At 63.5% G+C, this 56192-nt stretch carries 56 protein-coding genes (2 of these 56 only partly in view); 33 read left to right on the forward strand and 23 right to left on the reverse strand.

Going from position 1 to position 56192, the window contains the following annotated elements; translation table 11 throughout:
• From ACREB4_RS07340 to ACREB4_RS07355, 4 genes are all read left to right on the forward strand, one after another.
• Window positions 1-1604, forward strand: partial view of a methyl-accepting chemotaxis protein gene (locus ACREB4_RS07340; protein WP_431587557.1) — the 3' portion only. The gene continues 529 nt to the left of window position 1, outside the view; 1604 of the gene's 2133 nt are visible here — the last part of the coding sequence; its start codon lies beyond the left edge, outside the window; its stop codon occupies window positions 1602-1604.
• 13 nt (window positions 1605-1617) lie between these two features.
• Window positions 1618-2430, forward strand: a complete 813-nt coding sequence (locus ACREB4_RS07345) for a CheR family methyltransferase (protein WP_431587558.1) — start codon at window positions 1618-1620, stop codon at window positions 2428-2430.
• A complete protein-coding gene (locus ACREB4_RS07350) occupies window positions 2427-2909 on the forward strand; it encodes a chemotaxis protein CheD (RefSeq protein ID WP_431587559.1) in 483 nt (160 codons plus the stop codon). Before ACREB4_RS07345 ends, ACREB4_RS07350 begins: the two co-directional genes overlap by 4 nt.
• A 76-nt stretch (window positions 2910-2985) precedes the next feature.
• On the forward strand, window positions 2986-3237 hold the full coding sequence (locus tag ACREB4_RS07355) for a DUF3297 family protein (protein ID WP_431587560.1): 252 nt from the start codon (window positions 2986-2988) through the stop codon (window positions 3235-3237).
• Window positions 3238-3257: 20 nt separating this feature from the next.
• On the opposite strand, the gene ACREB4_RS07360 is transcribed toward ACREB4_RS07355, so the two are convergent.
• Window positions 3258-3923: a DsbA family oxidoreductase gene (locus ACREB4_RS07360; protein ID WP_431587561.1), complete on the reverse strand. Its 666-nt coding sequence runs from the start codon at window positions 3921-3923 to the stop codon at window positions 3258-3260.
• A gap of 36 nt (window positions 3924-3959) precedes the next feature.
• Complete coding sequence (locus ACREB4_RS07365) at window positions 3960-4628, reverse strand: O-methyltransferase (protein WP_431587562.1); 669 nt, start codon at window positions 4626-4628, stop codon at window positions 3960-3962.
• 90 nt (window positions 4629-4718) lie between these two features.
• Here ACREB4_RS07365 and ACREB4_RS07370 point away from each other — a divergent pair, with 90 nt between their 5' ends.
• Both ACREB4_RS07370 and ACREB4_RS07375 read left to right on the forward strand, forming a co-directional pair.
• Entirely contained in the window at window positions 4719-5372 is a 654-nt protein-coding gene (locus tag ACREB4_RS07370; RefSeq protein ID WP_431587563.1) for a TetR family transcriptional regulator, read from the forward strand.
• Between the two features lie 72 nt (window positions 5373-5444).
• Window positions 5445-6320 carry a hypothetical protein gene (locus ACREB4_RS07375; protein WP_431587564.1) on the forward strand — a complete coding sequence of 292 codons (876 nt, stop codon included), beginning with the start codon at window positions 5445-5447 and terminating at the stop codon, window positions 6318-6320.
• Here the strand turns inward: ACREB4_RS07375 and ACREB4_RS07380 are convergent, their stop codons facing one another.
• Together ACREB4_RS07380 and ACREB4_RS07385 are read right to left on the reverse strand one after the other, a co-directional pair.
• A complete protein-coding gene (locus ACREB4_RS07380; RefSeq protein ID WP_431587565.1) occupies window positions 6321-7028 on the reverse strand; it encodes a dienelactone hydrolase family protein in 708 nt (235 codons plus the stop codon). It lies immediately after the preceding gene.
• Between the two features lie 12 nt (window positions 7029-7040).
• Complete coding sequence (locus ACREB4_RS07385) at window positions 7041-7235, reverse strand: oxidoreductase-like domain-containing protein (RefSeq protein ID WP_431587566.1); 195 nt, start codon at window positions 7233-7235, stop codon at window positions 7041-7043.
• A 64-nt stretch (window positions 7236-7299) separates the two neighbouring features.
• On the opposite strand from ACREB4_RS07385, the gene ACREB4_RS07390 reads away from it, so the two are divergent.
• The 3 genes from ACREB4_RS07390 (at window position 7300) to ACREB4_RS07400 (ending at window position 10049) form a co-directional block, all read left to right on the forward strand.
• Window positions 7300-8265 carry an AraC family transcriptional regulator gene (locus tag ACREB4_RS07390; protein ID WP_431587567.1) on the forward strand — a complete coding sequence of 322 codons (966 nt, stop codon included), beginning with the start codon at window positions 7300-7302 and terminating at the stop codon, window positions 8263-8265.
• Window positions 8266-8345: 80 nt separating this feature from the next.
• The gene (locus ACREB4_RS07395) at window positions 8346-9041 is read left to right on the forward strand and encodes a lamin tail domain-containing protein (protein WP_431587568.1); all 696 of its coding nucleotides are present in this window, start codon (window positions 8346-8348) and stop codon (window positions 9039-9041) included.
• Between the two features lie 24 nt (window positions 9042-9065).
• Window positions 9066-10049, forward strand: coding sequence for an SdiA-regulated domain-containing protein (locus ACREB4_RS07400; protein ID WP_431587569.1), 984 nt, complete (start codon window positions 9066-9068; stop codon window positions 10047-10049).
• Between the two features lie 35 nt (window positions 10050-10084).
• On the opposite strand, the gene ACREB4_RS07405 is transcribed toward ACREB4_RS07400, so the two are convergent.
• Window positions 10085-11893, reverse strand: coding sequence for a glutamine--tRNA ligase/YqeY domain fusion protein (locus ACREB4_RS07405; protein WP_431587570.1), 1809 nt, complete (start codon window positions 11891-11893; stop codon window positions 10085-10087).
• Between the two features lie 9 nt (window positions 11894-11902).
• Window positions 11903-12388, reverse strand: a complete 486-nt coding sequence (locus tag ACREB4_RS07410; RefSeq protein WP_431587571.1) for a MarR family winged helix-turn-helix transcriptional regulator — start codon at window positions 12386-12388, stop codon at window positions 11903-11905.
• 245 nt (window positions 12389-12633) lie between these two features.
• Here ACREB4_RS07410 and ACREB4_RS07415 point away from each other — a divergent pair, with 245 nt between their 5' ends.
• Entirely contained in the window at window positions 12634-13401 is a 768-nt protein-coding gene (locus ACREB4_RS07415) for a hypothetical protein (protein WP_431587572.1), read from the forward strand.
• Here ACREB4_RS07415 and ACREB4_RS07420 read toward each other — a convergent pair.
• Together ACREB4_RS07420 and ACREB4_RS07425 are read right to left on the reverse strand one after the other, a co-directional pair.
• Window positions 13389-13823 (reverse strand): DUF3717 domain-containing protein, encoded by a 435-nt coding sequence (locus ACREB4_RS07420; RefSeq protein ID WP_431587573.1) that lies wholly within the window; start codon window positions 13821-13823, stop codon window positions 13389-13391. The genes ACREB4_RS07415 and ACREB4_RS07420 overlap by 13 nt on opposite strands.
• 11 nt (window positions 13824-13834) lie before the next feature.
• Entirely contained in the window at window positions 13835-15142 is a 1308-nt protein-coding gene (locus ACREB4_RS07425) for a tryptophan--tRNA ligase (protein ID WP_431587574.1), read from the reverse strand.
• Between the two features lie 82 nt (window positions 15143-15224).
• Between ACREB4_RS07425 and purN the strand changes: the two genes are divergently transcribed.
• Window positions 15225-15860: a phosphoribosylglycinamide formyltransferase gene (gene purN / locus ACREB4_RS07430; RefSeq protein WP_431587575.1), complete on the forward strand. Its 636-nt coding sequence runs from the start codon at window positions 15225-15227 to the stop codon at window positions 15858-15860.
• A 19-nt stretch (window positions 15861-15879) separates the two neighbouring features.
• On the opposite strand, the gene ACREB4_RS07435 is transcribed toward purN, so the two are convergent.
• Together ACREB4_RS07435 and ACREB4_RS07440 are read right to left on the reverse strand one after the other, a co-directional pair.
• On the reverse strand, window positions 15880-16503 hold the full coding sequence (locus ACREB4_RS07435) for a PEP-CTERM sorting domain-containing protein (RefSeq protein ID WP_431587576.1): 624 nt from the start codon (window positions 16501-16503) through the stop codon (window positions 15880-15882).
• 68 nt (window positions 16504-16571) lie between these two features.
• Window positions 16572-17291 carry a response regulator gene (locus tag ACREB4_RS07440; protein ID WP_431587577.1) on the reverse strand — a complete coding sequence of 240 codons (720 nt, stop codon included), beginning with the start codon at window positions 17289-17291 and terminating at the stop codon, window positions 16572-16574.
• A gap of 345 nt (window positions 17292-17636) precedes the next feature.
• Here ACREB4_RS07440 and ACREB4_RS07445 point away from each other — a divergent pair, with 345 nt between their 5' ends.
• From ACREB4_RS07445 to ACREB4_RS07455, 3 genes are read left to right on the forward strand one after another with little or no spacing between them, the layout of a single operon-like run.
• Window positions 17637-17993: a hypothetical protein gene (locus ACREB4_RS07445; RefSeq protein WP_431587578.1), complete on the forward strand. Its 357-nt coding sequence runs from the start codon at window positions 17637-17639 to the stop codon at window positions 17991-17993.
• Between the two features lie 9 nt (window positions 17994-18002).
• Window positions 18003-18563, forward strand: coding sequence for a cell division protein FtsI (locus ACREB4_RS07450; RefSeq protein WP_431587579.1), 561 nt, complete (start codon window positions 18003-18005; stop codon window positions 18561-18563).
• A 4-nt stretch (window positions 18564-18567) separates the two neighbouring features.
• Window positions 18568-19272, forward strand: coding sequence for a flagellar basal body L-ring protein FlgH (locus tag ACREB4_RS07455; protein WP_431587580.1), 705 nt, complete (start codon window positions 18568-18570; stop codon window positions 19270-19272).
• A gap of 15 nt (window positions 19273-19287) precedes the next feature.
• On the opposite strand, the gene ACREB4_RS07460 is transcribed toward ACREB4_RS07455, so the two are convergent.
• Both ACREB4_RS07460 and ACREB4_RS07465 read right to left on the reverse strand, forming a co-directional pair.
• Complete coding sequence (locus tag ACREB4_RS07460; protein ID WP_431587581.1) at window positions 19288-19896, reverse strand: response regulator transcription factor; 609 nt, start codon at window positions 19894-19896, stop codon at window positions 19288-19290.
• A complete protein-coding gene (locus ACREB4_RS07465) occupies window positions 19880-23350 on the reverse strand; it encodes a hybrid sensor histidine kinase/response regulator (RefSeq protein WP_431587582.1) in 3471 nt (1156 codons plus the stop codon). The genes ACREB4_RS07460 and ACREB4_RS07465 overlap by 17 nt, the downstream gene beginning before the upstream one ends.
• Window positions 23351-23552: 202 nt before the next feature.
• On the opposite strand from ACREB4_RS07465, the gene urtA reads away from it, so the two are divergent.
• From urtA to ACREB4_RS07505, 8 genes are all read left to right on the forward strand, one after another.
• On the forward strand, window positions 23553-24809 hold the full coding sequence (urtA, locus tag ACREB4_RS07470) for an urea ABC transporter substrate-binding protein (RefSeq protein WP_431587583.1): 1257 nt from the start codon (window positions 23553-23555) through the stop codon (window positions 24807-24809).
• 91 nt (window positions 24810-24900) lie between these two features.
• The gene (gene urtB, locus ACREB4_RS07475; RefSeq protein ID WP_431587584.1) at window positions 24901-25815 is read left to right on the forward strand and encodes an urea ABC transporter permease subunit UrtB; all 915 of its coding nucleotides are present in this window, start codon (window positions 24901-24903) and stop codon (window positions 25813-25815) included.
• Window positions 25816-25851: 36 nt separating this feature from the next.
• The gene (gene urtC, locus ACREB4_RS07480; RefSeq protein WP_431587585.1) at window positions 25852-27060 is read left to right on the forward strand and encodes an urea ABC transporter permease subunit UrtC; all 1209 of its coding nucleotides are present in this window, start codon (window positions 25852-25854) and stop codon (window positions 27058-27060) included.
• A 24-nt stretch (window positions 27061-27084) separates the two neighbouring features.
• Entirely contained in the window at window positions 27085-27828 is a 744-nt protein-coding gene (urtD, locus tag ACREB4_RS07485; RefSeq protein WP_431587586.1) for an ABC transporter ATP-binding protein, read from the forward strand.
• Between the two features lie 32 nt (window positions 27829-27860).
• Complete coding sequence (gene urtE / locus ACREB4_RS07490) at window positions 27861-28550, forward strand: urea ABC transporter ATP-binding subunit UrtE (RefSeq protein ID WP_431587587.1); 690 nt, start codon at window positions 27861-27863, stop codon at window positions 28548-28550.
• Between the two features lie 17 nt (window positions 28551-28567).
• On the forward strand, window positions 28568-29797 hold the full coding sequence (gene fmdA / locus ACREB4_RS07495) for a formamidase (protein ID WP_431587588.1): 1230 nt from the start codon (window positions 28568-28570) through the stop codon (window positions 29795-29797).
• Between the two features lie 26 nt (window positions 29798-29823).
• Complete coding sequence (locus ACREB4_RS07500) at window positions 29824-30177, forward strand: FmdB family zinc ribbon protein (RefSeq protein WP_431587589.1); 354 nt, start codon at window positions 29824-29826, stop codon at window positions 30175-30177.
• Between the two features lie 180 nt (window positions 30178-30357).
• A complete protein-coding gene (locus ACREB4_RS07505; protein ID WP_431587590.1) occupies window positions 30358-32115 on the forward strand; it encodes a methyl-accepting chemotaxis protein in 1758 nt (585 codons plus the stop codon).
• Window positions 32116-32335: 220 nt separating this feature from the next.
• Here ACREB4_RS07505 and ACREB4_RS07510 read toward each other — a convergent pair whose 3' ends face one another.
• Window positions 32336-39859, reverse strand: coding sequence for a CHC2 zinc finger domain-containing protein (locus ACREB4_RS07510; protein ID WP_431587591.1), 7524 nt, complete (start codon window positions 39857-39859; stop codon window positions 32336-32338).
• A gap of 286 nt (window positions 39860-40145) precedes the next feature.
• Between ACREB4_RS07510 and ACREB4_RS07515 the strand changes: the two genes are divergently transcribed.
• Window positions 40146-40619, forward strand: a complete 474-nt coding sequence (locus ACREB4_RS07515) for a hypothetical protein (protein ID WP_431587592.1) — start codon at window positions 40146-40148, stop codon at window positions 40617-40619.
• A gap of 367 nt (window positions 40620-40986) precedes the next feature.
• Here the strand turns inward: ACREB4_RS07515 and ACREB4_RS07520 are convergent, their stop codons facing one another.
• The 5 genes from ACREB4_RS07520 to ACREB4_RS07540 all read right to left on the reverse strand — a co-directional run bounded on the left by ACREB4_RS07520 (window position 40987) and on the right by ACREB4_RS07540 (window position 44226).
• Window positions 40987-41301 (reverse strand): type II toxin-antitoxin system RelE/ParE family toxin, encoded by a 315-nt coding sequence (locus ACREB4_RS07520; protein ID WP_431587593.1) that lies wholly within the window; start codon window positions 41299-41301, stop codon window positions 40987-40989.
• A complete protein-coding gene (locus ACREB4_RS07525) occupies window positions 41298-41570 on the reverse strand; it encodes a YlcI/YnfO family protein (protein WP_431587594.1) in 273 nt (90 codons plus the stop codon). The genes ACREB4_RS07520 and ACREB4_RS07525 overlap by 4 nt, the downstream gene beginning before the upstream one ends.
• 120 nt (window positions 41571-41690) lie before the next feature.
• Window positions 41691-41978: a hypothetical protein gene (locus tag ACREB4_RS07530; protein WP_431587595.1), complete on the reverse strand. Its 288-nt coding sequence runs from the start codon at window positions 41976-41978 to the stop codon at window positions 41691-41693.
• Window positions 41979-42121: 143 nt separating this feature from the next.
• Window positions 42122-43666 carry a methyl-accepting chemotaxis protein gene (locus ACREB4_RS07535; protein ID WP_431587596.1) on the reverse strand — a complete coding sequence of 515 codons (1545 nt, stop codon included), beginning with the start codon at window positions 43664-43666 and terminating at the stop codon, window positions 42122-42124.
• A gap of 14 nt (window positions 43667-43680) precedes the next feature.
• Window positions 43681-44226: a hypothetical protein gene (locus ACREB4_RS07540; RefSeq protein ID WP_431587597.1), complete on the reverse strand. Its 546-nt coding sequence runs from the start codon at window positions 44224-44226 to the stop codon at window positions 43681-43683.
• A 194-nt stretch (window positions 44227-44420) separates the two neighbouring features.
• On the opposite strand from ACREB4_RS07540, the gene ACREB4_RS07545 reads away from it, so the two are divergent.
• The 8 genes from ACREB4_RS07545 to ACREB4_RS07580 all read left to right on the forward strand — a co-directional run bounded on the left by ACREB4_RS07545 (window position 44421) and on the right by ACREB4_RS07580 (window position 48464).
• On the forward strand, window positions 44421-44666 hold the full coding sequence (locus tag ACREB4_RS07545; protein ID WP_431587598.1) for a hypothetical protein: 246 nt from the start codon (window positions 44421-44423) through the stop codon (window positions 44664-44666).
• The gene (locus ACREB4_RS07550; protein WP_431587599.1) at window positions 44627-44917 is read left to right on the forward strand and encodes a helix-turn-helix transcriptional regulator; all 291 of its coding nucleotides are present in this window, start codon (window positions 44627-44629) and stop codon (window positions 44915-44917) included. Before ACREB4_RS07545 ends, ACREB4_RS07550 begins: the two co-directional genes overlap by 40 nt.
• A gap of 178 nt (window positions 44918-45095) precedes the next feature.
• Entirely contained in the window at window positions 45096-45428 is a 333-nt protein-coding gene (locus tag ACREB4_RS07555; RefSeq protein ID WP_431587600.1) for a type II toxin-antitoxin system Phd/YefM family antitoxin, read from the forward strand.
• Window positions 45429-45441: 13 nt separating this feature from the next.
• Window positions 45442-45804, forward strand: coding sequence for a type II toxin-antitoxin system RelE/ParE family toxin (locus tag ACREB4_RS07560; RefSeq protein WP_431587601.1), 363 nt, complete (start codon window positions 45442-45444; stop codon window positions 45802-45804).
• Window positions 45773-46225 carry a hypothetical protein gene (locus ACREB4_RS07565; RefSeq protein WP_431587602.1) on the forward strand — a complete coding sequence of 151 codons (453 nt, stop codon included), beginning with the start codon at window positions 45773-45775 and terminating at the stop codon, window positions 46223-46225. The genes ACREB4_RS07560 and ACREB4_RS07565 overlap by 32 nt, the downstream gene beginning before the upstream one ends.
• Window positions 46226-46235: 10 nt before the next feature.
• Window positions 46236-46808 (forward strand): DUF2239 family protein, encoded by a 573-nt coding sequence (locus ACREB4_RS07570; RefSeq protein WP_431587603.1) that lies wholly within the window; start codon window positions 46236-46238, stop codon window positions 46806-46808.
• A gap of 92 nt (window positions 46809-46900) precedes the next feature.
• Window positions 46901-48304 carry an MATE family efflux transporter gene (locus ACREB4_RS07575; RefSeq protein WP_431587604.1) on the forward strand — a complete coding sequence of 468 codons (1404 nt, stop codon included), beginning with the start codon at window positions 46901-46903 and terminating at the stop codon, window positions 48302-48304.
• 13 nt (window positions 48305-48317) lie between these two features.
• Window positions 48318-48464, forward strand: coding sequence for a hypothetical protein (locus ACREB4_RS07580; protein ID WP_431587605.1), 147 nt, complete (start codon window positions 48318-48320; stop codon window positions 48462-48464).
• Window positions 48465-48561: 97 nt separating this feature from the next.
• Here the strand turns inward: ACREB4_RS07580 and ACREB4_RS07585 are convergent, their stop codons facing one another.
• Both ACREB4_RS07585 and ACREB4_RS07590 read right to left on the reverse strand, forming a co-directional pair.
• Window positions 48562-49032, reverse strand: a complete 471-nt coding sequence (locus ACREB4_RS07585; RefSeq protein ID WP_431587606.1) for a hypothetical protein — start codon at window positions 49030-49032, stop codon at window positions 48562-48564.
• A 1-nt stretch (window position 49033) separates the two neighbouring features.
• Window positions 49034-49819, reverse strand: a complete 786-nt coding sequence (locus ACREB4_RS07590; RefSeq protein WP_431587607.1) for a hypothetical protein — start codon at window positions 49817-49819, stop codon at window positions 49034-49036.
• A 417-nt stretch (window positions 49820-50236) separates the two neighbouring features.
• Between ACREB4_RS07590 and ACREB4_RS07595 the strand changes: the two genes are divergently transcribed.
• Window positions 50237-52522 carry a GGDEF domain-containing protein gene (locus ACREB4_RS07595; protein ID WP_431587608.1) on the forward strand — a complete coding sequence of 762 codons (2286 nt, stop codon included), beginning with the start codon at window positions 50237-50239 and terminating at the stop codon, window positions 52520-52522.
• Window positions 52523-52532: 10 nt separating this feature from the next.
• Here ACREB4_RS07595 and ACREB4_RS07600 read toward each other — a convergent pair whose 3' ends face one another.
• The 3 genes from ACREB4_RS07600 to ACREB4_RS07610 all read right to left on the reverse strand — a co-directional run bounded on the left by ACREB4_RS07600 (window position 52533) and on the right by ACREB4_RS07610 (window position 56062).
• Window positions 52533-53045 (reverse strand): hypothetical protein, encoded by a 513-nt coding sequence (locus tag ACREB4_RS07600; RefSeq protein WP_431587609.1) that lies wholly within the window; start codon window positions 53043-53045, stop codon window positions 52533-52535.
• A 247-nt stretch (window positions 53046-53292) separates the two neighbouring features.
• A complete protein-coding gene (locus tag ACREB4_RS07605) occupies window positions 53293-54897 on the reverse strand; it encodes an FAD-dependent monooxygenase (RefSeq protein WP_431587610.1) in 1605 nt (534 codons plus the stop codon).
• A 235-nt stretch (window positions 54898-55132) separates the two neighbouring features.
• Window positions 55133-56062 (reverse strand): AraC family transcriptional regulator, encoded by a 930-nt coding sequence (locus ACREB4_RS07610; RefSeq protein ID WP_431587611.1) that lies wholly within the window; start codon window positions 56060-56062, stop codon window positions 55133-55135.
• A gap of 92 nt (window positions 56063-56154) precedes the next feature.
• Between ACREB4_RS07610 and ACREB4_RS07615 the strand changes: the two genes are divergently transcribed.
• Window positions 56155-56192, forward strand: partial view of an SDR family oxidoreductase gene (locus tag ACREB4_RS07615; RefSeq protein ID WP_431587612.1) — the 5' portion only. 715 nt of this gene lie beyond the right edge of the window; the window shows 38 of its 753 coding nt (coding positions 1-38); the start codon lies at window positions 56155-56157; the stop codon falls past the right edge of the window.

Genomic DNA, 56192 nt, shown 5'->3' on the forward strand with positions numbered 1-56192 from the left:
TCGAGTTTGCACTGGATGGCACCGTCGTCTGCGCCAACGACAACTTCCTTGGCGCCGTCGGCTACAGCCTGCCAGAGATCAAAGGGCAGCACCACGGCATGTTCGTGGACCCCGATCACCGGGCCAGCATCGAGTACCGCCTGTTCTGGGAAAAACTGGGCCGTGGCGAGTTCGACGCCGGCCAGTACAAGCGCATCGGCAAGGGCGGCAAGGAAATCTGGATCCAGGCCTCCTACAACCCCATCATGGACATGAACGGCAAGCCCTTCAAGGTCGTGAAGTACGCCACCGACATCACGGCGCAGGTCCACGCGGCACGCATGCTGTCGCAGGCCGTCGAGCAGGCGCAAAGCGTCACCACAGCCGCCCAGCGTGGCGACCTCGGCCAACGCATCCCCCTGGAAGGCAAGACCGGCCAGATCGAGGTGCTGTGCAGCGGCGTCAATGCGTTGCTGGAGACTACCCGCGTCATCTTCGACGACGTGGGCCGCGTGCTGGGCGCCTTGTCGGCCGGTGACCTGACCCAGCGCATCGAACGCGACTACTCCGGTCTCTTCGGCCAGGTCAAGGACGACGCCAATGCCACCAGCGAAAAGCTGGCCAACATCATCGAAGACGTGGGCCGCGTGTTCGGCGCCATGGCCGCCGGTGACCTGGCCCAGCGCATCACGCGCGACGCCGAAGGCACCTTCGACCAGGTCAAGAACGACGCCAATGCCACGTGCGAAAAATTGGCCGGCATCATCGACGAAGTGCGCGGCGCGGCCGATGCCCTGTCGGGTGCCGCCACCCAGGTGAGCGCCACCGCGCAATCGCTGTCGCAAGCGGCCAGCGAACAGGCCGCCTCGGTCGAAGAGACCACGGCCTCGATCGACATGATGTCGATGTCCATCTCGCAGAACAGCGACAACGCCAACGTCACCGATGGCATGGCCACCAAGGCCAGCACCGAAGCCGGCGAAGGCGGCGAGGCCGTGACGCAGACCGTGCAGGCCATGAAGCAGATCGCGCAGAAGATCAGCATCGTGGACGACATCGCCTACCAGACCAACCTGCTGGCCCTGAACGCCGCCATCGAAGCGGCACGTGCCGGTGAGCATGGCAAGGGCTTCGCCGTGGTGGCCGCCGAAGTGCGCAAGCTGGCCGAACGCAGCCAGGAAGCCGCCAAGGAGATCGGCGACCTGGCCACCAACAGCGTGTCGACCGCCGAGCGTGCGGGCAAGCTGCTGGGCGAGATCGTGCCCTCCATCCAGAAGACCAGCGGCCTGGTGCAAGAGATCGCCGCGGCCTCGTCCGAACAAAGCCAATCGGTCTCGCAGATCAGCGGTGCCATGTCGCAGCTGAGCAAGGCCACACAGCAGAACGCCTCGGCCTCGGAAGAGCTGGCCGCCACGTCCGAAGAGTTGTCCGGCCAAGCCGAGCAGCTGCAGCAATCGGTGGCCTTCTTCCACCTCGGCGATGAGACCGCCGCCCCGGTCAGGAAAGCCAAACCCGAAGCCGACAACGGCAAGCGCCGGGCCAACGGTGCGCCCGTCATGCGGGCCGTGAGCTCGAGCGGACCATCGCCCCGCGCCGTCAGCGGCGGCAATTTCCGCCCGTACTGATGGGGGGTGGACCATGGTTGAGCTCCGCGACGAGACTTACCGCCAGCTCACTGGCCTGATGTACCAAGCCGTGGGCCTGTCCCTCGGCGACAGCAAGAAGCCTTTGGTGTCATCGCGCCTGAGCCCGCGCATTCAGCGCCTGGGCATGGGCGGCTTCGAAGACTACCTGGCGTTGATCTCCAGCGACCACGATGAGGGCGAGTTCCAAGTGGCCGTGGACCTGCTCACGACCAACGAGACCTACTTTTTCCGCGAGCCCGAGCACTTCACCTGGCTGGAAAAAGAGATCGAGGCACAGCGCCTCAAGTCGCCCGCCATCTGGAGCGCCGCCAGCTCCTTCGGAGACGAGGCTTTCAGCATCGCCATGCTGCTGGCCGACCTGCAGGGCAAGGGCCGCATCGGCCACGACTGGTCCATCCTGGGCACGGACATCAGCGACCGCGTGCTGCGCAGCGCCAGCCAGGCGGTCTACCCCGCCGACCGCCTGCGCCACGTGGACGCCCGCCGCCTGAAACAGTACTGCCTGCGTGGCGACGGTGACGCCGAGGGCCTGGTCCAGATCCAGCCCAGGCTGCGCGAGCACGTGCGCTTTGGCCAGCTCAACCTCTGCCGTCCCATCGAAGACCTGGGCCCCTTCGACATGATCTTCCTGCGCAATGTGCTGATCTACTTCGACGTACCCACCAAGCGTGAAGTGGTCGACCGCGTGCTGACCCAGTTGAAGCCCGGCGGCCTGTTCTTCATCGGCTCGGCCGAAGGGCGCGTGCCTTGCGACACCCCGCTGAAACCACTGGCCACGGGCGTTTTCCGCAAGGTGGCCGCTTGATCGCCGACACCGATACCGCCACCGGCTGCGTGCACATCCTGCACCCGGGTGACGTCGTGTGCGCCCACCGGGGTGACCGGCTGGACACCCTGCTGGGTTCCTGCGTGGCCATCCTTCTGACGGACCCGCACCACACGGTGGGCGCCATGTGCCACATCGTGCATTCGAACGCCAGGTCCAATGCCCGCCAGACCACGGCCCACGCCAGCACCGCGCTGGCCACGATGTACCAGTTGCTGCGCCGGCAAGGTTTCGCGCCCCAACTGTGCAAGGCCTATGTCTATGGCGGGGGCAACATGTTCCCCGCCCTGGCAACCACGAGCCATGTGGGCGATGTCAATGCCAGCTGGGCGCTCCAGGCCTTGCAGCACGACCGCGTGGACGTCATCGAGCATGACCTGGGCGGCAACGCCTACCGCCGAGTGGCCTGGACCATCGGCAGCACCAGACCCAAGGTCGAAGCAGTTCGGGTGAACTGAAGCGGACGCGGCCCGCAAATCCGCGAGAATCGGGTTTCGTCGATCCGACGCAGAACCACCGTTTCACGCCAGCACCATGACCGAAGCCGCCCCACAAGCTCCCGCCCTGCCCGACCGCCTGTCCATCGATCCCCGCAGCGCCCACTACCACGCCGCCGTGTTCGAGCACGACATCGGCATCCGCTTCAACGACAAGGAACGCTTCGACGTCGAGGAATACTGCGTCAGCGAAGGCTGGATCAAGGTGCCTGCCGGCAAGAAAGTCGACCGCAAGGGCAAGCCCCTGCTGCTGACCTTGAAGGGCAAGGTCGAAGCCTTCTACAAGTGAAGTGAATCCCGCGGGCCAACTCAATCAGCGGCTTCGTCGGCCGCGATCTGGCGCAAGGCCTGCTCGAACACCGCGGTGGGCTGACCGCCCGAGATCAGGTGCTGGTCGTTGACGATCACCGCCGGCACCGAGTGGATGCCGCTGCTGGTGTAGAGCGCCTCCTGGGCGCGCACGTCTTCTGCGAATTCGCCACTGCCCAGGATGGACTGCGCGCGGGTCGTGTCCAAGCCCGCTTGTTGCACCACCGCCAGCAGCACCTCGTGGGATTCCATGCTTTGGCGGTCGCGGTGGCAGGCCACCAGCAGCGCCTTCTTCAACGCCAGTTGCCGGTCACCATGCTCAACGCCAGCCCAGTGCAGCAGGCGGTGGGCATCGAAGGTGTTGTAGATGCGGCCCCTGCCCGCCGGGCTGAACTCGAAGCCGACCTCGGCCCCGCGCTGGCGGATGGTGTCGCGGATCTGCGCCTGCTGTTCGGCGGTCGACCCGTACTTCTGCGTCAGGTGTTCGGTGATGTCCTGGCCGCCGGGCGCCATGCGCGGGTTCAGCTCGAAGGGCTGGCAATGGACGCGGGCCGTGATGCCCTCGCCTTGCAGGCGGGCCAGGGCCGCTTCCAGCGCGGACAAGCCAATGGCGCACCAGGGGCAGGACACATCGGACACGAAATCGATCTTGAGTGAGGTCGGCATGGTGAACGCATCATAGCGAGCCAAGGCCAACCCCATTCAGATCAGGCGCATCGACAATTCCACGTCGCCGCCAAACGGCGTGGACAGGTAGCCGTTGGCCGGGGCGCGCACCCGGGCCAGGTACTCCGGACTGTGGTCGGCGTTGTCGGCCACGACCAGGGCGCCGGGCCGCAGGCGGCTTTCCAGCAAGGCCAGCACCTCGGGGTACAAGGCTTTGGCGCCGTCGAGCAAGAGCAGGTCGATGGTGTCGGGCAGGTTGGTGGCCAAGGTCTGCAAGGCATCGCCCACGCGGATCTCGACCAGGTCGAGCAGGCCGCCGGCTTCGAGGTTGGCCCGGGCCCGCGCCACCTTCGAGGGCTCGAACTCGCTGGTGATCAGGCGGCCGCCGCCGTTGTCGCGCAAGGCCGCGGCCAGGTGCAGGGTCGAGATGCCGAAGGAGGTCCCGAACTCCACGATGGTCCGCACGCCGCCTTGGCGTGCCAGCATGTAGAGCAAGCGTGCCGTCTCGCGTGAGACGGGCAGGGGCACGTCTTTCAGGCGGCCGTACAGCTCGATGTAGTCGGTCTTGCTTTGCATCAAGCGCGCCCACTCGGTGGTGGACAGTTCGGCCATCACCGGGGCATTGCTGGGCGAGGCTTCATCGGCCTCGATGAAGAGGCGCGCCAACAGGGGCGCGAGGGGTGCGGTGGTCAGGGTGGTGTTCATGTGAAGTGTCCGTTGGTTCATGGATCGTTGGGATGGATGAATAATATGAACAAACCTTCACATTGACCATTCGCGTTGCGGAGTCACCCCATGATCGACCGATCCAAGCCCCCGATCTCCTCGAGAAGACAACCCCAGCAGGCCCGCTCCACGGAGCTCGTTGCCGCCATCCTGGAAGCGGCTCTTCAGGTTTTGGCCCGGGAAGGCGCACAACGCTTCACCACCACGCGCGTGGCCGAACGGGCCGGCGTCAGCGTGGGTTCGGTCTACCAGTACTTTCCGAACAAGGCCTCGATTTTGTTCAGATTGCAGAGCGACGAATGGCGGCAGACCACCGACCTGCTGGGCCACATCCTGAAGGACCGGGCGCAGCCACCGCTGGCACGCCTGCGCGCGCTCGTCCACGCCTTCGTGCAATCGGAATGCGAGGAAGCCGATGTGCGCAAGGCCCTGGCCGACGCCGCCCCGCTCTACCGTGACGCCCCCGAGGCGCACGAGGCCAAGGCCTCCGGCCGGCGCACGGTGGCGGCCTTCATGCGCGAGGCGCTGCCCGGGGTGCCGAGCGCCCGGCGCGCCCTGGCGGCAAAGCTGGTCACCACCACACTGAGCACCGTGGGCAAGGACTTCTCCGACACCCCGCGCAGCCCCAAAGAGATCCACGCCTATTCGGAAGCCATGGCCGACATGTTCTGCGCCTACCTGAAGGACCTGGCCGTGCTTGAGGCCGCAGTTCAAGGCCATTGACACCCAGCCCGGGCCCATGACAGCACCATCTGCGATGATGGCCTGACACCCCTCCTCGACGAACAGCCCCCCATGACCACTGTCTCCCGCAAACTGCTGACAGCCATCGCCACCGCAGCAGCCCTGATGACCCAGCTGCCCGCCATCGCCGCCCAACACGGTCCAGCACCCGTTGCCGCCAAGCTCAATGAAGCCGGCCCCTACAAAGTCAACAGCTACTCGATCCCCAACGCCGAAGCAGAAGCCAAAGGCTACGGCGGCGGCACCGTCTACTACCCCCAGGCCGCCTCCCACGAAACCTTTGGCATCGTGGCGATGATGCCCGGCTTCCTCGCCTTCCAGGCCGTGTACGCCAAGTTGGTCCAGAAGATCGCCTCGCACGGGTTCATCGTGGCCAACCTCGACAGCGTGGGCCGGGCCGACTTCCCCGAAGCGCGCGCGGCTCAGCTGGCGGCGGGCCTGGCGCACGTCGCCGAACTGGCCCGGGGTGGCCAGGTGCCCTACGCCTCGGTGGCCGATCCTTCGCGCCGCGCCATCATGGGCAACTCGATGGGCGGGGGTGCCGCCCTGTCGGCCATGCTGGTCGACCCCAGCCTGAAAGCCGCGGTGGCCCTTCAACCCTGGCACACCATCAAGGGCTTCCCAGGGGTCAAGACACCGACCTTGATCGTGGCTTGCCAGACCGACGGCATCGCGCCCAACAAGGCGCACTCCGACGTCTTCTACGCCAGCCTGCCCGGCAAACTGCCCCGGGCCGAGATCGAGCTCAAGGACACCGGTCACCTGTGCGCCACCTTCCTGACCAGCGAGGCCAACCTGAACACCATGGGCAAATCGGCCGTGGCCTGGCTCAAGCGCTTCCTGGACGAGGACATGCGCTACGACGCGATGGTGAAGGGCGGCATCGACCAGGGCGAGTTCAGCCGCTTCACGGTCGAGGGCTTTTGATCACGCGAGGTATCGAGCGAAGTGCCTCAAGGTGCGCTCCAGCGCCGTGGCCGCCGCCCCTGCGTCATATGCCCCGCGCTGGTCGCCATTGAACCCATGCCCCGCCTCGTACCGGTGCACCTCGACTTCCGGATGCGCCTGCTCGAACGCCTCCACGCTGTCCAACGCGATGTGCTTGTCCCGCGTGCCGAAATGGGCCAGCACGGGCACAGCCGGCTGCCGCGCGGGCTCCAAACCCACCGTCATGCCGCCGCCGTAATAGGTCACGGCGGCCGACAAGCCTTGCACCTGCTCGGCCGCGCGCCAGGCCAGCAGGCCGCCCCAGCAGTAGCCCACGATGCCAACCTTGCCCGATGACCGTCGCGCGGCATGGTCCACAGCGGCCTGGATGTCGGGCAGCACGCCGGGCATCGGCAAGGCCTCGGCGGCGGCTTTCAGGCGCCTGGCCCGCGCCATGTCCTCGCCCTCGTAGCCCAGTGCCACGCCGCGCGCCACCCGGTCGAAGGTGGCCGGCGCCACCGCCAGGTAGCCCGCCGCCGCGAAGCCGTCAGCCACAGCACGGATGTGCGCGTTGACGCCAAAGATCTCGGGCAGCACCACGATCGCTCCTTTTGCCGCTGGTGAACCACCCGGTGGCTCGGCCACATAGGCCGCGAAATTGAAGCCATCGGCGGCGGTCAGGGTCGTGGTCGAGGACGATGGCGGCATGGACGACCTCCTTCAGGTGCCTGGGGGCGAGGCGCCATTGTGGCGAGCCTGCCAGGCGCGCAAGGCCTGCCGGTAGTCGTCCATGGCCATGTCGTGGAGATCAAAGATGCAAGGCTCGCAACCATTGCCGCAGCAAGCGTCGAGGTCGGGCTGCTCGGGTGGCAAAGGCATGGGGTCGGTGTCGGGGATGGCGGAATCGGTGCTCATGGCGGGTATTTTCGCGCACACCCGGACACACGGCCCTGGCCGGGCACGGACAGAATCCCCTCCCATGTCACGAAGCAGCAAACAGCGCCCACCCGCCGCCCAGCCCCAACGCACCGCCGCCCTGATCTCGCGCTCACTGGCCTACGTGGACGCGCACCTCGACCAGGTGCTCGATGCCCACACCTTGGCCGACCAGGCCGCGATGTCGCGCCACCACTTCCACCGCATGTTCCACGCGCAAGTAGGCTGCAGCGTCGCCAGCTACGTCACGTGGCGCCGCCTGCAACGTGCCTGCGCGCTGCTGGTCAGCGGCCCCGAGCCGGTGCTGGAAATCGCGCTGGCGGCGGGCTACGAATCGGCCCAGGCCTTGGCCAAGGCCATGCGCCGCGAGCTGGACACCACGCCCACCGCCGTGCGCCGGGGCGACAGTGCACCCTGGACCAGCCTGCTGACGCCCGACCGGCTGCAGCACCTCATTCCCTCCACTCGCCAAGCAGGAGCACCCACCATGCAAGTCACCCGCTTCACCACCCTGCCCCCGGGCATCCAGGCCCTGACCGCCACCGCGCGCGGCATGGTCGACAACACCATGACCCGTGCCGCCCAGAGCGCCTTTGGCGAACTGATGGCCGCCGTCGGCCCCACCGGCCTGATGGCGCAGGCGCGCAGCTTCATCAGCATCGTGCCCGACGAGCACCAGGGCCCCGACGACCCGCATTGCCGCTACGTGGCCGGCATCGTGTTCGGCCACGAAATGGCCAGCGGCCAGGGCACCAGCCAGCAACCCGATCTGCCATTGAGCGGCACCCTGGCCTGGCAGACGCTGGCGCCGGGCCGCTACGCCGTGTTCACACACATCGGGCCGTACACCACGCTTTACCAAGCCTGGGACACCATCTACGCCGACTGGCTGCCGTCCTCCAACCTCACCCTGCGCGACGTGCCGCCCATGGAGCTGTGCATCAACACCCCGCAGACGGCGCCGCCCGAGAAGCTGCACACCGAGATCTGGCTGCCGATCAACGACTAGGCCCACCGTCATCACTCCGACACACGCGCGCGACAAGCTGCCGGGCTTCCCCCCTGTCACGCGTTCAATTGGAGTTGTCGATGAAAGCAGTTCAGAAAAAGGCCATGCTGGCCGCCACCGTCCTGGCCTTGAGTTTGGGCGCTACCGCCACGGCCCAGGCCCAGATCCGCGTCACCGAAGTCGCGCCCTGGGGCAGCAGCGACAGCAACCCCGCCATCCCCTACGCCACCGACTGGTTCGAGCTGACCAACTTCGGCAACAGCGATGTCAGCATCAGCGGCTGGAAGATGGACGACAGCTCCAATGGCAGTGCCAAGGTGTCGCTGGTCGGCATCTCCACCATCAAGGCCGGTGAATCGGTGATCTTCACCGAGACCGCCGCCTCGGCCAGCTTCCTGAGCACCTGGTTTGGCGCCCATGCCCCCGCCGGCCTGCAGATCGGCACCTACACCGGCAGCGGTGTGGGCCTGAGTCAGTCGGGTGACGCGGTCAACCTCTACAACGCCAGCAACGTGCTGCAGGCCAATGTGGTGTTCGGTGCTGCTGACGCCACCTCGCCCTACCAGACCTTCGACAACGCCATCGGCTTGAACAACACCACCATCACGCAGTTGAGCGTGGCCGGTGTCAACGGCGCCTTTGCCGCGGCCAACCATGCCATCGAGATCGGCTCGCCCGGCAGCATCGCCGCCGTGCCCGAACCCGAAAGCCACGTGCTCGCATTGGCCGCCCTGGGCCTGTTCGGCTTGATCGCGCGCAAGCGCCAACAACGCTGATCGACTGGCGAAAGAACACACACCATGAAGATCAAGCACCTGATGGTGGCCCTGGCGGCCACCCTGTCCTGCCTGGGCGCGCAAGCGGCCAGCTCCATCAACCTCGGCAACTACCAGGTCACGGCCACCTACGGCCTCGGCATCCTGGGCAACACCAGCACCGGCGTTTCGGGCCTGGAAGCCTCGGCCGTCACCTATGCGCGTGATCGCGGCACCCTGTTCGTCGTCGGCGACGAAGGCACGGGCGTGGTCGAGGTGTCGCTCACCGGCCAGACCCTGGGCACCATGGCCTTCAACTGGGCTGGCACCGGCAGCTCCAACCACGACACCGAGGGCCTGACCTACCTGGGCAACGGCGTGCTGGTGGTGAGCGAAGAGCGCCTGTACGACGCCTACCGCTTCAGCTACAGCGCCAATGGCACCGCCAACCTGGCCAGCAGCGGCGTGTCCATCAGCAATGCCACCGTGGGCAACAACGGGCTGGAAGGCCTGAGCTACGACCCGCGCAATGGCAGCTTCGTGACCGTCAAGCAGGACGCGCCCGAAGACATCCGCAGCGGCACGCTGAGCTTTGGCAACAACCTCGGCGGCGTGGCCAACACCTCGACCTTGTTCAACCCCACGCTGATGGGCCTGTCGACCTTGTCCGACGTGCAAACGCTGTCGCCCATCGACGCACTGGCCGGCACCGCCGCGGCCGACAACCTGCTGGTGCTGAGCCTGGGTTCGCGCAAGCTGGTCGAGGTGAACCGCCAGGGCCAGGTTTTGAGCACCTTCGACTTGTCCAACGTGCTGCCTCACAACGGCATCGAAGGCGTGACCGTGGACGAGAAAGGCACCATCTATTTGGTCGCCGAGCAGATCCAGGACGGCTTCGGCCCGGCCAATCCGCAGTCGCAGCTGATCGTGCTGTCGGCCATGGCGGCCGTGCCAGAACCCGAGTCTTGCGTCATCGCGTTGATGGGACTGGGGCTGCTGGGTTTCCTTTCGCGTCGCCAGAAGCGTTGAACGCTGACAGCGCCAGTGGCGCTGTCAAACCGGCCTCACTTGGCCCAGCTGTCCTTCAAGCCTGTCACGCGGTTGAACACGGGCTTGCCCGGCGCGTGGTCCTTGCGGTCGGCCACGAAATAGCCGTGCCGCTCGAACTGGAACTTCTGGTCCGGCGTGGCCTGGGCCAATGAAGGCTCCACGAAGGCCGTCACGACTTTTTTGCTGTCGGGGTTCAGGCTGGCCAGGAAGTCCTTGCCTCCGGCATCGGGCTGGGCATCCAGGAACAAACGGTCGTACAGTCGCACCTCGGCGGCCACGCCTTCGTGCACGCTCACCCAGGTGATCACGCCCTTGACCTTGACGCTGTCGGCACCCGGCGTGCCGCTCTTGGTGTCCGGCACGACCACGGCCTGCACTTCGGTCACGCGGCCATCGGCGTCCTTCGTGCAGCCGGTGCACTCGATGACATAACCAGCCTTCAGGCGCGCCTTGTTGCCTGGGAAAAGGCGGCGGTAGCCCTTGGGTGGCACCTCTTCGAAATCCTCGCGTTCGATCCACACCTCGCGGCCCAGCGTGAACTGGCGCGGCGCGGGCTCGGGCGTGCCTTCGGGCGGGTGTGGCAAGGCGGGGGCGGTGCAAGGCTCCAGGTGGCCCGCGCCCATCACCTCGTCCCAGTTGGTGAGCACGAGCTTGACGGGGTCGAGCACGGCCATGCCGCGGTGGGCCTTGTTCTCCAGGTCGTCGCGCAGGGCGATGTCCAGCGTGCTGTAGTCAATCCAGCTGTCGGCCTTGGTCACGCCGATGCGTTCGCAGAACAGCTGGATGGCTTCGGGCGTGTAGCCACGGCGGCGCAGGCCGACGATGGTGGGCATGCGGGGGTCGTCCCAGCCTTCGACGGTGCCTTCGTCCACCAGTTGCTTGAGCTTGCGCTTGCTGGTGATGACATAGGTCAGGTTCAAGCGGGCGAATTCGTACTGCTTGGGCGTGGGTTGCTTCAGCAGGCCCAGTTCGGCCAGGCGGTCGAGCAGCCAGTCGTAGAAGGGGCGCTGGTCTTCGAACTCGAGTGTGCAGATGCTGTGGGTGATCTGCTCCAGCGCGTCTTCGATCGGATGCGCGAAGGTGTACATCGGGTAGATGCACCACTTGTCGCCCGTGTTGTGGTGGGTGGCGCGGCGGATGCGGTAGATGGCGGGGTCGCGCAGGTTGATGTTGGGCGCGGCCATGTCGATCTTGGCGCGCAGCACCATGCTGCCGTCGGCGTGCTGGCCATCGCGCATTTCGCGGAAGCGGGCCAGGTTCTGCTCGGGCGTGCGCGACCGGAAGGGGCTGTCCTTGCCCGGCGTGGTGAAGTCGCCGCGGTTGGCGCGCATCTCTTCGGGCGTCTGCTCGTCCACATATGCCAGGCCGGCGCCGATCAGGGCTTCGGCCGCGCGGTACATGAAGTCGAAATAATTGCTGGCGTAGTAGAGGTGGTCCTGCTGGGCGCCATTGAAGTTGGACTGCCAGCCGAAACCCAGCCACTTGACCGAGTCCAGGATGCTGTCGACGTATTCCTGCTCTTCCTTCTCAGGGTTGGTGTCGTCGAAGCGCATGTGGCAGACACCGCCGTAGTCGCGTGCCAGGCCGAAGTTCAGGCAGATGCTCTTGGCGTGGCCGACGTGCAGGTAGCCGTTGGGTTCGGGCGGGAAGCGGGTGCGGACCTTGGCCGGGTCGGGCTGGCCGGTCTGCTGGTGTTGGGCATCGCCCGGTGAGCCGGCCCACAGGCGGCTGGCGTAGGTGCCCTGCTCCAGGTCGCGGTCGATGATGCCGCGCAGGAAGTTGCTGGGTTTGTGGGGAGTCGAGTCGTCAAGGGGAGCATTCATCCCCTGATTCTATCGACTCGGGTTGGCCAGCAACTGCAGCATGGCCAGCAGCCGCTCAGGGCCTTCCGCCCCAAGTGCCCTGGCCGCCAGTTGGTCCTGGTCGACCACGGCCTGGGTGATCGAGACCAGGTCGGTCTGCCCCTTGGCCGTCAGGGCCAGGCCAAAGGCCCGGCGGTCTTCGGGCACATCCTGGCGTTCCACATAACCCAGGTCTTCCAGGGCGTCCACCAGCATGACGGCGCCAGAGCGCGCGATGCCCAGCACCTTGGCCAGGTGGGTCAGCTTGAGGCCCGGGTTGAGCGAAATGATGACCAGCGCGGAAAACCGCGGCGGCGTGATGTTCCAAGGCGCCAGGGACTGGATGAACAGGTCGTTCAGGGCCAACTGGGCGCGGCGAACGCCATAGCCCACGAGCGTGTCGAGGATGCCGTAGTTGATGCCGGGCACATGGGGGTTGAAAAGCGTGTCGCTAGAGACTTCGTTCTGATTGTTCATGCTGCTCGTGCGGAACCTGGTGACGTGTCGGGCGGATTCTAGTCGGCGGTGTCACATCGCCAATTTCAAACGGAACCCATGCAAACACTTAGAGAGAAATAAATCGTGTTTCAAACAAATACCCCTCATGTGAGGGGGGTCCTGACCCCACACGAGGGTTCGCCCTCGAAGGCTTCCGCCGGCCGCTTCCCAGAATAGGCCGCACCGTGAAAACATCACGCCTCTTTGCCCGAGGCCGGCCGTCCATGCTCCGCACCCAATACCAAAAAGTACGTTCACTCAGTGTGTTCGACATCATGCGGATGCATGCCATCTTCGAGGCGAACTATGCCAACGGCCCGCTGGACACCTTCATGCGCGACCTGAGCAAGAAGGACGGCGTGTTCGTGGTGCGCAAGAAGTCCACCGACGAGATCGTGGGCTTTTCCACCCTCGGCATCCACGAGTTCGCCCACGAGGGGCGCACCGTGCGCGGCCTGTTCAGCGGCGACACCATCATCGAAAAGGCCTACTGGGGTTCGCGCACGCTGCAGACGGCCTTCGCGCTCAAGCTCTTCACCGAGGCCATCAAGCGCCCCTTCTCGCGCCAATACTGGCTGCTGATCTCCAAAGGCTACAAGACCTACCTGCTGCTGAGCAAGAACTTCCCCGAGCACTACCCCCGGCGTGGCCACGACAACCCCCGCTTGAAGGACCTGGTGGTGGCGTACTGCGAAACCCTGTTCCCCGGCAAGCTGGACCACGCCGCGATGACGCTGGATTTTGGCGACAACGCCAATTGCCTGAAGCAGGACGTGGCAGGCATCGACGAGGCCTTGAAGGCACGCGAGCCCGACGTGGCGTTTTTCGAGCAGCGCAACCCGAACTGGCAGCGCGGCACCGAACTGCCTTGCATCGCCCGGGCAGACCTGGCGATGTTCGCCTGGGCCATCTGGCCCTTCTTGTGGAAAGCCTTGTTCAAGCCGGCCAGGCGGAAAACCGTGCGCGAAGCCGGCGTCAATCAGGTCGTTTGAGGTGGTGGCGTGGCCACGCCCTCGCGGGCCCGCTCCGCATAGCGGTTGAAGCGCCAGGCGCTCGATTCCATGGTGATGCGCCGCCAGGTCGTGCGCTTTTCACCGGGCGTCATCTCGGGCCACAACTGCACCTCGTCGAAGGTGCGGCCGCAGCCCTTGCAGATGTCGTCGCCCTGGCTGGTGGAGCAGATGGCGATGCAGGGCGTGTCGGGCGTGGTCTCGTACCAGCACAACCAGGCCTGCTTGGCCTTGGCGGGCATGGTGGCCTCGTCGCACGAAGGCTCGCGGTAGTACACCATCAGGGCGTAGATCTCGGCCAGGGCGCCCACCTCCGGGCACGACTGGATGCCGTCCACCGAGGGACTGCGATCGCGCCACCAATTGATGGCCGATTCGATGTCCGTGATGTGGATGCCGGCCATGGCTGGGCTCGTCATTCCTGCGCGGCGACCAGGGCGCTCAGCGCGGCTTCAACGTCGGCCTGGGCCACGCCAGCGGCGACGGCCACGGGCGCGCCGGCCAGGGCTGGCACGCCTTCCTGCTTGAAGCGCTTGACCCAGGCACCCGCTTCACGGCCATCGGCGAAGGCCTGGCTTTGCAGCAGCAGGCCGCCATCGGCCGAGGTCAGCTTGAAATAGAACTGGCCGTCGGCCTCACGGTATTGCTTGAACACCGGCACGGCTGATTTCGTGGCCTGCGCGGCTTTGCCCGCTGGCGCCGCCACGGCCACCATCTTGCGCAGGCCCACCGCGTTGCGCAGTTCGCCCAGGAAAGGCGTGGCCACGGCGCGGGCCTTGCGCGCACCGGCCAGCAGGATCTCTTCGATCTGCTCGGGGTGGGCCATCAGGTGCTCGTACTTCTCGCGCATGGGGCCCACGTGGGCTTCGATCAGGTCGACCACGCGCTGCTTGGCTTCGCCCCAGGCCAGGCCGGCGAGCAGGTCGGCGTGGAAGCTGGCGCGCTGTTCGGCGCTGGCAAAGGCATCGTGGATGGTGACCAGGTGGGCGCCTTCCGGATCCTTGGGCTCGCCGGGCAGCTTCGAATCGGTGACGATGCGCGCGATGGCCTCCTTCAAGGCCTTGGCCCCGCCCTGGAACAAGGGCACCGTGTTGTCGTAGCTCTTGGACATCTTGCGGCCATCCAGACCGGGCAAGGTGGCCACGGTTTCCTCGATCTCGGCCTGGGGCAGCACGAACAGCTCGCGGCCCTGGCCGAACAGGTGATTGAAGCGCTGGGCCACGTCGCGCGCCATCTCGATGTGCTGCACCTGGTCGCGGCCCACGGGCACGCGGTGGGCGTTGAACAGCAAGATGTCGGCCGCCATCAGGATGGGGTAGCAGTACAGGCCCATGGTCACGTTGGCGTCCGGGTCCTCGCCAGCGGCCACGCTCGCGTCCACCGTGGCCTTGTAGGCGTGGGCGCGGTTCATCTGGCCCTTGGCGGTCACGCAGGTCAGCAGCCAGTTCAGCTCGGTGGTCTCGGGGATGTCGCTCTGGCGGTAGAAGGTGACGCGTTCCGGGTCCAGGCCGGCCGCGACCCAGCTGGCGGCGATCTCGATGCGCGAGCGCTCGATGCGGGCCGGGTCGTCGCACTTGATGAGCGCGTGGTAGTCGGCCAGGAAAAAAAAGCTTTCGACGCCGGCTTCACGGCTGGCCGCGATGGCGGGTCGGATGGCCCCGACGTAGTTGCCAAGGTGCGGGGTGCCGGTGGTGGTGATGCCGGTGAGAACGCGTTCGGTCATGGTGGGCTTGGGAAGCGGTTGCGGGGGTGGAGGCGGGGAAGTGCCGCATTGTAAAAGGGCACCCCGCTACACTCTACGCCGCATGAAAAACATCGTCATCCTGATTTCCGGACGCGGCTCCAACATGGAAGCCATCGTCGAGGCCTGTGCCTCGCAGCAATGGCCGGCGCGCATCGCGGCCGTCATCAGCAACAAGCTGGATGCGGGCGGCCTGCGCTACGCCGCCGACCGGGGCATCGCCACGGCCAGCGTGAACCACAAGGACTACGCCACGCGCGAGGACTTCGACGCCGAGCTGGCGCGCACCATCGATGGTTTCGCGCCCGATGTGGTGGTGCTGGCCGGCTTCATGCGCATCCTGACCGAAGGCTTCGTGCGGCACTTCGAAGGCCGCATGCTCAACATCCACCCCTCGCTGTTGCCGGCTTTTCCGGGCCTGCACACGCATGCGCGCGCCATCGAGGCGGGGTGCAAGCTGGCGGGCGCCACGGTGCATTTCGTGACGCCGGAACTCGACCATGGGCCCATCGTGGTCCAGGCCGCCGTGCCGGTCTTGCCAGGCGACACGCCCGACACGCTGTCGGCACGGGTGCTGCAGCAAGAGCACGCGGTCTACCCGCGGGCGGTGCGCTGGTTCGTGGAAGGCACCTTGCAGGTCAACGGCCACCAGGTGGCGCAAACCGAAGGCGAAGCGCAACTGGTGGTGGCCGCCGCCTGAGCGGCCCACCACCCAGAGGTCAAGCGGCCGATCGGCGCCGACGCGCCCAGCCCAGGGCCAGCAGGCCGATGCCCGTCATGGCCCAGCTGGTCGGCTCGGGCACCGCGCTGCTGAGGCGCACATTGTCGATGTGCAGGATCTCGATCGGGCCATTGCCGGCTTCCAGGCTGATGTCCACCTGCTGCAGATTGGCCAGCACCGTGGACAGGATCTCGGGGGTGGTGTTCCAACTGGCCGCGTCCAGCGTGACCGAATAGGTGGCCCAGCCCAGGCCCGGCGCATCGCCAGCGGCCACGTCCACCGCCACGGAACCCAGGGTCGAGAACAAGGTGATGGTGCCGAACTCGGGCCAGTAGGCGTCGATGGCCGATTCCAGGCGGGCATCGAACGACAAGGTGCCGCCGAGGTAAGGCAACCAACCCCCCGTCAGCGCCGAACCGGGCAAAAGCAGGGACACATTGGTGTCGCCCGTCAGGTCCTGCACGCGCAGGTAACCCGCGGATTGGTGACTCAGCACCCCCGCCGGCTCGTTGACGGTGAAGCCCTGGGCATCCTGGTCAAAGGTGTAGGCCAGGTCGGCCTGAGCCTGGGTGGCGGCACCGGCCATTAACGCGGTGGACAACAAGGTCTGGATGATGCGCATGGGTACTCCCGGTTGGTATGGTGACCGGCAGTCTAGCCTCGCCGCACGGGGATGTGAATCCCAATGCCCTAGGGGACGAAGACATAGCCATGGCCGCGAACCGTCTGGATGTAGCGGGGGCGCGATGGCTCGGGCTCCAGCGCCTTGCGCAGACGCACGATGGAGGCGTCGACCGCGCGTGGCATCACATCGTCCGACCTGGGGTGCGAGACCTGCAGCAGGCGCTCGCGGGTGATCGCGGCATGGGGGTTGAGCACCAACTCGGCCAGGATGGCGTATTCGACCGTGCTGAGGATGCGCATCTCACCATCGCGCTGCAGGCTGCGCGAGGCGGCCATGAAGGTGTGCTCGCCAATGCGCACGGCGGCATCCGCGCCCGCGCCCGATTCGGCCACGACCGGCGCCGGCCTCGCTGCCCGCCGCAACAGGGCCCGGACGCGGGCCAGCAACTCGCGCGTGGAAAAAGGCTTGCTGAGGTAATCGTCGGCCCCCATTTCCAGGCCCAGCACGCGGTCGATTTCCTCGTTGCGCGCGGTCACCAGCATGAGGGGCACATCGTGGCCTGCGGCGCGCAGGCGCCGGCAGGCATCCAGCCCATCCAGGCCGGGCAGGCCAATGTCCATGAGGATGAGGTCGGGCCGCGACTCGGACACGCGCTGCAGCATCTCTTCGGCGCGCACCATGGCCGTGACGGTGAAGCCCTGCTTGCGCAGGTAGTCGGACATCATGTCCTGCAAAGAGAGATCGTCTTCCACAAGGTACAGGTGACAAGGCCGATCGTGTTCCATCGTGGTACTGCGTTGGGAAGGAATCCGCATCCTAGGGATGGGCCCCGGGTTTTGATCCGCCCATAAGCTCCAAGTGGGAGCCGTTCATCGGCCAATATGGTTCATGACATTTTCACGCCCTGAATCAGCGCAGTTTTTATTTCAAACTCGACATGAATTCATCACATTGTGACGCGGGGTGATGTCGCCGTGACTCATGGCGCCGTTTGTGATAACGGGATGACCTGTCCACGCCACCACCGTGAGGCGGCCGCCAAATACCGCCACTTCCAAGGCCAGATTGCCTGAACGGGGTATATCGCGGCACCTAGGATTCATTCACCTCATCACTTACCGGAGTTTGAAATGAATGGCATCCAACATTATTCCGTGCGCCCCAATACCCCGCCTTCCGTGAATAAAGCCATCGGCCAGGCCAGTGATTCAAGTTCATTTGGCCCGATGATGTCCAGCGCCCTGTCGGCCGCCGCCGCGGCCAGTGCGCCGACCAGCAGCGCGGTGTGCGCCATCAGCCAGGAAGGGCTGTCGGAACTGGCCAAGGTGTCCCGCGATGCTTATCGCGCGGCCGACGCCGCGGTGCATGCCACCACGTCCTTCGTTGGCCAAGCCATCGACGCCGTGGGCGACGCCATCGACGCGGCCGAAACCTGCGCGGGCCACGCCGTCATCGCGGGCGTCACCGCCTTCAACAAGCTGGTTTGAGGCACGGCCATGAATGTCCGCCCGACGCCCCTGCTGGCCGCCTTGCTGCTCTCGTCGCCGCTGTTCACGGCCTGTTCGGTGGTCAGCCCCCACCCCCTGTGGGAGCTGGCCAAGGCCTCGGGCGCGACGGTCAGCGCGGCGGTGAGCACCGCCGCGCCGGGCAAGGCCATCAACACCGTCTACCACCTGCATGCCCCGGTGCGCAGCGTCTGCATCGAGTTCAACCCCGACACCCAGGTGCCCGACATCGTCCCGGCACTGCAGATCGAACTGAAAGCCCAGCGGGTGGAAAGCCGGGTTTATGAATCACGCTCGGCCACTGGCCTGTGCAAATTCTGGCTGCGGTACAGCGCCTACACGGGGATGGATATTCCACCGCTGGGGGGCGACTACAAACCTTATATCCAGCAAGCCACCCTGACTTTGTGGAATGGCAGCGAACAGATATTGGCCAGCAGCCATTATGACCCGGGCGGCCCATTCGGAGTCGGAAAATGGGCCAGCACCCGAGCCAAATTGGCCCCGGTGGTTCAGGCCTTGATCACCGGCGAAGAAAATACCAAGGATTAATTCCATGAACACGACTCACCGCCGGCTCATGATCTGCGCCATGGCCCTCCCTTGTCTGAATACCTTGGGTGGTTGCAGTTCGACGTCGCCATTCTCCAACCTGCCGATGTCGGCCGCGCCCTACGAAACCCCGGTCTACATCGAGAAAATCAACACCGGCTCGCTGTTCCAGCCCGGCATGGACGCCACCTCGCTTTTTTCGGGCGACCGAAAACCCCGGGCCGTGGGCGACACCCTGAAAATCAACATCGCCGAGAAATTCGCGGCCACGAACAAGGTCAACACCAGCACGAGCCGTGACAACAAGGTGGCCACCAAAGGACCCGGCACCGCCAACCCCAACGGCGGTTTCATCGACCGGGTGCTGAACGTCGACGCCAGCGCGGGCGGCAGCGACGCCTACAAAGGCGCCGGCACCACCGACAGCTCGGGCAGCCTGAACGCCTTGCTCACGGCCTCGGTCATCAATGTGCTGCCCAACGGGCACCTGATGGTGGCCGGCGAGCGCAGCATCACGCTCAACGGCGGCACCAGCAACCTGCGCTTCCACGGCGTGGTCAACCCCAAGACGGTGAAGGCCGGCAACATCGTGGCCTCGGAAGACGTGCTCAACGCCCGCTTCGAGGTCGGCGGCCAGGGCGATGTGTCGGACGCCGGCTCGCGCAACTGGCTGCAGCGCTTCCTGACCAACAACCTGGTCATCTGGTGATGCGGGCGCTGCCCTTCAAGCCAGCACGGCGCGGCTGGCCAGCGCGGCCGCGGCGGCGCGCGTTTCCACGCCCAGCTTCTCGAAGATGTGCTCCAGGTGCTTGTTCACCGTCCGGTGGCTCAGGCCCAGGATCTCGGCAATGTCGCGGTTGGTCTTGCCCTTGGCCAGCCAGGACAACACCTCGGTTTCCCGTGGCGTGAGCGCGGCCAGGTCCAGGCGCGGGCGCGTGCCCCAGGCGTTGCGCAGGTGCGTGGCCAGGCGGGCCAGCACTTCCTCGATGCGCACGGGCTTGACCACGTAGTCCACGCCACCGGCATCGAAGCCGGCCACCACATCGGCCGTCTCCGACAGGCCCGTCATGAAGATCACCGGGATCTTGCACCACACCTCATGCGCCTTGATCTGGCGGCAGGTCTCGAAGCCCGACAGGCCGGGCATCACGGCGTCCAGCAGGATGGCATCGGGCTGGATCAGCGACAGGCGTTCCAGGGCCTGCAGCCCATCGCGGGCCACCAGCACGGTGTAGCCCTCGTTGGCCAGCGCATCGCACAGCATGCGCAAGGTGTCGACGGCATCGTCCACCACCAGCACGGTGCCCAGGTGGGGTTCAGGCTTGGGGCTCATCCAGCGCATCCTCGGAAATCACGGGGTTCAAACGTTCGATCAGGGTGTCGAATTCGAATTGGTCGGCCAGGTGAGACAGGCTCACCCACTCGCTTTGCCATTGTGGGTAGCGCTCGGCCAGTTGCGTCAGCTTCTGGCGCAGGGCGCGCAGGTGGCCGATGCGGGCCAGGCGGCACAGCTCTTCCACGACCTCGGCGGGCAGGTCGCTGGCGGTCAGTCGTGGCGCGCCGATGGCGTCGAGCTCGCCGCTGCGCGGGCCCAGCAGGTGCTGCAAAGGCAAGGCGGCGGGCTCGGTGCTCCACTCGATGGCGAGGTGCTCGCCCAGGGTGTCCAGCAGTTCCGACTCGATCACCGGCTTGGCCACGAAGGCCTGGCATTGCGCGGCCTGCAAGTTTTCGGGCCGGTTCTCGAACACATTGGCCGAGACCATGATGATGGGCACCTCGGTGAAGCCCGCGGCGCGGATCTGGCAGGCCACCTGCCAGCCATCGATGTCGTCCAGGGTGATGTCGAGCAGCACCGCGTCGGGGCAGGCCTCGCGCACGCTCTCCAGGCATTCCGGGCCGCTGGCAGCTTCGCGCAGGTGGAAGCCCAGTGGCAGCAGCATGCCGGCCAGCATCTGGCGTTGCAATGGTTGGTCGTCCACCACCAGCAGGCTGCGGCGCTCCCCCAGGTAACCGGTGATGGGCAGGTGGCGCGGGCGCGCGGCCAGCGCCGAGGTGGGCGGCATGGCGGGCTCGGCGATCTCGCGCAGGTACATGCGCACGGTAAAAGTGCTGCCCTCCCCCAGCTCGCTCTTCACGCTGAGCTCGCCGCCCATCAACTCGGTCAGCAAGTGCGTGATGGTCAGGCCCAGGCCGGTGCCGGGCTCGCTGCTGCGGCGGCCGGCACTGCCACGCTCGAAGGGCAGGAAGATGCGGTCGATGTCTTGCGGCGCGATGCCGATGCCGGTGTCGATGACCTCGAAGCGCAGCACCTCGCGCCGCGCATCCACCATCAGCGTGATGCGGCCCTTGTAGGTGAAGCGCGCGGCGTTGCTCAACAGGTTCAGCAGGATCTGGCGCAGGCGCTTGGCATCGGCATGCACCCAGGCGGGCACGCGGCCACGGGTCTCCAAGGCGAAGTCCAGGCCCTTGGCGGCGGTCTGCGTCTGCACCATGCGCACCACGTCGTCCAGGAAATCGCGGAAGGGCAAGGGCACCGGGTCCAGGCGCAGGCGGCCGGCTTCGATGCGGGCCAGGTCCAGCAGGCCATCGATCAGGCCCATCAGGTGTTCGCCACTGCGCTGGATGGTGTTCAAGGCTTCGCGGCCCGAACCCTGGCGTTGCTCGTCCTTCAACAAGATCTGCGCGTAGCCCATGATGCTGTTGAGCGGCGTGCGCAACTCGTGCGTCATGCCGGTCACGTAGCGGGTCTTGGCCTGGTTGGCGGCTTCGGCCAGGTCCTTGGCGGCTTGCAGGGCTGCATCGGTGCGGCGGTGGGCGTCGATTTCCAGCTGCAGCAACTGGTTGTGGCGGTTGCTTTCGTCCTGCGCCAGGTGACGGCTTTCAGACGCCAGCACCACCCACCACGAGCACACGGCCGCGGCCAGCAGCAGCAAGGCATAGACCTTGACGAAAGGCCCTTCCAGCATGGCCACGGCCGGACCATTCACGGCGTCCACCACATGGTTGACCACGCCCTCCTGGTAATACACCACGCCCAGCACCATGGCCAGGACGGCCGCCAAAGACAAGAACACCACCAGGTAGTGCCCCACGCGGAAATTGATGCGCCGCGACAGTTGCAGCGGCAACACCGCCGTGAGCGCATCGGACACCTGCTCGGCGGCCCGCGAGCGGCTCTTGCACCGGTCGTGGCAACGCGACTCCAGCGTGCAGCACAGCGAGCAAATGGGGGCGTCGTAGGCCGGGCAGGTGGCCATGTCCTCGGATTCGAATGGGTTCTCGCACACCGAGCACGCCACCATCTGCCCCGGCGCCCAAGGCGTCTTGTTGGGGCGGGCCAGGTAGTAGCGGCCCCGGGTGGTCCAGGCCAGCAGCGGCGAGGCGATCAGCGCGGTGCCCAGGGCGATGAAGGGCGATCCCGCCCGGGCCAAGTCGCCGAACATGCCCGAGTGCGCGGCGAAGGCCATCACCGTGGCCAGCAAGGTGGCGCCCAGGCCGACCGGGTTCAGGTCGTACAGGTAGGCCCGCTTGAACTCGATGTGCTTGGGGCTCCAGCCCAGCGGCTTGTTGATGACCAGGTCGGCCACCAGCGCGCCCACCCAGCCGATGGCCACGTTGCCGTACAGGCCCAGCACGCGCTCCAGCGCGCCGAACACGCCCAAGGTCATCAGCATGACCGCGATCACCACGTTGAACACCAGCCAGACCACGCGGCCCGGGTGGCTGTGCGTGAGCCGCGCGAAGAAGTTGGACCAGGCCAGCGAGCCCGCGTAGGCATTGGTGACGTTGATCTTGACCTGCGACACGATGACGAACAGCACCATGCTGCCCAACGCCCAGGTGGGCGAGGTGAACACCTCGCCAAAGGCCGCCAGGTACATCTGCGTGGGCTCCATGGCCTGGTGGGGCGGCACGTGGTGCTGCAAGGCCAGGAAGGCCAGGAAGCCACCCGCCACCATCTTGAGCATGCCCGGCACGATCCAGCCCGGGCCGGCCACCAGCACCGCCGTCCACCAGCGCACGCGGTTCTCTTTGGTTTTCTCAGGCAAGAAGCGCAGAAAGTCGACCTGCTCGCCCACCTGCACGATGAGCGAGAAGACCACCGTGGCCGCCATGCCAAAGGCCATCAGGCTGAAGTCGCTGCTGGCCGAACTGCGGCCCACCATGCCGGTGAACTCGACATAGGCCTCGGGCCGCTTGATGGCCACGAACACGAAGGGGCACACGAACATCAGTGCCCACAAGGGCTGCGTCCACAACTGCAGTCGAGAGATCAGCGTGATGCCGTGCGTGACCAGCGGCACGATCACCAGCGACGACGCCAGGTAGCACACCGGCAAGGACCAGTCGAACACCATCTGCAAGGCGAGCGCCATGATGGCCGCCTCCAGCGCGAAGAAGATGAAGGTGAAGCTGGCGTAGATCAGCGAGGTGAGCGTGGACCCCAGGTAGCCGAAGCCCGCGCCGCGCGTGAGCAGGTCCAGGTCCAGACCGTACTTGGCCGCGTAATAGCTGATGGGCAGGCCCGTCATGAAGATGATCAGGCCCACCACCAGCGTGGCCCACAGCATGTTCGAGAAGCCGTAGTTCAGCGCAATGGCGCCGCCAATGGCTTCCAGCGCCAAAAAAGACACCGCGCCGAACGCCGTGTTCGCCACGCGGAATTCCGACCACTTGCGGAAGGTGCGTGGCGTGTAGCGAAGGGCGTAGTCCTCCAGGGTTTCGTTGGCCACCCAGGAGTTGTAGTCACGACGGATGCGAAAGATCTTCTGCCGGGCAACGGACACAGACTGGCTCCGTGGGAATGAGACCTTAACCCTTCTGCAAGAAGCGATCCACCACGCTGCCTACGTTGAATGACGTATTCAAGGAAGCCCGGTCCTTGCTTACTGTGATGGACATGGTCACACCGACAGTGCATGCACGAAACCATGCATGCACCAAGGCGTGGCATCCGTAGTCCCTTTTTTGTGCGCAAGGAGCTTTTCCATGTCGAATGACCGTGACGATTCCAATCAGCAAAACCGCCGCCGCCTGTTGCAAGGCATCGGTGCCCTTCCCCTCGTGGGCATGACGGGGCTGAGCCATGGAGCCGCCCCCGCCACGTCAGCCATCAACACCACGAAGCTGGCCATCACCGACACCGAAGTCACCGTGGGCCAGTTGCACTCCGCCACCGGCACCATGGCGATTTCGGAAACCGGCTCGATCCAGGCCGAACAACTGGCCATCGACCAGATCAACGCCATGGGCGGCATCCTGGGTCGCAAGATCAAGGTCATCAAGGAAGACGGCGCCTCCGACTGGCCCACCTTCGCTGAAAAGTCGAAGAAGCTGCTGGTCAACGACCACGTGGCCGCCGTGTTCGGTTGCTGGACCTCGGCCTCGCGCAAGGCCGTGCTGCCCATCTTCGAAAAGGAAAACGGCCTGCTCTACTACCCGACCTTCTACGAAGGCCTGGAGCAATCCAAGAACGTGATCTACACGGGCCAGGAAGCCACGCAGCAAATCTTGTGGGGCCTGGACTGGGCCTCGAAAGAGAAGAAGGCCAAAACCTTCTTCCTGGTCGGCTCCGACTACATCTGGCCCCGCACCTCGATGAAGATCGCGCGCAAGCACATCGAATCCGTCGGCAAGCTGGGCAGCGTGGTGGGTGAAGAGTACTACCCCTTGGGCAACACCAACTTCAACTCCCTGATCAACAAGATCAAGGTCGCCAAGCCCGATTGCATCTTCGCAGCCGTGGTGGGTGGCTCGAACGTGGCCTTCTACAAGCAGCTCAAGGCCGCCGGCATCACGGGCGCCAAGCAGTTCCTGCTGACCCTGTCGGTGACCGAGGACGAAATGCTGGGCGTGGGTGGCGAAAACTTCGCCGGCTTCTACTCGTCGATGAAGTACTTCCAATCGCTGGACAACGACAACAACAAGAAGTTCGTGGCCGCGTTCAAGGGCAAGTACGGCCCGAAATCGGTGATCGGCGACGTGACGCAAGCCGGCTACCTCGGCCCCTGGCTGTGGAAGGCCGCGGTCGAGAAGGCCGGCAGCTTCGACGTGAACAAGGTCGTGGCCGCCTCGCCGGGCATCGAACTGAAGATCGCCCCCGAAGGCTACGTGAAGCTGCACGACAACCACCACTTGTGGAGCAAGGCCCGCATCGCCCAAGGCCAGCCCGATGGCACCTTCAAGGTCGTGGCCGAGTCGAAAGAGTTGATCGAACCCAACCCCTTCCCCAAGGGCTACCAGTAAGGCAGTACCCCCTCGCCACCGGCCAGCAGTATCGGCCGGCCCGGCGAGGGGTTTTTTCATTTGATTCGATGAGTTCGGCCAGGAGCGTGGGATGACACTTTCAGAAATACTCAACATCAGCGTGATGCAGGGATTCGCAGGCCTCAGCCTGTTTTCCGTGTTGCTGCTCATGGGCCTGGGCCTGGCCATCATCTTCGGCCAGATGGGCGTGATCAACCTCGCGCACGGCGAGTTCATGACCATCGGCGCCTACACCATCTACATGGTGTCCAGCTACGTTGAAACCAAGTACCCCAGCTTCGTTCCCTATTACTTTCCCTGCGCCATCGTCCTGGCCTTCTTCATCGCGTTCGCGGCGGGCTACCTGGCCGAATGGGCGCTGATCCGCCACCTGTACAAGCGCCCGCTCGACACCCTGCTCGCCACCTGGGGCTTGAGCCTGGGCATGCAGCAGTGCTTCCGCACCTTCATCGGCCCCAAAGAAGTGAGCCCCACCCTGCCCGAATGGCTGATGGGTTCGTGGGCCCCGAAAGAGGGCCTGGACATCCCCATCAACGGCATGTTCGTGATGGGCCTGACCGCCCTGGTCACGGCCGGCGTGATGCTCGCGCTCTACAAGTCGCGCTGGGGCCTGCGCGTGCGCGCCTCGGTCTCCAACCGCATGATGGCCAACGCCATTGGCATCAACACCAGCCGCACTGATCGACTCACCTTCGCCATCGGTTGCGGCATCGCCGGCATCGCGGGCGCGGCCTTCACCACCATCGGCTCCACCGGCCCCACTTCAGGCTCGCTCTACATCGTGGACGCCTTCCTGGTGGTGACCTTCGGTGGCGCGGCCAGCCTGCTCGGCACGGTGGCCTCGGCCTTCGGCATCGCGCAGACGCAGTCCATCGCCGAGTTCTTCATCACAGGCTCCATGGCCAAGGTGCTGACGCTGTCCTTGATCGTGCTGATCCTGATGATCCGCCCGCAAGGCCTGTTCGCCTCCAAGGTTCGCCGCTGATTTCAGCCTGACAGAGATACGACGGAGTAGATCCCCATGAAGAGTTTGATGAACTGGTTGAAAACCTCCAGCCTGGGCAGCATCGTGCTGCTGGCCCTGGTGATCCTGGTGGTGTTCCCGCTGTCGATGGACATCTTCCGCCTGAACCTGGTGGGCAAGTACCTGACCTACGGCTTCGTGGCCATCGGCCTGGTGATGCTGTGGGGCTGGAGCGGCACACTGAGCCTGGGCCAGGGCGTGTTCTTCGGCCTGGGTGGCTACTGCATGGCCATGTTCCTGAAGCTGGAAGCCTCTGACCCCATCACCACCAAGATCCAGTCCACCCCCGGCATCCCCGACTTCATGGACTGGAACCAGATCACGGCCCTGCCGCTGTTCTGGAAGCCCTTCCAAAGCTTGCCGCTCACCCTGATCGCCATCATCCTGGTGCCCACGCTGCTGGCCTTCATCATCAGCTACGCGATGTTCAAGCGGCGCGTGGGTGGCGTGTACTTCGCCATCATCACGCAGGCCGTGGCCTTGATCGTGACCGTGCTGATCATCGGCCAGCAGGGCTACACCGGCGGCGTCAACGGCATGACCGACCTGAAGACCGTGCTGGGCTGGGACACCCGCACCGACCACGCCAAGTTCATCCTCTACTTCGTGAACGCCGGCCTGCTGCTGGGCTGCATCCTGTTGTGCAAGTGGGTTCAGACCAGCAAGCTGGGCACCCTGCTGCTGGCCATGCGCGACAAGGAAGACCGCGTGCGCTTCTCGGGCTACGACGTGTCGATGTTCAAGGTCTTCACCTTTTGCCTGGCGGCCGGCATCTCGGCCATCGGTGGCGCCATGTTCGCACTGCAGGTGGGCTTCATGTCGCCCTCCTTCGTCGGCATCGTGCCCTCGATCGAGATGGTGATCTTCGCCGCCGTGGGTGGCCGCATGAGCCTGGTGGGGGCGGTCTACGGCACCTTGCTGGTGAACGCAGGCAAGACCTACTTCTCAGAGACCGCCCCTGACCTGTGGCTCTTCCTGATGGCTGCGCTGTTCATCGGCGTGGTGATGGCCTTCCCCAACGGCCTGGCCGGCCTGTACGAAGAAAAGATCAAGCCCTGGGCCGCCAAGCGCCGCGTGGACCTGGCCGCCGAGAAGGCACGCCGCAAGGCCCGCGATGCGGACGATGCCAAGCCCGTGGCCGCTGTGCCCCAGGCCACCACGCCCACCCCGCACATGCCCAACGGCATGAGCAACCAGCAAGCCTGACCCGCCACAAGGAACGACTGAACCATGAGCAACACAGACTTCGTCCTCGCGGTGGAAGACCTCACCGTGTCCTTCGATGGCTTCAAGGCCATCGACAGCCTGACCCTGTACGTGGACCGCGGCGAGCTGCGCGTCATCATCGGCCCCAACGGCGCCGGCAAAACCACCTTGCTGGATTTGATCTGCGGCAAGACCAAGGCCAGCACCGGCAGCATCAAGTTCAAGAACAAAGAGATGACCAAGCTGCAGGAGCACAAGATCGTGCGCGCCGGCATCGGCCGCAAGTTCCAGACGCCCTCCATCTACGAAAACCTCAGCGTCTTCAAGAACCTGGAGGTGTCCTTTCCGCGGGGCCGCAGCGTGTTCGGCGCCCTGTCGTTCAGCTGCACCGATGAGGTCAAGGCCCGCATCCAGTCGGTGGCCGAAGAGATCGGCCTGGCCGAGCAGCTGCACACCGAATCCGGCCTGCTGTCGCACGGCCAGAAGCAGTGGCTGGAGATCGGCATGCTCTTGATGCAAGACCCCGAGCTGCTGATGCTGGACGAGCCCATCGCCGGCATGAGCGTGCGCGAGCGCGAGCTGACTGCCGAGCTGCTGCAACGCATCGCCAAGAACCGCTCGCTCATCGTGATCGAGCACGACATGGATTTCGTCAAGCGCATCGCCGACAAGGTGACCGTGATGCACCAGGGAAAGATCCTGGCGGAAGGGTCGATGGACAAGGTCCAGAACGACCCCAAGGTCATCGACGTTTACCTCGGCCACTGAGCCAAGCCTGAACAAGCTAAGGAATCAACACCATGTTGGCAGTCAACGATCTGTTTGTCGCATACGGTCAGAGCGAGGCGCTGCACGGCATCTCGTTCGAGGCCAAGTCCAAGGAAACCGTGGCCATCATGGGCCGCAACGGCATGGGCAAGACCACGCTGTTCAAGAGCCTGATGGGCGTGCTGCCCACCAAGTCCGGCAAGGTCGAAGTGGGCGGGCTGGATGTCACCAAGGACGAGAGCTACCGCCGCGTGGCCAAGGGCATCGCCTACGTGCCGCAGGGCCGCATGATCTTCCCCACCCTGACGGTGGAAGAGAACATCCAGACCGGCCTGGAGAACGCCAAGCACAAGCGCATCCCCGACGAAATCTACGCGCTCTTCCCCGTGCTGTTCGACATGCGCGCGCGCAAGGGCGGCAACCTGTCGGGTGGGCAACAGCAGCAACTGGCCATTGCCCGCGCGCTCGTCACCAACCCCAAGGTGCTGCTGCTCGATGAGCCCACCGAAGGCATCCAGCCTTCCATCATCAAAGACATCGCCAAGGCCCTGAACGAGATCCGCCGCATGCGCGACATCACGATCATCGTGTCAGAACAAGTGCTGTCCTTCGCGCTGGACGTGGCCGACCGCCTCTTCGTGATCGAAGGCGGCCGCCTGGTCCATGAAACCGACCGCGCCGACACCGACGTCGCGCGCATCAAGCAATACCTCTCTGTGTAAGTCAAAGGAGCCAAGCCATGCCTGAAACCCTCATCAAAGTCGACCTCAACGAATCGCCCTACAGCAACGAGAACATCCACAACCGCTGGCACCCGGACATCCCGATGGCCTGCTGGGTGAACCCCGGCGACGACTTCGTGCTGGAAACCTACGACTGGACCGGCGGCTACATCAAGAACAACGACAGCGCCGACGACATCCGCGACGTGGACCTGACCACGGTGCACTTCTTGTCGGGCCCGGTGGGCGTCAAGGGCGCCGAGCCTGGCGACCTGCTGGTGGTCGAGCTGCTGGACATCGGAGCCAAGCAAGACAGCCTGTGGGGCTTCAACGGCTTCTTCAGCAAGAAGAACGGCGGCGGCTTTTTGACCGAGCACTTCCCGCTGGCTCAGAAGTCCATCTGGGATTTCAACGGCATGTTCACCAAGAGCCGCCACATCCCCGGCGTGGAGTTTGCCGGCCTGATCCACCCCGGCCTGATCGGCTGCCTGCCCGACCCCAAGATGCTGGCCACCTGGAACGAGCGCGAAGTGGACTTCATCGCCACCCAGCCCGACCGCGTGCCCCCCCTGGCCAACCCGCCCTTCGCGGCCACCACCCACGCCGGCAAGGCCACGGGCGCGACCAAGGACAAGATCGCGGCCGAAGGCGCCCGCACCGTGCCCCCGCGTGAACACGGCGGCAACTGCGACATCAAGGATTTGTCGCGCGGCTCCAAGGTCTTCTTCCCCGTGTACGTGGAAGGCGCAGGCCTGAGCGTGGGCGACCTGCACTTCAGCCAGGGCGATGGCGAAATCACCTTCTGCGGCGCCATCGAGATGGCCGGCTGGGTGCACATGCGCGTATCGATCATCAAGGGCGGCATGGCCAAGTACGGCATCAAGAACCCGATCTTCAAGCCCAGCACCATCACGCCCAACTACAAGGATTACCTGATCTTTGAAGGCATCTCGGTGGACGAATACGGCAAGCAGCACTACCTGGACGTGCACGTGGCCTACCGCCAGGCCTGCCTGAACGCCATCGAGTACCTGACCAAGTTCGGCTACAGCAAGGCACAGGCTTATTCGATCCTGGGCACCGCCCCCGTGCAGGGCCACATCAGCGGCGTGGTCGACATACCGAACGCCTGTGCCACCTTGTGGTTGCCGACCGAGATTTTCGAGTTCGACATCAACCCGACCGCGGCCGGGCCCATCAAGATGCTGGACGGCAGCATCGACATGCCCATCTCGCAAGACCTCTGATCTGGACGAAGCAGGAGACAGCCCCCATGCCGACTTACGAGTACGACTGCCCAAGCTGCGGGGGCTTCGACGCCATCCGCAGCCTTTCGACCCGCAATGACCCGTGCGCCTGCCCGGAATGCGGCAGCGCCTCGGGCCGCGTGTTCGCCACAGCCCCGCGCCTGGCCTGCGTGAGCAGCGACACGCGCACGGCCATGGACCGCAATGAGAAGGCGCGGCATGAGCCGCGTTCTTCAAAGGATGGGAGCTATGGACGGCTGAGCCACCCTTCGGGGTGCGGGTGCTGTTCAACCAGCAAGGGAATCCGCAGCGCGACGGTGACAGCCGCCAATGGAAACAAGGCGTTTCCGTCGAAGCGGCCCTGGATGATCAGCCACTGAGCGGCCCTGGCCTCAAAGGCCAAAATTGCGCGACAGAACTCCCTCAACTTCCACCACGGTCTGCCGAAAAGCAACGCACCATTAGAGTGCTCCGCTCACCGCTTCCACCACGGTGCTGCATGAATGAGCCGCATGTGGACCGGATGGTCTGGTTCAAACCCGGTGGACGGAGAGACAGTGATGGAGTTCTTTCGCAAAGCCCGCATCAGCAGCAGGATGCTGGCGCTCGCCCTCATGAGTGGCTTGTTGACCCTGGCCATTGGCCTCGTTGGACTGACGCAGTCGTCCAGGATCAACGACATGGTCAACAGCATGTACGACGAAAACCTGGTGCCGGTTGCCGACATCGCCAATGCCAACATGGAGGCGATTTACCACCACCGCGCCATGCTCACCTACGTGGCCCAGCCCGACCGGGAAGTGATGAAACGCATCGCGGCCGGTGCGGACAAAAACCTGGCCAAGATGAAAGAGCTGCTGGACAAGTACCGCAAGACGCAACTGACGCCGGCGGAGACCAGCCTGCTGGCCAAGCTGGACGAGGCGTGGCCGCCCTACCTGGCCGCCGCCAGCAAGGCCGCCAAGACCTCGTTGGACGGTGACGACGCGGCCGCGATGAAGATGATGCTCGACGAGGTTCAGCCCCTGTTCCAGAAAACAGACGACCTGCTGACCGACCTCGTCAACCTGAACGTGGCACTGGGAAAGAAGGCCTACGACGACAGCGATGTGGTCGTGGCGGAAGTGCGCTGGCTGCTGGGCACCGTGATGCTGGGCGCCGTGTTGCTGTCCGTCGGTGGTGCCTTGTTGATCAGCCGCAGCATCACCAAGCCGCTGGGTGGTGAGCCCGACGACCTGGTCCAGGCGGCCGACGCCGTCGCCAGCGGTGACCTGAGCCTGACGCTCGCGGTGCCTGCCGGTGACACGCACAGTGCGATGGCGCGCATGGCCGCCATGCAGACGGCACTGGCCCGTGTGGTGGCGAACGTGCGCGCCAACTCTGAGAGCGTGGCAACGGCCAGTGCCCAGATTGCCCAGGGCAACCAAGACCTGAGCCAGCGCACCGAAGAGCAGGCCAGCGCGCTGCAGCAGACGGCGGCCACCATGGAGCAACTCAGTACCACGGTGAGCAACAACACCGACAGCGCCAAGCAGGCCAATCAACTGGCCCAGGGCGCCTCGGCCGTGGCGGCCCAAGGCGGTGAGGTGGTGGGCCAGGTCGTCACCACCATGCAAGGCATCAGCGACAGCAGCCGCAAGATCGGCGACATCATTGGCGTGATCGATGGCATTGCCTTCCAGACGAACATCCTGGCGCTGAACGCCGCGGTGGAAGCCGCCCGCGCCGGCGAACAAGGCCGCGGCTTCGCGGTGGTGGCCAGCGAAGTGCGCAGCCTCGCCCAGCGCAGCGCTGAAGCCGCCAAGGAAATCAAAACGCTGATCGGCCGCAGTGTCGAGCAGGTGGAACAAGGCACGGTGCTGGTCGACCAGGCTGGCAAGACCATGGGCGAGATCGTGGGCTCCATCAGGCGCGTGAGCGACATCGTGGCCGAGATCACCTCGGCCAGCATCGAACAGAGCTCGGGCATCGCCCAAGTGGGAAATGCGGTGGGCCAGATGGACCAGGTGACGCAGCAGAACGCGGCCTTGGTGGAAGAAAGCGCCGCGGCGGCCGAGAGCCTGAAGGGCCAGGCGCAGCAACTGGTGCAGGCCGTGGCGGTGTTCAAGCTGTCTGGCGATGGGCATGTGGCGCCGTCTTACGTTTCTTCGCCTGCGGTGAATGCACCTACGGGCGAACGCAGGGGGCCTAACCGGGCTAAGAATGTCAGCCGGCCGGCGTTCAAGGCCAAGTCGTCGGGCGAGGCTTCTGTCAAGGCTGTTGAAGAACCAGCCTTGGCCAGTGCCAAGACGGGGACTGACGATTGGACTTCGTTCTGAGCCGGCGCTTCCATTGACCGCAATGAGAAGGCGCGGCGTGAGCCGCGGTCTTCAAAGGACGGGTGTTGTGGAGGGCTGAGTCATCCTTCGGGTTCGGGTACTGCTCGACCGCCTTCGAAGGGGTCCAAAGTGCGACAGTGACGAGGGCGAACGGGAACAAGGCGTTTCCGTCGAAGAGGGCCTTGGATGGCTAGTCACTGAGTGGAGATGACTCTTTTCATCAAAAACCAACCTCCATCCAAGACGGCACCCGCACAGTCGCTACTTCACGCCCGTATGTCAGGTCAGCAACAAGAAAATCGAGCCAAGCCGGCTCCAAGTTCCAATCGCCAGCTTTGGGCGCGGGTTGTTGGTGACGATCCTTCAACCAAGCCATGATGCGTTGGCGCACCGCGTCAGGCTCACCAAAGAAGTCAGCAAACTTATCCAGCGTAGCGCCTCCCGCAGTTGTCGATAGCAGGCCAGTTCTCTTCGCATCAAGAAGCGCATTGAACGCCTGGAAGAAGTCTTCCTTCTCATGTAGCGAGCCGCAATGGGGCGGAAACGCGTCTGCATGGAAAAGCGACTTGACTCTTTCTCGGTCACTGTCTTTGAGCTCACTGCCCAATGCAATGACGATGCCCTCAGCGGTGCCGGTCTTGTCCACTACTTCCACCACGGGCAAATAGGCCACTAAAGACATTGGCTCAGGCAACAACTGTGGCCTAGGCTTCCCGCTGACCACATGGACGGGGTCCAAATCGACCACAACCAAGGCTTGGTCAGATTTGGACAAGGCCCCTGTCCCGTTGTTCTGCAGAATGCCCTTCAACCAGCCATGGTACGGTGTTAGGAAATGCACAATTCCTGCTGAATCAGATGATTGGCTTACAGAGTCAATGCCGATAAAGCAGCTTCCACCGACGCCCAGCTTGTTTGCCGCGTTGCAGAACACGGTGGCGGTACCAGAGGCCAGCACACTGGCTTGGCCGGCATGCCAATAGTCGTTGCTGCGACTTGTGCATGCTGGGACCACGAGCACTGATCGACGCTCACGGTTTGATTGCGCGACAGTCAAGAGCTCGCCAATTGCCTCGATGTCATTGGATACTTGCTTCCTGACGTTAGCCGGATCCAAACCGAAGTGCTTGAACACCTTCGCCATATCCCGCTCCAACGGCATGCGATTGGCTGGGCTGGTGAGCAGGAACAGCTCGGAGCAGATCAACTCCATGCAATAGCGCAGCTTTGGCGTCTCGTGCACCAATGCTCTTACCAGCGCAGCTAGTTCGGTACTTGACCACTCGCCCTTACGCTCCTTCGCACGAAGCTCACGTAATTTTTCGAATAGCTGTTCTTCGCCGTAGAGCGGCGCCAACTCAAGGAGATCCGGCCGGAAAAACTCGTGTGCAGCCACTGCGCGATATTTCTTACCCCGTTGAAAATGAAGCGGCTCAGAGTCACCCTCGAGCCCGAGGCTCCTGGCCAATGCTGGCTCTGGCTTCCACAGCAGAGTCAATTTTTCCTGTAGATGCTCGGTATCTTCGCGCTCTTGGCCAAACTGGCGGTAAGTGCCGGCCAACACGGCCAATCCAGGATAGTGTTGACGCAGTTCATCTTTCAGCCAATCGACCGTCTCAGACCTAACCGACACCTCAGGCAGCACCAGCAACTCCACCCCCAGTTCATGACAAGCCTTCAACGCCTCGCGGAGCAAAGACCGGCGCCGGTGCTCAGGCCACGAAATAACTCTGATGTCTTTGCCCCATTTGAATTCTGAGCCCCTTCTTGCTGCGCCATCTACAGACCCAAGATCGCCCACATTGGTCAGCAAACCACGTAGCTCCTCCAAAGAGGATTTGCTAAAGGGGAAGGACTTCAACCCGACCTCGCTAATAGGATGGGCATAACTTTCGTCTGATCGCCATTGAAACAGCGCAACGCGGAAGTGACTTCCAGCTCTAGCTTTGCCGTGATCGCTAGAGTCATTGCGGTCGATGCGCTTAATGCGCGATGCTGATTGCGAAAAGCGCAGCTTGTCGACGATGTCCTGATCCAGAGCACCATTCTTTGGCGTGCTCGCCTCTTCTGCAATTCCCGCCACCTGGACGCCATCGTCGGGTTGGGGTAGCACAGCTTGGTCAGTTGACGCCTCCAGCATTGCGGTTGTAGGCTCATCGTGAACTGCCGCTGGATCCGAGGGTGCCGGCGCGGCCTTGTGATCTTGGGCTGATTGCTTCGGCCAGGTGGGCATCCACTGCCCAAGCCTGGAGTCCAGTGTGTGCACTGCCAACAGTTCGTCGTCGAAGTTGCTGCGAGTCTCTGTCCAGACCGACAGTTTGCGCGCCCCCTCAAGCTGCCGCTCTACACCCTCACGACCCAAACCAGTGAACTGTGGCTTGGCGATTTGCCAACTGGCATCACTGGCATCAGTGAACTCGTCGCTGTGCAGGCTTCGCCGAAAATGTTGAGCCCGCTGGCGAACCAGGTATAGACCCAAGTGCTTATCAAGCTCGCGCAACGCGACTGGCAGTGCCGAGGTCAATGCCTCGCAGTTCTTCAGCGTGAATCTGGGCAACGCGTCAAAGGGCCAAATTGCTTCCGTTTGGTCGACTTCGTCAGGCGCGCCTGGTTCACTCTGCCAAGCGCTCAATGTCGAATACACGTCCTTCAACTCTTCCAGTTTGAACGCCTGCGGAAAACTGCTATCGAGCAAACCAATCAGGGCCAGCATCCAGTGCCATGGGCTGGCGCGGCACAGGTCGGGCCAACTCGCGTCAAACAGCCACTTACGCATGGCGCTGTAGTCGAACTGCGGGTCCAGACGTGCCATGTTCGGCATTGCCCAAGTAGCGGGGAGGTTGAAGCGCTCAGGCATGCGGCGCGTGCCTTGCTTAGCCGTTAGCCCCCACAGTGCGGCCACGCTGCCGCGCAGACCGAAGCCTGTGGTTGCCAAAGCCAGTGCTATGCGCAACGGTGGAGCCTTCGTCTCTACCTCGGCACTGGCCACTTGGGGGAACAAGGCCTGATACAGCGCCAGCATCAAACCTAGCTCTGGTCGCAATGCGGCAGTGTCGACCGATGGTTGCCCTAGGCTCAATCCTTCTAGCGCCCAAAACGGCAAACGGTCCAGCACTTCTGGAAATACGCGGTGAAGTTCCAGGCGTAGATCTTCATTGCGGCGCGCTCGTAGGCGCAAGGCCATGGCACGGGTCTCCGCCTCGACTACGAGCAAATGCCGAACCTGTTGATCCAGCGCGCGGTTGGCTGGGAAGTCACGTAACAGTTTTAAGGCACGCTTCACTGTGCCGGGTAATGCCGTCGTGCCTGGCGCTTCGGGACCAATTTCCCCCTCGGAAACGAAGGCGCCCTGCAACTTGCGCAGTTGCTGGCGCAACACATACTGCTCTATCTGGGTGCTTTGGTTGGCTGACTTAACATCTTCTTGCTCATCAAGCTCAACCGCGTCATCCGTTAACTGCTCATCGCGGTGACCGGTTTCACCCGCCATGTCGGCGGCCACTCCCAGCACATCGGCCACAGTCCAGCCCATGCGCCACAGATGGGCTTGGTCCTTCGGTACGATCACGGACTTGACCCGATCGTCATGGTTGTGAAACCAGGCGTTCGCGCCCAGTAGCTTGCGATCGACGGGATCGGCCACTAGATGCAAGATGGACTTGTCCCCCTCGTCAGCCCTGAACAGCTGTGGTCGGAAAGGAACGTAGATGCCTTGGTCGTTCTCTGGCGAAAATCCCCCGTGCATCGCACAAAGGGCCTCAAACAAGCGCGCAGCCTTGTGCGTGATCGGTTCTGGCGGGCTAGCGCCTTGGTCGGCCAATTCGACCCAAGGAAGAGCATCCTTGCTCCTTTCCACCCCCAACCTTTCAGACGGATTTTGCAGAGACTCGAAACTTAATGCTTCGACACTAGGCCAATTTGACTCGTCACCTTGCAACGGCACCTGAACGAAATACCGCGCTTCGGTTGGCAATGCAGGTACGGCGTAGCGAAACAAATGCCTAGCGATTCCAGGTCTCGGCTCATCTATCGCGTAAAGCGATGCCGCCTCGTGTCCGTCCTGCCCGTCCTTCACAACAGGTAGGTGCGGGATGGAGCGCTGAGGTACGCCGCCGCTGGCTTTCACCAGCAGCTTCGGAAACTTGGCCAACACATCAAGCCTCTGCCCACGCGGCGCACTGCTGAGTACAAAGTCGATCGCCAAGCCAAGCGAAGCGTCGTCAGGCTTCTCAATGACAATTGGCTCACCGTTAGGCCGCAAGAGCAGACACACGTCCTCGACACATTGATCACCAGAATCAACGATAGACGGTCTCAGGCGGCGTCTCTCGAGTGATACCAAAGGGTGCAAATCAGCGGCATCACCACAACTGGCCACCGCACCGATGCGTTCGGCCGCTAAGCAAAGCCATTCGATGGCGGACACCTCTCCTTCAAGCTGTCCTTCAACGTTGTAGGGCACCGGCGAATTGTTCGCCAAGCGTCGCGCTTTTTGTGCCACTAAACGTGCACGTCGCCGTACGTGCGCCCAGTTCTCGGCAGGATGGACGTCCTCGAAAAAATTGGGGTGGCTGACCAATGCGGCCAGGTGCTTGCGCTTGTCTCGGGATTTCGGGAGTTCCGCCAAGGTCTGGTCGTTCTCCATCCAGGGGTTGGCGTCCATCAGCTTGTCCAGACCTTCCACCGCATAGAGCAAGTCGTAGCCGCGTTGCTCGAATGCATCTGCCCACTCGCGGCCTTCACATACGCTCTTCCACAACTCCCGGTAGCGCTGCCAGGCTGTCGATCCATCACCATCGAGTTCAGACGCCACCTGCCACCATAGCCAGCGCGAACACAGACCCAAGTCGTTGGGTCGGAGATCGGGCGCCTGCATGGCAGCCTTGACCTGTGCCTCAATGCCTTTGGGGTCGGTCATAAGTGCAGGGTGGCGCAGCATCTTCAGCGCGCACTGCCGGTCAACAGTTGGCATGTCGCCCCCTAGACCCCAACCGGCCTCACCATCACCCACCAAGAGTTCATCCACCAACGGCGGCTCCCAGGCCGGCATTGAGGCCGCCAAGCCCCGCCCCTCATTGAGTTGGCGCATCACTTGTACGGGTGAGCCGGCGCGCACGCGATCACCCTTGTGGATCAGTGAAATCGAGCGCTCATTAGCCTTGAACTGCAATTTTTCGCGCAATTCTTTCAGCAGCGCCTCAGTTTCCGCAAACAACACAATGTCATCTACATAGCGCGCATAGCCAGCTCGAGGACGGGAAACCCCGTCCGACCCAGTGTCCGCCGTGTCTCGGATGAAGCGCCGAGCGACATGGTCAACCGGAAACAATGCGATGGTGCCAATGTAGGCAGACAGCACCGGCCCTTGTGGAATGCCAATAGCCTCGTCACTGTGCTGAGTCGGTATTTTGCCAATTGCCCCTTTTCGCTGTGGGTCTCGAAACTCATGACCAAAAAGCAAATCGCTCAGCAGTTGATCCAGGGCACGTTCGTACTCAGCCGGCACGGTCGCGGTAGTTAAGCCGAATACATCCGCTAACCCCTCCGGGATACCGCTGGTTGTCAGCACGGCGCGCAATGGCTCCAGCAGGGCATCTCGCACCACATAGCGTTGAATAGTGTCGTAGTAGCGCTTGGCATCCAGGCGCAGCACGTGCACGCGTGGCCCGATGGCGTGGCACTGCTTCGTCAGGCTGCCCATGAAATCTCGCCAGCACTGTCCAAAAGGCCTGAACATGCCCTGGTCAGACGGCGTCTTATCGCCCTCCAAAACATCCATGTCGATCTGGTAACCAAAGCTCAAGGTTTCAGGTTCACCCTCTTCGATACGAGGTTCGTTGAGCTCGACATATGGACCGGTCACCTCCACCGTATTGCGCGAGGCATACCAACGCACGGCGGGAATGCTGGCCGAGAAGGTTTGACCACTGGCATTTAGGCGGTCATGCCGCTGGGTCAGCAACTCATTGAGCAGCAGTTGCTGCAGTTGCAAGTCAGCTGGGTGTGGCATAACCTTGCGGCGCGGATCATCCAGCACCTTCGTATCGGCAGTAAGCTTGCGGGGCAAGTGCACCGCATCAAATGGAGCAGCCTGAAGCCAACGTGAGGCTTGCGCACTCATCGCGGCCTGCAAACGTGCCAAGGCCGTCTGGTCAAACAGCCTGGCATTGCCGCTCAATGTCAGCCACACCTCTTCGTCACAAGGTAGCTCGCCCCGCCGCGCGCCGTGGTACGCCAAGGTTTGAGCGAGGGCCGCACGCTCATAGGCACCCTCTAGATAAATGCCGCGACCGATCGGCGGTTTCCCGGAGCCTTCCCGCGAAAGCAATTCGTGCAATGCGTTTGTCCAACTCCACGGACTGTCGGTCAAGCGCAGCAACAGGTGATCAAGCGTTCGGTTGCCGTGAAGTTTTTTGACTGCCAACGCCGCTCTGAACAAAGCACGCTCGCGTCCAGTAGCTGAAAGTTGACTCCAGCGTTGGTTCTGCAAGTCAGACGCATCCTGACTGCCCAGGGCTGACACTAGTAGTACGGCCTCGGCGGGGAGGTCATAGCTCTGCAACCATTCTGCAGCCTCCTCAGGCGAGGTAGTGCCGCTCAGGCAGGTATCGGGATCCTTGCCCAACGCTGGTTGGGTACGCCACGGTGTACCGACCCAGCGAACGTCCACGCCGCTCATGCCTAAAAGAGCGCGCACCAGTCGATCCGTGCCGCCGAAGCCAGCTGGATCGTTGTCAAGAAATATGCCGAGTCTCATTGCGGCCTGGCTGGATGGCAAATCATCGACTAAGTTCTGCAGCAGATTGAACTGCTCCTTGCTCAGACTGATACCCATCAGGGCGACCGCGTCTTGCCCTAAGTACTGCAGGCGTAGAGCATCCAGAAAGCCCTCAACAAGGTAGAGCGTTGCCGGCTCACCGCTCTTCAACTTTTCCCTCACAGCCGCAAATGCCGCAGCCGCGTTGAACAGGTGTTTGGCTTTCTCGAATCCCGCCGTAAGCAGGTACTTGGGCACTCCCTCAGGCGGTACGTTCTGCAACGCTCGGCCAGCGAAGCCAACAACTACAGACCGCTTGGCCTCGGCATTGCGAATGGGGATCACGACACGGCCGTCGTGAAAGTAGTCGTGGAACTGATCAGCTAAATCCAGCTTTAGCTGATCGGCTTTGGACATGGAGCGCAGGCGCTTGATCAGCCCAAGAGTCTGCAAACCGTCGATCAACTCGGCGCGTTCTCCGACGCTCTTGGCTTGCAAACCCTCGACCAGTACAGCACGCGTGATGCAACGCAGGCCCTGATCATGGAGGAAGGTGGCATCGAACGCACGCTCTTCGCACCAGGCCTTGAACCGCTGAGAGTCATGATGTTCATTGAAGATCCGCAAGGCGAAGTCCAGAGCTAACTCGCTTGTGACTTGATGCTCAACCTTACGCGAGGACCGGCGGCGCGGGCTTCGAATGCCAAACTGCTGCGCCAACCACTGCACTGCCGGAAGGAAGTCCAACCCTTCAATTTGCTTGACCAGATCAATAGCATTGCCATGAGCCCCACAAGCAAAGCAGTGATAGTGCTCCGGCGAATTGCCGCCAGCTGGATACAGGTTGAGCGATGGCTTAGTGTCCTGGTGGAACGGGCACAACGCACGGGTCTGCGGGCCGCGGCTCTCTGTCTCGATACCAAGACGTCGCACCACATCCTCCAATGGTGCCTTTGTTAGCAAATCGCCAATATCGAAACGGTCCACATATCCCCCTGACAACTTTGAATTCGTGAGGGGAAGCTTATCAGGCCCGTAACAGGATGTACCGGAAGCGACGGTGCGCGGCTGCCATACGGTGTCTCGATTTGAACGACAGCAACCAGTCCTAAGTGAACATCGATTTCCCTACTTCCAACTTTCGCTTCTGGGCATTAGCCACCATTTACGGTCAACGACAAGCCATGCGCGCACCCCTCTTGATGGTGATTCCCTCCGCCAACCCCAATCCCTAAAGTCGCGGCCTCATCAACAAAACGAACGCCAGGAAGATATGCCGCAAAACCTCATTTCCCTTACCCTGACCGCAGCCGACCACGCCGCCATCGCCGACGCGCTGTCCACGCTCGAAAGCAAGCTGTCCGGCCTGATCTCGCTGAGCACCGACGAGCGCCGCAGCCTGAACAAGATGGGCGAGAAGTCTGAAACCTTCTGCCGCCGCACGCTGGTCGCGATGAGCGACAACGCCGGTTTGATCCCGGCCGATGTGGACGTGGCCGAAGCGCAGCGCGACCTGGCCCAGCTCGACGCGCTGCGCCCGCACATCGCCAGGCTGACCAAGCTGCTGGGCCGCGCTGAAGACTCCGAGATGGCCTTGGGAAGCGACGTCATGGTCACGGCCTTGGAGGGCTACGCCCTGTTGAAGGTGCTGGGCAAGGGTTCTGGCTTGGATTCCCTGCGCAAAGACATGTCCGTCCGCTTCATGCGCAAGACGCGCGCCACGGAAAGCCCTGCCCAAGCCGCTTGAAGCCCGGCCCGCCAGCATCAAAGCCCCGCTCGCGGGGCTTTTTTCATGGGCCTTCGGGTGGGTGGGCCTTGCGCGCAAGGCTTTTCTGCTTGCGGCCAAGGCTATGGAACCCGGCGCTTGGGGCTCAAAGGCTTGCGGTGCAAGGCTCAGAACCCCGACGTTGGGGATACAGGGCCTTGCGCGCAAGGCTCAAAGCCCGGCGCTTGGGCCTCAGATGGTCAAAGTGCAAGGCTCAAGGGCCTTGCGTTCGGGGTTCAGCATCCTTGCGCGCAAGGCTTTTTGCCTTGCGGGCCGGGTTCAGAAGGCGGTGTTCCGCGCAAAAAGCCTTGCGCGCCGGCTTTGAAACGGTCCGGTCCAGCCCATTGAGTCAGTGGAAATCCTCTTCGCGTTGGTGGCGTGCGCCGATGACGAGAACCAACTCAGGGGTGCGTATATCGAAGCGAAGCACATACCCGGTGGAGCCGAACGGGACAATGAGTTCACGCAATGTTGGGCGTTGACCAACCTTGCGATAGCTGTAAGGCGTGGTCGCGAGATGACTGTTGGCAGCGGTGCGAATGGCCTCGACAGCTTCATAGGCACGCATGGCTTCTTCGACAGTCTCGGCGCGCTCCAGCAGGAAGTCGAACAGGCGATCCAGGTCGGCATCGGCCTCAGGCGTGAATTCGACTCTGAACGTCATTTGCGAAGCTGCTTCACCCGTGCTGCGACCTTCGCCTCAAGCTTCGACAAAACAACGTCCGACGGAATTGAAGCCCCGGTGCGCTCGTACGCTGCCAATGAGGCATCGCACCGCGCGGCGAAGTCTGTTTGTACGCGACGAAATTCAACGGCGCGACGCACCGATGCCTCGACAAATTCAGTCAACGTCTCGCCGGGCAGGAGTACCGAATCAAGATCGGCGCGCAACTCCGGTTCGACACGGATTTGGGGGATGACGGCGGTTTTCATGGCCCCACTGTAGTGCATTAGCACTACACGTTCAAGGGCTTCGCTGCGGCCATGGGTAAAAACTTACAGAATTCTGTCGTCACGTGAAGGCGCCGAACACCAAACAGCCTATGCCCCCGACTATTTGCAAGTCGGATGTTCAACTTCATACCCAAGGCCGAGGTACAGATGCGTCACCTCGACCTTTCCCTTCTTGGCCATCAAATGCACGCCTTCCTGGCTGGTGCATGTCTCAACTGTGGTGACGTGCCTTTGCCTGGCGGTCGCGATCAACTTCCGGCCGATACTTTCTGTGCGCAAGCTCAGGCCAATGGTGGCCGCCCCCACAAACGGCATCTCGGCCCACAATTTGGGCAAGCGCGCCTTGTAGATCACAGGTGGGTCGCCAGTGACTTCGTTGGTGGCCAAGGTATCCGCATCGTCCGCCCTTGTGAAGTCCTGGGCCGTAAGGCGCTTACAGCAAACAGGTTGCTGCCTGGCATCGGGGTATTGAAAGTACACCGTCTGACCGGCCACCAAGTGCCTTGCAGCCCGGGTTCAAAGGCCATCCCCTAAGCCAGTTTGAACGCGCTGACGGCTTCAGAAAGCTTGATCGATTGATGGGACATGCTTTGCGCCGCGGCGGCCGACTCCTCAACCAGTGCTGCGTTTTGCTGGGTCATCTTGTCCAGATGAGACACTGCCATGCTGACCTGACTGATGCCTTGGGTCTGCTCCTGGGTGCTCGCACTGATGTCGGCGATCAGATCGTTCACACGCCGGACCTGTTCAACAATCTGGCCCATGGTTTGACCGGCTTCGCCCACCAGCACGCCGCCAGCTTCGACCCGATCGCTGCTGTTGCTGATCAACACCTTGATCTCGCGCGCCGCTTCGGCTGAGCGCTGTGCCAGCAAACGAACCTCTCCGGCCACCACGGCAAATCCACGGCCTTGTTCGCCTGCGCGTGCCGCCTCCACCGCCGCATTCAGCGCCAGGATGTTGGTCTGAAAGGCAATGCCGTCGATGGTGCCGATGATGTCGCCAATCTTGCGGCTGGCCGCCTGGATTTCCGCCATCGTGGCCACCACACGCTGCACGACCTCGCCGCCCTGCGCCGCCACTTCGGTGGCCCGCGTTGCCAATTGGCTGGCAGAGCGTGCCGTGTCCGAACTCTGGGTGACGGTGGCCGTCATCTGCTCCATGCTCGACGCGGTTTGCTGGAGACTGCTGGCCTGCTGCTCTGTCCGATTGGAAAGATCGGCATTGCCCTGGGCGATCTCGCCGCTGGCCGTGGCCACCGACTCCACGCCCGAGCGCACTTGACCGACCAGGTTGCGCAAGGCCCCCTGCATGCTGGCCAGCGCACTCAGCATCTCGGCGGCCTCGTCATGCCCTTCAAAGCGAACATCCTGGGTCAGGTCACCCGCGGCAATCTGGTTGACCGCCGCCACGGCTCGCCGCATGGGTTCGACGACGCTGCGCGCGATCAGCCAAGCCAGCAAGCCACCGATGACCAGAACGAACAAAGCCGAACCGCCCATGACCAGCATGCTCACATGCGCGCTGGCGCTGGCACCATTGACAACGCCTTCGGAGCGCTGCGCCAGTGCCTGCCTGACCCCGTTCAGCGCCTCGTTGGACTTGGCCTGGATGGGCGCCATGCCATCGCGCGCTGCCTTCACGGCTTCGGGCGTGTTGCCGGTCATCGCGTGGTTGAGCACGGCATCGACGACCTTCTGACCATCGTCGTTCAGTGTGTCGAGCTGTGCGGCCAGTTGCAGCAACTGTTCATCACCCACGATTTGGTCCTTGAACGCCGCATGCAGCTTCTTGAACTCATCGCGGGCGCCCTTGAACTGCTTGACCTGCACGGCAAGCTCAGCCAGGTCATCTTGTGACGCAAGGTCCCTGAGCGCGATGTTGCGATCCTTGATGGATCTTTCCAGTGCGCTCAAGGTTTCGGCGCGCTTGTAGATTTGCTGGCCGACCAGCGACATCTGTCCACCCATGCTGTGGAGTGCAACCGCCCCGACCGTGGCCACCATCACGACACCCAGGAGCACGGATGCGAATCCGATGCCCAGGCGCGTGCGAATACGTACCTTGTTCAGCATGGCGCGTCCTCGCCTCAGTTAGCGGTGATGGAGGCGTGCATGACACCGACGATCTCGGCACCATCCTTGATGGGTGTGGAGATCTGGACCCCCATGACTTGCGTGGTTGGATCCTTCGCCATCTGGTCCATCTGGTAGCTGGTGCCAGCGATCGCGGGCTTGAACCAAGGACGGTGGGCGACGTTGTAGAGGATGACCTTGACGTTGGCAGCAACGATGTTGCCAGCCTTGTCGCGAACACCGACTTTGTTGACTTCCTTCGAATCCAGGCTGTCGACGAACTTGCCGGCAGCTGACGTGCCGATGGATTTGACGACGGGATCGGTGTCTGGGAGTTCAGTCCATTTGGCCGACGTCATGCCCGGCAGCCCTCCGCTGACATTGGAGGCCTTGGCGGCGGCGATCACCACCGGATTGGCAGCCCACTTCTCCAGCTTGACACGGTATTCGTCAACCCGCTTCTGCAGGGCGGGTGGGATCGGTTCGGCCATGCTGACGGGGGCAAAGCCCGCCAAAGCGGCGAAGACGGCGCAAGATGCGATGAAATGACGTCGAGACATGATGGGGTTGCCTTTGTTGGATCAGTTGCAGGTGGATTCAAGCGAACGCGCATGACGCTTATCCCTTATCGGCATAGTGCCGTTGCCGCTTGAGCAGGGCCGCGCTGAAGATTCCGAGATGGCCTTTGGCATGGGCCAGGAGTCTGAAGTATTGGGGTGAACGGCCGAATAGTCTGTGTAGCGAAAGTGTCTTGATGGATCAAACAGCTGCCAATCAATCTACGCGTCGGTTCAGAAAAAACAGCACGAAGATTGCGGCGCAATGGCGTCATGGCTTTTCAGGGCTTCGTTTCACCAAAACGCTGGAACGCCAGTTCCAGGCGGAATCAGCACCAGTGCGCAGCCAGCATCTGCTCGTTTGCAGTCTCATCGGCTTGGTCGCCGGCCCGTGGGGCGCCGCGTGGCCGACCTGGCCTTTGCCGATCACCAGCACCGCTTGAGCTTCGGTGAACTGGCGTCCCGCGCTGCCACCTCGGTCCGCACCGCGAGCCGGATGTTCCCTGCGGAAACCGGGCTGACCTTCAAGACATGGCGGCAGCGCGCCCGCATCGTGTGGGCGATTGATCGGCTGGCCAGGGGGGATGCGATCGCCCGGGTATCTGCCGATGCGGGCTTTGCCAATGGGGCCGCATTTTCGTCTGCCTTCCGGCAGGTGACGGGGATGGCGCCGACGGAGTTTCTTGGGCGCTGAGCTACTTGAGGATGCCGGTATTGGACGGGTTGTTGTACCGCTTGTGCAGCGTGTCAAGGATGTCCTTGAAGCCAGGCAAGTCCTCGAATTGGGATTGGATGAGTTGGGGGACACCACCAGAATCCCTTTCCTTCGCGTAAACTGCACAGAATTCTGTCATTACCCGAAGGAGCCAGCCATGGGCTTTTCTGCCAGCGATGTCGTGCCGTTCACCCAAGCACGCGCCAACCTGTCTGAACTGGCCGAACAAGCCAAGGCCGGCGCCGAAAAGATCATCACCAAGAACGGTGAAAGCTACGTGGCGCTGATCGACGCCGAGCGGCTGGACTACTACCACCGCCTGGAGCGTGAGCGCATCCACCTGCTGCTGATCGACGATGCCCGCCAAGGCCTGGCCGATGTGCTGGCAGGCAGAACACAAAACGCCGATACCGCTTTGGCAGGCCTGCAAGCTGCGCGCAAAGCCAAGGCCGCAACCACCAGCAAGACAAAGCCCAAACACCGTGGCTGAGCAGCTTCACAACGTGGAGCTGACAGACAGCTTCATCGAGCGCCTGGCATTCATCGAGGTCTTTCTGGAAGAGGCCGACGCCGCTTTTGCGTATGACAACTTGCTAGCTGGCCTTCGGGGCACGGTGATCCCCAACCTGGCCCGCTTCCCGCTGATCGGCAAGCGCTATTTGGATCAGCCACCGCAATCGGCTGAGGCCCTGACCCACCTGGCGCAACTGCCCCAAGGTGCGGCCGACGCCTTGCGCGTGTACCTGCACAGCGATTACCTGATCTTGTATGCCGTGGATGCAGTCAAGTTGACGGTGTATTTGCTGTCCATCCGGCATCACCGCCAGCTTTCGTTTGACTTTGCGCGCCTCTGGCCTGGCGCCTGAACAGGCCATCTTTGACCTGGCCCTCACCCTGACCGCAGCCGACCACGCCGCCATCGCCGACGCGCTGTCCACGCTCGAAAGCAAGCTGTCCGGCCTGATCTCGCTGAACACCGACGAGCGCCGCAGCCTGAACAAGATGGGCGAGAAGTCTGAAACCTTCTACCGCCGCACGCTGGTCGCGATGAGCGACAACGCCGGTTTGATCCCGGCCGATGTGGACGTGGCCGAAGCGCAGCGCGACCTGGCCCAGCTCGACTTGCTGTGCCCGCACATTGGCCTTGCGGCCTGGGTTCAGAAGCTGGCCTTCCGCTCCAAACGCCTTGCACGCCTGAACCTGGCACGTTGTGCTGGCGCTCACGCAAACCAAGGCAAGCATGAATTTATCCGGGTGATATTGACTAGATCATTTAACCCCGGGTAGAATTCGCACCATGAACCAAGCCATACCGCTCACCTACACCGCTTTCCTGGATGGACGCCGCATAGCCACGGGTTCCTTGCAAGAAGTCGCCGTGGCCGTGCTGCGGGCCCAGCTGACGCATCCCGAAGGGCATCCGCTGGTCTTCAGCAATGCCAGCGGCCAGTCTGCCGACCTCGATCTGCGCGGTGGCGAGGAAGCCGTGGCGGCGCGCTACACCCTGGCTGTGCCGCCCCAGGTGCCCAAGGGCCGAGGTCGCCCCAAGCTTGGCGTGGTCGCGCGGGAAGTGACGCTGCTGCCGGAACATTGGGATTGGCTTGCGGCGCAGCCGGGTGGCGCCTCCGTGGCCTTGCGCAAGCTCGTGCACGAAGCGCGGCGCCATGGCGGCGACCAGGACCGGACGCGCCAGGCGCGTGACCGCGCGTATCACGCCATGTCCACGCTGGCCGGCAATCTCGCCGGCTTCGAGGAAGCATCGCGGGCGCTGTTCGCTGGCGACAAAGAGCGGCTGGTGGCGCAGATGGCCGCATGGCCGGAAGACGTGCGGGCGTACGTTCTTCAGCTAGCCGAACCTGCACCCGGCTAAGCCGGACCTCTTTCTTTTTTTCTACAACCAGCGCGTGGCCTCGGGCCGCCGCGCTGCGGGCACACGCACGCCCGCGATCCACAAGAGCCCTCATGAACGAGCCAGAAACGACGACCCGCGCCGGGCCGGTGCCGACGTTGCGCACGCATTACCTCGCGCTGCTGACCCCCTTGATCCTGACGCACGCGCTGCAAAGTGCGGGTGGACTGCTCGATGGCTTCTGGCTCGGGCGCCTGCTAGGCGTGAGCGGCATCGCGACGGCGGCGTCGTTCTTTCCCGTGTTCTTCTTGCTGTTGTCACTGATCATCGGGCTGGGCGCCGGCGCAACCATCCTTGCGGGGCAAGCATGGGGCGCGCGTGATGCGGCCCAGGTGCGGCGCGTGGGTGCGACGGCCTTTGCGGCTGCGCTTGGCGTCGGGCTTGCGGTCGCGGTGGCCGGTACGTGGTCTGCGCCCTGGTTGATGCAAGCCCTCGGCACGCCGCCGGACATCTTGCCGGCCGCGATCCGCTATGCGCGCGCCATGTTGCTGGTGATGCCCTTCGTGTTCGTCGCGTGGGCGGGCCTGTCCCTGAGCCGCGGCACCGGCGACGCGCTCTCGCCGATGTGGTCCTTGCTGGCCGCGACGCTGGTGGGCGCGGTGTGCACGCCGCTGCTCGTTTCAGGCACGTCTTTGGGCGCGGCTGGCGTGGCAGTCTCGGCGCTCGTCGCACAGCTGGCTGCGCTTGCCGTGTTGATCCAGCGCTGGCGTCGGGCCGGCCATCCGCTCGCCCCCGGCGCCGGGTGGCAGGGCTGCAAGCCGAGTGGGGCAATAGCCAAACGCATGCTGCGCATCGGCCTGCCGGCCGCATTGCAGATGCTGGCGATGGCGCTTGCGGAGATCGTGCTGCTGGGCCTGGTGAACCGTCACGGGTCGACCGCGACTGCCGCCTATGGCGCGGCGACGCAGGTCCTGAGCTGGGTGCAGTTCCCTGCGATGAGCCTGGGCATTGCTGCGGCGATCTTCAGCGCGAACGCAGTCGGCGCGGGACGGCGCGAAAGGCTGCCGGCGATCGTGAGCACGGGGCTGCGCTTGAACGCCCTGCTAACCCCGCTGTTCGTTGTCGCTGCGCACCTGCTCGCCCCGTTCGCGCTGCGCGTGTTCCTGGAACCCGGCCCCGTGCTGGAGCAGGCGGTCACCATCGTGCGCACCGTCGCCTGGAGCGTGGTGCTGCTCGGATGGAGCAACGTGCTGGTGGGCACGATGCGCGCGAGCGGCGAGGCGGTGGTGCCAGCGCTCCTGAGCATGGCGGCAATCGTTGGTGTCGAGTTGCCAGTTGCCGTAGTGCTGGAAGCGCGCTTCGGCCTGGCTGGCGTGTTCTGGGCCTGCCCTGCGGCCTTCCTGGCCATGCTCGTGCTGCACGGCCTCTACTACTGTCACAAGGAAAAGAAAGATGGACTCTCCAGCCAACCAAGCGTCGCGCTCGGCGCGACGGGCGGCCGCGCGCCAGGCGCGTGACGCCTTCCCGCCGATGGGCATCTACGCCATTCGAGCCCGCGCGAGCGGCCACTTGCTGCTCGGCGCGAGCCGCAATGTGCACGCGGCGCTGAATCGCGCGCGCTTCGAACTGCGCATGGGCAAGCATGCAGACCGCAAGTTGCAAGGGCTGACGCCATGAGCGAAGAAGCCTTGCAAGCCTGCATGGACCGGCACCTGGAGCACGCGGCGATGGTGTTCATGCTCGACGACGAACTCGGCACGGTGTGGGCGTGCTTTCATTCAGATGGGAACAAGCCGGGCGGATCAGCTTGCGGAGGGCTGGCTGGGCTGTACTGGCTGGCAGGCGGCGGCGTAGGCGTGGCCTGCCTATCGGATGAAGACGTGGCCTGCAGCCAAACCTTGCAGCCTTGCGCGTTGCACAGGGCTGCAAAGTCAATGTGCCCATCCAGCAACTGAGCCAGCAAAGGCATGGCGTTGCGCCCCTGCCAATGTCGACTGACCGTTGGCGTGCCGTCCAGCGCGCTGGTGGGTCCAATCAATTGGGTGCCGGTGGCGGCGGCCAGTTGCTCCACCACGGCGCGACGCGAGGCGCGCTGGGCGTCCACATGCAAGGCATCGCCGACGCGTCGCACCAGTGGAGCCTGTGCCGTCGTCGCATCTGCAGGCGTGGCCCGCTTCGTGGTCGGCAGCCTGGCCTGCACACCCGAGGCCGCCAAGAGCAATGCCAGCACATAGGTGGTTTTCATGTCAGAACTGGGTGGTGCCGTTCAGGTTGCTGCCCATCGAGCGGAACAGGTAGAAGTTCTGGGAGGCGTTGGTGCCGTTGCCGTTGTCCGTGGCATAGACGGCATGTCCGGCGCCCCCATCAATACCGTGGCCGAAGTTTTCCATGGCTTGCACATTGAACAGCGTGACACTGCCCTGCTTCGCGTTGATGCCTTTGCCGCCGTTGTGGTTGGACTGTGAGCGCTCGATCGTGCCGATGGCAGAGCCAGCATCGATGCCATTGCCCGAGTTGTAGTTGGCGTTGATGCCTGACAGGCGGAAAGACGTGCCAGGACTGACGCTGAAGCTGATCCCTTGCATGTTGAAGGTGGCCGTGATGTCTTCAACAATGGCTGATGCGTACGAGGAAACACCTGACTGGAAGCCCTTGACCGTGCCCCCGCGCACCAAGGCGCCTGCAGCGTTGTAGGCAACCGCCACACCGGCGAACGAGCTGGTGTATGGGCAGGTCACGACTTTGGTGTTGGAGACGCGGGTGCAGGTGCTGGGCCCGATGATGCTGAAACCGTTCAGGTCCAGCGTGACATTCGCAGCTGTGATGTGGACGCCAGCCGAGCCCTCGGGCACGAACAGGTTGCTGGTGAGCTTGTAGCTGCCGGGCTGGCTGAGGGTGACGGGGAAGCCCGCCGTGTCGCCGGGCGTGACGTTGCCGGCCACGGCCATGTTCTGGTTGATGACGGCCTGTGCGAAGGCAGCGCTGCCGCTGGCGATGAGGGCTGCGGCGATGAAGGTGCGGGTGAAGTTCATGATGAGTGGTCCTGTGACACTGTGTTGCGGCAGCACCGTGCTGCGTTGGGGTTCAGTGTCAGCAGCGGGCGTTTCAATTCAGTTTCATGGCAAACGCCTGTGTGTTTCATTTGTTGCGCCACCGTGCACCGCGGGGCCAGGTGTCTAAAGTATTTGGGTGAACGGCCGAAAAGTCTGTGTAGCGAAAGTGTCTTGATGGATCAAACAGCCGCCAATCAATCTACGCGTCAGTTCAGAAAAAACAGCACGAAGATTGCGGCGCAATGGCGTCATGGCTTCTCAGGGCTTCGTTTCACCAAAACGCTGGAGCGCCAGTTCCAGGCGGAATCAGCGCCAGTGCGGAACCAGCATCTGCTCGTTTGCAGTCTCATCGGCTTGGTCGCCGGCCCTTGGGGAGCTGCGCCCACTGAAGCATTGATGCTGCCCGATCTGGTCGGGCAACTCTGGCCTCAACGTCTCGCTTTCACCGCGCTGGCTCTTTTTCTGTTGGTCGTCATCCGCCTGACGCCATCGGCTTTCCGCAGCCCTTGGCTGCCCGAGCTGGCGATCTCTTTGGTCATCGTGCTGATGTGCAGCGGGATCATCATCCCCAGCACCAGCCGCAGCGTCACGCTGACCGCGGCCGTTCACTCGGCCGATCTGATCGCGGCCACCATGTTCGTCGGCACGTTGGTCAGGCTTCGATTCTGGTATTCGCTCGGGGTGTCTTTGGTCAACCTCTTGGCCTTTGCAACGCTGATCCCACACCGATCGATTGAACATGGCTTGATCTTGTCCAGCAACTTCAAGGTGCTGTTGGTGGCGGGCTTGTTGGTGCAGGTTTCAAGCTACCTCTTCGAATACCGCGACCGCCAACGGTGGCTGCTGGCCAAACAGAACGACGCCCACGCCAGTGAGCTGAAGGAAGCCAACAGGCGGTTGCGCGACATGTCGCTGAGAGATGGCTTGACGGGGCTCCTCAATCGGCGGGGCTTCGAGGAAGCGCTTTCAGCTGCGCAACAAGACACCGCCACCCAGTCTTCTGTGCTGTCCCTCCTGGTGCTGGATGTGGACCACTTCAAGCGTTTCAATGACTTCTATGGCCATCCCCAGGGTGACCGTTGCCTGCAGCAAGTCAGCGCTATCCTGGAAGCCGTGGCGCGGGACCACGGAGGGCAGGCCGCTCGCATTGGTGGTGAAGAGTTTGCGGTCGTGCTGCCATCCAGCAGCACACAGCAGGCGCAAGCCCTGGCCTCGGCCATCAAGACTGCGCTGGATGCCGCCGCCATCGAGCACCAGGCTTCAGAGGTGGCACGGCATGTCACGGTGAGCATTGGCATGGCTCAGGGCCCTGCTTCCATCACCGGTGCCCGCTTGGTGGCCGCGGCGGATGCAGCACTTTACGAGGCCAAACGCAGCGGGCGGAATCGGGCTGTCGTGGGCGAGGTTCTTGGCGAAGCATCTGGCTTGAAGATGGAAGTTCGCCAGGCCTTTGGTCCCAAATCGCCCGGCGATGTGCCCTACAGCGCAGAGGACGACTCAGCGGCCTTGTCCGCCATTTTGGCCAATGGGGTTCGATGGCTTCGATTCCCGGCCCACGTTGAAAAGCACTATCAATCCATCAGAAGCGGCCACCACCAATGGCGTCTTCCAGCTTGCATCCTGCTATCGGTGCTTGGCTTCAATGTCTTCGCCTTCCTCTACGAGCAAGGCGCGCCAAACGCCACGGCCTGGATGCAGAAGAACCTGACCGCCCTCAACACCGCGGGATTGGTTTTGAGCCTGTTGCTGATGGCAAGGGGCTGGGGAAGGTGGAAGGAGGCTTTGGTCGCCGGCGCCTTCTCTGCCCTGGCCTTGTTGGGGGCGTATGCGTTATCGCTGGACCATTCGCTGGTGGCGTACCCCACTTTCATGGTGCTGATCCTGATCCCCATGGCCAGTTGCATCCTTGCCCAGCAATCGCCTTTTCATGTCCTCCCATCGTGGGCGGCCGTGGTCATTGGCTACCTTGGCTTCACCTCCGCAGAAACGGGTTCGATCGAGGTCATCGTCCGCAATGACATCGCACGCATCTTGATCGTGGGTGGCATGTTCATCCTCTTGGCCAGCTACACGCTGGCACGTGCTGAAAGGCGGTCCTACCTGCTGAACGGCATCCAGCGCGGCCAACGCGCGGCTTTGGTAGAAAGACAAAAAGACCTGGAATCCCTGGTGAGCCTGGACCCCCTCACCGGTTTGCACAACAGGAGGCACTTTGACCAAGCGCTCCAAGCGCTTTGGAACACGGCCGAACGCGGTGGCACGGCGGTTTCCCTGTTGATCCTGGACATCGACTTTTTCAAGCGCTACAACGACAGCCTGGGGCACCAGGCCGGCGATGCGGCCTTGCAGAAGGTGGCCATGGCGCTCAGGCAGATGGCCGCGGGCAGTGAGGGTTGCCTGGCCGCCAGGCTTGGTGGTGAAGAGTTCGCGCTGTTGGTCGGGGGTGGCGAGGAAGCCGCCCTGAAGCTTGGAGAAGCTGTTTGCACTCAAGTGCACCAATGCGCGATCGATCATCCCGACTCGGACGCGGCAAGCATCTTGACGGTGAGCGTGGGGGTGGCGACGATGATGCCAAGCACGCTCCTTAAACCGTATGACTTGATGAGCATGGCTGATCGGTCGCTGTATCAGGCCAAGGCGGCGGGCCGGAACGGCATGGCGGTGGCCAGCAGCGCCAAGTGATCATCTGCAGCTAAGGCGTTCCGTATCGATAAAGCACGCAGATCAGCCCGATGCGATCCACGTACGCGCCTGACCGCCCGTACAGGCCACCAGCGACGTACGGCGGCGGACACGACATCTGAGCTCGCGGCCCCTTCTGCGACTGCCCGAAGCTGTAGACGCTGCTTGGCGTGAGGCTGACGTGCCGGGTTGGCTTGAGATAGTCCCCACACGACAGTGCGATGACGCCAACGGAGCCGTCATGGTTGTCCGCCTGCCTCGCTTCGATCTGCACGACGGCGCCGCGCGGAGGAAGGCAGCTCGCTTCCGATGGATGACCGCCGGGTCCGCCGTTCTCATTCGCGGTGGATGTGGCTCCGCGGCTTGATTTAACCCAGTCGAAGTGGGTGCAGATCGGGGCGACGGCGTCTATCCAGGAGCCCTCGCGCGCTCGGATGCCGGTCATGACGCTGCCGAAAGGACATGGGCTCTCGAAATCGCCACCCCCCGTCCCCCCGAACGACGGCGTCTTGATCTTGGCCACGCTGAGGTGCATCGGTGGCGGAGGCGGCGGGCTCACAGGCACGGCGGGCGGCGGCGGCGGCACGGCCACGGGCGGAGGCGGGCTCGACGCAGGAGGCGGCGGGTGATACCCCGGCGGTGGCTGCTGCGCACTTGCGGGTAGCCATGAGATCAAGGCGAAGAACGCCAACGCCGCCAATCGATACCGTGACATTTGCTTCCTCCTGAGGTCCACTGTTGGACTCGACCATCATGACGATACTACGGTGCTATCGAACACGCCAGGTCGTCTCCAGTCGAACTGGCGGCTTGCCGTCTGATGCCTGGCTCTGACACCGAGGCTCACCGAACCAGTTCGTTGCAGCCTGCACAAATGCCGCCACGTCCGGCGCAGTGTCACTCGCCCACGCCACCACACCGTCGGGGCGCACAAGCACCACCTTCAAGCCAAGGCCACTCGACGCCTCGCCTGCGACGCAGACAATTCGATCATCCCAGCGGCCCGCGACTTCATCGAACGTTGCTTCGGTCTCGAACGCCAGCAAGAGGCCGCGTCCATCTTGAAGATGCCGATTGACTGTTGCCCCATCCAGCAGCTTGAAGTCCGGAACGGCGCGCCCGACCAGCGGATGGCTGCCGCCCAGCTCGTACCGCAGTGACATGCCCCATGCGCGATCCGCAAAGTAGGTTGCGCCGTCCCGGGTCTCGATCAGGTCTCGGAGGATGGCTTCGAGGGCGCGGGAACTCCGGTTGGGCCGCATGATGGCGACTTGCGCGCGCGACCAGTCCAGGATTTGCGCCCCGACCGGATGCCGTTCCGCGAAATAGGTGTCTAGCAACCCATCCGACGTCTCGCCACGGACCACAGACGCAAGCTTCCAGCCGAGATTCATGGCGTCGCCAAGCCCCAGGTTCAGGCCCTGGCCGCCTAGCGGCGAATGAATGTGACAAGCGTCGCCAGCAAGGAGCACCCGGTTCCTGCGGTAGGCAGTGGCTTGGAATGCTCGATCCGTCCATGTCGTCGCGAGGTGAAGTGCCGTCACCGAGACGTCGACGCCTGACACACGGCGCAGCACTGACTGAACATGATCGAGCGTCATCGGCTGGGTCCGATGAAAAGCACCACCATCAAAGTCGACCAATGCAATGATGCCCGGCCGTTGGTATGTGTACATGCCCGCGGTCGTGTAGTGACGACCTGCAGGGAGTGCGTCTGGGCTGGCCAGTTCAACCTTGACCGAGTAACCGGTGAATTCCGGCTCGGTCCCGACAAACTCGAAGCCACCAGCCTTGCGCACCGTGCTTCTGCCTCCGTCGCATCCGACCAGCCAGGGCGCACGAATGGTTGATGCTCCCACCCGGACAGTCACTTCATCGTCCGTCTGGGCGACTTGGTCGACGCCCTGTCCCCGCCTGATCTCGACACCCAACGCGCTCGCTTTGGCGGCAAGGACTGACTCCAGCCGCGCCATGGTGGTGGGCAAGGCGCCAGATACCGGGAGCGGCGCACGATCCTCCCATCGGGACATGTCGATCTTGTCGTAGAAGAACTGGATGCCGGCAAAGTGCCCGCCAGGACGGCGCACCTGCTGCATCCAGTGCGGGGGATCAGAAGAAGCACCTTCGCCTGACCGCTCCTGAGCCGGTAACGCCTCCGAAAGGGCCTCGAGAATGCCACGCCGGTGCAGCGCTTCGACGCTGGGTACCGATAGCCCGCGCAGGCCGAACGGCAAGTCCTTCAACGGTGAACGGGGATCGCTGGCTTGCTCTAGAACCAGCACCGAGGCACCGCCCAAGTGGAGCTCGCAGGCGAGAAACAGGCCGACGGGTCCGGCACCCGCAATGACAACGTCGTAGGCCGAAGAACTTTTCATGAACTACTCCTTGGTGGTCGTTCGACCGGAGCAGTTCGTCGAAGGAACCGCACGGACGAACAGGGGCTGCGTGAACAGCATTCAATGTTCGTCGTGGGGCCCCGTGCATGGCACTGAGCAGTGCTTCCGTTGCCGGAAGGACTTGGACTGACCATACCAAGTCTGCCTTTTTCGACAGCGCCAATGTAGCAGACCTGCTGTTTGGGCCATGGCCCATTGCCAGGCCGAACACGGCTCATGCCGCTGCTGCTTCAATCCCCTGCTTGGCATAGCGCCCCGGCGGCATGCCGACGTGCCGTGTGAACGCAACGCCAAATGTGCTCACCGAGCTGTAGCCGACGCGCTCGGCGATGTCGGACATGGCGGTACCGCCTTGCCGAAGCAGTTGCTTCGCGAGTGCCATGCGCCAAGCCAGCAGGTATTCAATCGGGGCCATGCCCACGGCTTCGCTGAAGCGCTCGAAGAATGCCGAGCGGGACATCGCGGACTCGCGCGCAAGTTGTGCAACCGTCCAGGATTCCGATGGGCGCTGGTGCATCAGCCGCAGCGCCAGCGCCAACCTTGGATCGGACAGCCCACGCATGAGGCTCGAGGACGTCGATGCGCTGGCCGTCGAGCGCAGCGCCTCGATCAGAAGGACCTCCAGAAGGTGAGCCATCACGATCTCACGCGCAGGTCGGTCGCTGCGGGATTCGTCGCCCACCAGTTGGACCAGCGTCGACAGGCGGTCTTCGCCGCGAACATGCACCCAGTCCGGCAGCAAGGACACCAGAAGCGCTGCGTCTGGCGAGCCGAACACGCAGTTGCCGACGAGCATGCGCGTATCGACGGGTCCGTCCGGATCGCCGACGCGCGCACCTCCGGGCATGGGGGTGATCGCCGTGTCGACGACTTCGTCGTGGGCCGGCGGTTGGCGGTCGAGGCTTGATGTTGCAAAGGCGCGCGCCGAGGGGATCAACGCGAAGTCGCCTTCGTTCAGCGTGATGGTGTCACTGCGCGTCGCGCTGTCGATGCGCAGGCGGCAACTGCCCTGCAACAACACGAAGTAGAAGGGACGGCCCGTTTCAGTGCGACGCACCGCCCAGGGCGCCGACGCGATCACGAGTTTGGAGAACGGCGCACCAGGCCGCAGGAGCGCCACGACTTCGGCCAATGGATCGATCATGTGGACTGAATCGACAAATTAATGGATTTTCAAGTGTAGATGATCCAGGCTGTGGTGCTTATCGTGACAGCAACACTTCAAGGAAATCGATGATGTCTCACACCTCTACTGTCCTGATCACTGGCTGTTC

The organism is Aquabacterium sp. (genome assembly GCF_050725395.1).
Taxonomy (GTDB): Bacteria; Pseudomonadota; Gammaproteobacteria; order Burkholderiales; family Burkholderiaceae_C; genus Aquabacterium.

Coding starts and splice junctions, on each gene's coding strand:
- ACREB4_RS07590 (WP_431587607.1), bottom strand. CDS start 49,819: ATGAACTTCACCCGCACCTTCATCGCCGCAGCCCTCATCGCCAGCGGC.
- ACREB4_RS07420 (WP_431587573.1), bottom strand. CDS start 13,823: ATGGCCGGCATCCACATCACGGACATCGAATCGGCCATCAATTGGTGG.
- ACREB4_RS07515 (WP_431587592.1), top strand. CDS start 40,146: ATGCCGCAAAACCTCATTTCCCTTACCCTGACCGCAGCCGACCACGCC.
- ACREB4_RS07410 (WP_431587571.1), bottom strand. CDS start 12,388: ATGAACAATCAGAACGAAGTCTCTAGCGACACGCTTTTCAACCCCCAT.
- ACREB4_RS07455 (WP_431587580.1), top strand. CDS start 18,568: ATGAACACGACTCACCGCCGGCTCATGATCTGCGCCATGGCCCTCCCT.
- ACREB4_RS07540 (WP_431587597.1), bottom strand. CDS start 44,226: ATGTCTCGACGTCATTTCATCGCATCTTGCGCCGTCTTCGCCGCTTTG.
- ACREB4_RS07575 (WP_431587604.1), top strand. CDS start 46,901: ATGAACGAGCCAGAAACGACGACCCGCGCCGGGCCGGTGCCGACGTTG.
- urtA (WP_431587583.1), top strand. CDS start 23,553: ATGTCGAATGACCGTGACGATTCCAATCAGCAAAACCGCCGCCGCCTG.
- fmdA (WP_431587588.1), top strand. CDS start 28,568: ATGCCTGAAACCCTCATCAAAGTCGACCTCAACGAATCGCCCTACAGC.
- ACREB4_RS07555 (WP_431587600.1), top strand. CDS start 45,096: ATGGGCTTTTCTGCCAGCGATGTCGTGCCGTTCACCCAAGCACGCGCC.
- ACREB4_RS07445 (WP_431587578.1), top strand. CDS start 17,637: ATGAATGGCATCCAACATTATTCCGTGCGCCCCAATACCCCGCCTTCC.
- ACREB4_RS07400 (WP_431587569.1), top strand. CDS start 9,066: ATGAAGATCAAGCACCTGATGGTGGCCCTGGCGGCCACCCTGTCCTGC.
- ACREB4_RS07360 (WP_431587561.1), bottom strand. CDS start 3,923: ATGCCGACCTCACTCAAGATCGATTTCGTGTCCGATGTGTCCTGCCCC.
- ACREB4_RS07440 (WP_431587577.1), bottom strand. CDS start 17,291: ATGGAACACGATCGGCCTTGTCACCTGTACCTTGTGGAAGACGATCTC.
- ACREB4_RS07390 (WP_431587567.1), top strand. CDS start 7,300: ATGTCACGAAGCAGCAAACAGCGCCCACCCGCCGCCCAGCCCCAACGC.
- ACREB4_RS07415 (WP_431587572.1), top strand. CDS start 12,634: ATGCTCCGCACCCAATACCAAAAAGTACGTTCACTCAGTGTGTTCGAC.
- urtD (WP_431587586.1), top strand. CDS start 27,085: ATGAGCAACACAGACTTCGTCCTCGCGGTGGAAGACCTCACCGTGTCC.
- ACREB4_RS07375 (WP_431587564.1), top strand. CDS start 5,445: ATGACCACTGTCTCCCGCAAACTGCTGACAGCCATCGCCACCGCAGCA.
- ACREB4_RS07505 (WP_431587590.1), top strand. CDS start 30,358: ATGGAGTTCTTTCGCAAAGCCCGCATCAGCAGCAGGATGCTGGCGCTC.
- ACREB4_RS07405 (WP_431587570.1), bottom strand. CDS start 11,893: ATGAATGCTCCCCTTGACGACTCGACTCCCCACAAACCCAGCAACTTC.
- ACREB4_RS07585 (WP_431587606.1), bottom strand. CDS start 49,032: ATGAAAACCACCTATGTGCTGGCATTGCTCTTGGCGGCCTCGGGTGTG.
- urtC (WP_431587585.1), top strand. CDS start 25,852: ATGAAGAGTTTGATGAACTGGTTGAAAACCTCCAGCCTGGGCAGCATC.
- ACREB4_RS07580 (WP_431587605.1), top strand. CDS start 48,318: ATGGGCATCTACGCCATTCGAGCCCGCGCGAGCGGCCACTTGCTGCTC.
- ACREB4_RS07460 (WP_431587581.1), bottom strand. CDS start 19,896: ATGAGCCCCAAGCCTGAACCCCACCTGGGCACCGTGCTGGTGGTGGAC.
- ACREB4_RS07545 (WP_431587598.1), top strand. CDS start 44,421: ATGGATCAAACAGCTGCCAATCAATCTACGCGTCGGTTCAGAAAAAAC.
- ACREB4_RS07525 (WP_431587594.1), bottom strand. CDS start 41,570: ATGAAAACCGCCGTCATCCCCCAAATCCGTGTCGAACCGGAGTTGCGC.
- ACREB4_RS07395 (WP_431587568.1), top strand. CDS start 8,346: ATGAAAGCAGTTCAGAAAAAGGCCATGCTGGCCGCCACCGTCCTGGCC.
- ACREB4_RS07605 (WP_431587610.1), bottom strand. CDS start 54,897: ATGAAAAGTTCTTCGGCCTACGACGTTGTCATTGCGGGTGCCGGACCC.
- ACREB4_RS07425 (WP_431587574.1), bottom strand. CDS start 15,142: ATGACCGAACGCGTTCTCACCGGCATCACCACCACCGGCACCCCGCAC.
- ACREB4_RS07595 (WP_431587608.1), top strand. CDS start 50,237: ATGCTGCCCGATCTGGTCGGGCAACTCTGGCCTCAACGTCTCGCTTTC.
- ACREB4_RS07345 (WP_431587558.1), top strand. CDS start 1,618: ATGGTTGAGCTCCGCGACGAGACTTACCGCCAGCTCACTGGCCTGATG.
- ACREB4_RS07365 (WP_431587562.1), bottom strand. CDS start 4,628: ATGAACACCACCCTGACCACCGCACCCCTCGCGCCCCTGTTGGCGCGC.
- ACREB4_RS07500 (WP_431587589.1), top strand. CDS start 29,824: ATGCCGACTTACGAGTACGACTGCCCAAGCTGCGGGGGCTTCGACGCC.
- ACREB4_RS07610 (WP_431587611.1), bottom strand. CDS start 56,062: ATGATCGATCCATTGGCCGAAGTCGTGGCGCTCCTGCGGCCTGGTGCG.
- ACREB4_RS07370 (WP_431587563.1), top strand. CDS start 4,719: ATGATCGACCGATCCAAGCCCCCGATCTCCTCGAGAAGACAACCCCAG.
- ACREB4_RS07380 (WP_431587565.1), bottom strand. CDS start 7,028: ATGCCGCCATCGTCCTCGACCACGACCCTGACCGCCGCCGATGGCTTC.
- ACREB4_RS07450 (WP_431587579.1), top strand. CDS start 18,003: ATGAATGTCCGCCCGACGCCCCTGCTGGCCGCCTTGCTGCTCTCGTCG.
- ACREB4_RS07535 (WP_431587596.1), bottom strand. CDS start 43,666: ATGCTGAACAAGGTACGTATTCGCACGCGCCTGGGCATCGGATTCGCA.
- ACREB4_RS07435 (WP_431587576.1), bottom strand. CDS start 16,503: ATGCGCATCATCCAGACCTTGTTGTCCACCGCGTTAATGGCCGGTGCC.
- ACREB4_RS07385 (WP_431587566.1), bottom strand. CDS start 7,235: ATGAGCACCGATTCCGCCATCCCCGACACCGACCCCATGCCTTTGCCA.
- ACREB4_RS07520 (WP_431587593.1), bottom strand. CDS start 41,301: ATGACGTTCAGAGTCGAATTCACGCCTGAGGCCGATGCCGACCTGGAT.
- urtE (WP_431587587.1), top strand. CDS start 27,861: ATGTTGGCAGTCAACGATCTGTTTGTCGCATACGGTCAGAGCGAGGCG.
- ACREB4_RS07570 (WP_431587603.1), top strand. CDS start 46,236: ATGAACCAAGCCATACCGCTCACCTACACCGCTTTCCTGGATGGACGC.
- purN (WP_431587575.1), top strand. CDS start 15,225: ATGAAAAACATCGTCATCCTGATTTCCGGACGCGGCTCCAACATGGAA.
- urtB (WP_431587584.1), top strand. CDS start 24,901: ATGACACTTTCAGAAATACTCAACATCAGCGTGATGCAGGGATTCGCA.
- ACREB4_RS07355 (WP_431587560.1), top strand. CDS start 2,986: ATGACCGAAGCCGCCCCACAAGCTCCCGCCCTGCCCGACCGCCTGTCC.